The organism is Rahnella woolbedingensis (assembly GCF_003602095.1).
Taxonomy (GTDB): Bacteria; Pseudomonadota; Gammaproteobacteria; order Enterobacterales; family Enterobacteriaceae; genus Rahnella; species Rahnella woolbedingensis.
The window spans coordinates 1-56051 of sequence record NZ_RAHH01000031.1; the positions used below are offsets into that span (position 1 = coordinate 1).

Genomic DNA, 56051 nt, shown 5'->3' on the forward strand with positions numbered 1-56051 from the left:
CATACCAGCGTATTGAACGGAGTGGGTGTCACCAGAATCTGCGTGCTTTCAATGTTCTGCCGTTGCAGTTCCTCGTCGCGGGTATAGCTTACGGGAATTATAGTGGCGAAAATACCCCTGATTTTGTGAATGAAGCCGTCGCTACAGTAAGCAACAAAATGTCTTACAGCTTTGGTACCAGTACATGTAAGATCATAAAAAATGAAGAGAAAAAATGGCATATGGCTTGCAACTCACCTCTGGTATCTGAGCCATTACTGTTTACAGTCCAGGCAGCAGAAAAATCCCCTTATGATATCTCTACTTCATTTTACCTGACTGCGGAAAATACCGCCGCTAAGAAGGCTTCAGATGAAGGGTTGATGAGTTATTTGATGATTAATAAGAATTCTGCACTCTAAATAACAGAAGTCTGTGACCCTATTCTTACGTTATTATGCTTTTAAAACAGACTATAAGGATTTTTATTTTCGGAAAGCGGTGTTGATGACGTTTTAGAAAGTTAAGCGAGTTTTGCAAAGAAATCCGTCAGAAAAGTCTGGCCTCCTATCTGAGGCCTGAACATTAATCATTTCGAGAAGACTTTAATACATAATCGTCGTATTGGGCGTCTTACCATTCTTGAGCTGTTTTTGTACACGCATGCACAAGCTGAAAATCAGTAAATGTACGTGAGTGATAAACGTACGCTCTTCAGAAAACTGACTGCTGCGTAATACGACCGTTTCAGAACGGTTCTGTTTAGCAACCAGCAGCTCAATCCCTTTTTCACGGAATTCGTCTTCGTAGGCCTTAACAATCCCTGCGGGAGCGATGAGTGTGTAACTGTACATAATCATTCCTGATATTGAGTTGAACATCTGATCGGATAAATCCTATTAAGAATATCAAATACGACCTGCTCACAATTAGCAATTCGGGTGGTTGTTTTTTAAACGGATGTCACAGAATAGGATGACTTTTCAGAGGTGAGGTCGCTCGACCATTGGCTGGCATCGGTTTTTAGTTGCCCGTGGCGCGCACGCTGCTATCATTCGTTCATAAACTCAGGGAGATAACGATGAAAAAAACACTGGTGGCCTTGGCTGCTTTATTTTTAGCCGGGTGTGCGAGTAATCCTTATGAACCGACGCTTCAGGTTAAATCCACCTACGCGAATGCCAGCGCCGTTGCGCCAGAAGGGCAGACGCACATTCGTTTGCACCGGTTAGAACAAACTTCAATCGTGCCGTTTGAGAAAACCTGCCCGCTGCTGGTCATTCTGGACGGAAAGACAGTCGCGACCCTGCATTTCAACCAGTATGTGGATTTGAATGTGCCGAACGGTATGCGCAAGATAGAAGTGCGTGTTGCCTGTGCGCTGACGAAAACCACTGGTGAGATTACGGTCGATGCCAACGGCAAAAATATCAGTCTGGAAACCGACCGTAGTTTCTTTGGAACCTACAACATCCGGCCGGAAGGCAGCAGCAGTAAGTGATGAAATGACAAAACCCGCGCAAGGCGGGTTTTTTACTGTCAGCGGGTCATCATTTTTCAGATGTAAGGCTTGGACCATTCGAGGATTTGATCGTGTTGCAGCGGGCGTGAGAAATAGAAACCCTGCACTGAATCGCACTGGAGTTCCTCCAGACACAGCAGGGTATCGTTATCTTCCACCCCTTCAGCCACCACCTGATAACTGAGCGCATGCGCCATTTCAATCATCGATTTCACAATGACTTTGCTTTTGCTGTCATTGCTGATGCCCTGAATTAGCGACTGATCCAGTTTCAGCGTATCCGCCGGGATCTTTTGCAGGTAATTCAGATTGCTGTAACCAGACCCGAAATCATCCAGCGCGATGCTGATCCCCATATTACGCAGAGCATCCAGTGAGGCTACGGCATGAGGATTATTTGCCAGTGTCTGAGTTTCCAGACATTCAATTTCCAGCATGGAGGGTGATACCTGATGCAGGATAAGCGCGGTGTGAATGCGCTGAACCAGATCCTGTTCCACCAGATTATTGGCCGTCAGATTTATCGATACCTGAATTTGCGCGCCACGTTTTTGCCATTCGGCAATTTGCATTACGGCCTGAGTGATCACCCAGTTGGTTAGCGGCGTAATTAAAGGCGTTTTTTCAGCCAGAGGAATAAATTCTGAAGGTGAAATCACCCCGAGAGTTGGATGCTGCCAGCGGATCAGCGCTTCAACACCCTGGAATTTTTTGTCTGCCAGGCGAATTTTCGGCTGATACACCAGATGGAAGTCTTTGCAGGAAGCTACGGTCGCCATCAGATCATTCAGCAGGTTAAACGCCCGCCGCTGAATCACGTCTGATTCCTGATGATACGGCATCACCAGTTGGTTATTACTGATCGCTTCATGCAATGAAGACATGCCCTGACGCATGATATTTTCAGCGCAGTCAGAGGTGGATGAAAATACGGTATAACCGGCGTGCAGGCGCACATTGACAGGAATATCGCTGGTAATACTTTGCTGAATTCTTGTGGCCGCGTTTTCCAGTTGAGTGAAGATTTCTTCCTGCTCATCAAGGCGTTTGATGAGGGCAAAACGCCCCAGCATCAGGCTGTAAACTTTGTCGTTTTCGTTGAGTTCACTGCGCAGGAAAGAGCCGATATCCTTGAGGATATTTTCGACTTTAGGAATGCCAATCGCCCGGCCAATGTCATAGGCGTAAAGCGTATCCAGTGTGTCGATCAGGATCAGCAAATAAGCGGTGTTGTCCGGCGCCTTGATAAGTTGCGCGATGTCTTCCATCAGACGCTGGCGGTTAGGTAAACGCGTGACAATATCGACAAAACTCATGCTGCTGCGGGATTCGATAATATCGATGACAATCGCCGCCAGATCCGAGAGCATTTCGATTTCCTGCACGGAAAAATCGCGCGGATTTTTATCTGCCAGACATAAACTGCCAACGGCAAAACCATCGCGGGTGATCAGCGGTGCGCCGGCATAAAAACGCATCCCTTCTTCAGCGGTGACCAGCGGATTTTCATTAAAACGGGGATCAAGAGTGGCGTCATTCACTACCATCACTGATGAAGAACGTATGGTGTAATCGCAAAAGGCGATATCCCGCGCGGTATAACATAACGCGGTATTGGTTTTAGATTTAAACCACTGACGATGCTGGTCTACCAGAGTAATGATGCAAATAGGGATATCAAAAATCTGCTGAGTAAGACGGGTAATCAGGTCAAGGACCTCATCCGGATTACCGTCCGCAATCTTCAATTTTTGCAGCGCCGCAAGCCGTTTCTTTTCGTTTGGATTCAGAACCCTTTTCATTCTGTACGACCTCTGATCGCCGAACTGGACGCGTTTAGTTATGCACTATAGCGTGACTTTGATTCGTTTATCATTTTCTTTTTGTCCGTTTTGCGAGGGTTGCTGTCAGTTAGTCAGGCGCAGGAAATTATCGTTTGCGTACTATGGTTTTACCGGCGCATCGCAGCTGCCTCTAAACTCCAAGGAGAATCGTATGTTAAACGACCCGTCGCAGAAGTATCGCCCGTTCCCGCAGGTCAATTTGCCTGATCGTCAGTGGCCGGGAAACAGGCTCAGCGCTGCGCCACAGTGGTGCTCAAGTGATTTGCGCGACGGTAATCAGGCGCTGGCTGAACCGATGGACAATGCGCGTAAACGTCAGTTTTTCGATTTGCTGATTAAGTGTGGTTTTAAGCAGATTGAGGTGGCATTCCCGTCGGCATCGCAAACCGATTTTGATTTTGTCCGCGGGCTGATTGAAGACAAGCTGATCCCTGATGACGTGGTGATCCAGGTTCTGACGCCGTCTCGCCCTGATCTGATTGCGCGCACCTTCGAAGCCCTGAAAGACGTACCGCGCGCCATCGTGCATTTATACAACGCCACCGCGCCTGTTTTCCGCGAAGTGGTCTTCAATCAGGATCAGGCGGCAACCCGCGAACTGGCCGTGCGTGGCGCGCAGCAAATTCGTCAGCTTTGTGAACAATATTCGCAAACCGACTGGACGTTCGAATATTCGCCGGAAACGTTTTGCTTTACCGAACTGGAGTTTGCGCTTGAAGTGTGTGAAGCCGTGGCAGATGTCTGGGAACCGGGCGCCCAAAGACCGATGATCATTAATTTACCGGCCACCGTGGAAGTCAGCACGCCGAATATTTATGCCGATCAGATTGAATGGTTCTGCCGTCATTTCAGCCGCCGCCAGCAGGTTTCAATCAGCGTGCATCCGCACAATGACCGCGGAACGGGCGTGGCGTGTGCAGAGCTGGCCATGCTGGCGGGTGCCGATCGCGTGGAAGGGTGTTTGTTCGGCAATGGTGAACGCACCGGTAACGTGGATATCGTGACGCTGGCCCTGAATCTCTATACTCAGGGTGTCGCGCCTGGACTGGATTTCAGTAATTTGCAGGCCATCGTGGAAGCGGTGGAAGAGTGCAATCAGTTGCCGGTGCATCCGCGCCATCCGTATGCGGGAGAACTGGTCTTTACGGCGTTTTCCGGTTCTCATCAGGATGCGATTAAGAAAGGTTTTGCGGCGCAAAAAACCTCTGAAAGCCCGTACTGGCGCGTGCCGTACCTGCCGCTGGATCCGGCGGATGTCGGATCCAGCTATGAAGCGGTTATCCGCGTCAACAGTCAGTCAGGTAAAAGCGGAGCGGCTTGGCTGCTTGAGCAAAATCATGGACTGAAATTGCCGCGTGGCTTGCAGATTGATTTCAGCAAGGCCGTACAGCGCGAGACCGATACGCATGGCAAGGAAATGAGCACCAGTGATATCTGGCGTGTTTTCCGCCAGCGTTACGGTTTAACTGAGCAGCCGGTGATCAAACTGCTGGGTTATGACATCCGCAGTGATGAACAAAACGTCTGTCATTTCAGCGCGCGGATCCGTTATCGCAATGAAGAACAGCATCTTTCCGGCAGCGGCAATGGCCTGCTTTCCGGTGCGGCTGATGCGCTGCGCCGCAGCTTCGATGTAGAGCTGGAAATTGGTGATTATCATGAGCACACGCTGGGACATCAGAGCCATAGCCGTGCAGTGGCCTATCTGAGTTGTCAGGGGCGTCCGGGTGAAACCTGTTACGGCGTGGGGATCGACAGCGATGTTTCAAGTGCCTCTTTGCAGGCGCTGTTTAATGCAGCCAGTGCCATTATGGCTGATTAATGTGGCTGACTGATTTCTCTGTTCAAGATGTCTGATTGAAGTATTCGCTGGGAGATACGCCCAGTAACCGGCGGAACATCGCACTAAAGGCGCTCGGGCTGTCATAGCCGAGCGCCAGCGCCACATCAATCACCGACACACCGGCTGCCAGCTGATTGAGTGCTTCCAGTAATTTCGCCTGACGAACCCAGTCACTAAAGCGCAGACCCGTTTCACGCTGAAAACGGCGCGAGAGGGTACGACTGCTGATCTCCATACGTTGCGCGACGTCTTCCAGCTCCCATGATGAGCACAAATCCGCCCGGATTTGCTGAGTCAGTAACAGAAGTTCCGGTTCTTTCGGTTCCGGCAGATGAAGCGGCAAGCTGGGTAAAAGGCGCAATTCGTCGAGCAACAGCTCCATGATACGTTCATCGCGGCCCCCGGGCAGATAATCGACCGGAATGGTCAGCGAGGTCAGGATCAGTTCGCGCAGAAGGGAGGAAATTTGCACGACCTGACATTGTGCGGGCAAATCGGCACGAGCCAGTGGCTCAACAAAGAGAGTGCGGGCTTTGACGCCACCGATGAAACGCAGGCTGTGCTCGACGTGAGCAGGTAACCACACGCCACGTCCGGGGGGTACCATCCAGGTACCCAGTGCGGTATGAACTTCTACCACACCGGATAAAGTATGAATCAGTTGTGAACAGCTGTGACTGTGCGCGGGCTCACTGTCGCCATGCTGGTAATCGATAGCCAGAGGCGCTACCGCCTGATGAGGAGCAAGGAAGTTGTGATGCATGGATCAATGATGTTTTTGGTTCTTGGCATCTTCCACGGCTTGTTTCGCTTCTTCGGCCGCTTTCTGGAGTTCTTCTTCGGTCAGTTGTTCCGAAACTTCAAGCAGTTCTCCCAGCCCGTCACTGACGTGGACGTCATCAGCTTTGCTTTTGTTTTCTTTATTCTTTTCGTCGCTCATGATTTGGTTCCTGTTAAATGAATTCAGGATTTAACTATAGCAGAGAGTTAGCGCAGAAAGTGCAGGGGAAAACGGGGAATGGCGGAGCCTGTCGGGCGACAGACTCCTGAATACATTACTGGCGGTAAGCGAACTTGATTTGTTGCAGGGCGTTTTTGAAGACTTCAGCCTGCTGCTCGTCTTCCATCTGCGCAACAAAACGCTCCATGTTCAGCATCACTTTACCCGCATCCGCCTGACCGATGGCTTTGAGGATCAGGGTCAGTGTCGCTTTAAGGCAGGCAACTTCGGTCGCCAGTGTTTCAACGTTCGCTTCAGTCGTAAAATCGCAGTTACTCATTATTTAAATCTCCTCAGGCTGACTGCCAGGCAGCACGCCGAATTCTAAACGGGTGAAAAATGGGGCTAAAAATGAATTCACCCGTTCGCGCCGGGTGGAAAGTGGCGGCATTTTAGCATAGTTAGTCGGTTTTAGTGCATCGCCCGTTGGGGTGACGCAAATGTGTTAATCCGATATAAGCATTTAGTGTTTTTGCCAGCAAAGTACAGGATACTAAACATTATTGCCGGTTGAGAAAATTTCATCTTCACGTGCAAATTTATTCATATAAACCATCAGCAATTCGTGCGATTGCAAATAATCATCGGTCATATCATATATATATCTTTGACGATTACTGGCGGTTAAATAGTCAGGCCAGTTAATCCTGCGTTTTAAGCAACAAAAAAAGCTGGCATTATTTTTTTGCGGAAAATTAGTCAGGTCAGGGGCTGGCGCTTGACCCTTGATTAAAAAAGCCTTTTTATAAATTATTATTACAGGTGATGGCACTTCTCATTTACATTCAGCAAAGCAGTTTTTTGCAGACACTCCTTGGTCAGGAAGAGATGTTAGAGTAAAATACGCGGGCTATAATAAATAACTGTGTCTGCCTGATTTAAAAACACTGCCGGTGACCGGGAGTGGAAAGAGTTAGTTGATGCTGGTCTCTAATTGCCACCTTCTCGTCATTTATAAGCTGTCTTAGAACAATATTAATGTTCGCCACGTTTGAATACGTAAGACTGGCCTGAAGATCCTGACGGTGTGTTGCCCTATTTTTTTGGAGAATTCTCTTTGATTAGCGTTCTTCTTGTTGATGACCACGAACTGGTGCGCGCAGGGATCCGACGCATTCTTGAAGATATCAAAGGCATCAAAGTCGTTGGTGAGGCGCAATGCGGTGAGGACGCCGTCAAATGGTGCCGTACCAATGATGTTGATATTGTCCTGATGGATATGAATATGCCAGGCATTGGCGGGCTTGAAGCGACGAAAAAAATCGTTCGTTTCTCGCCGGATATCAAGATCATCATGTTAACGATTTATACTGAAAACCCGTTGCCAGCCAAAGTGATGCAGGCGGGGGCATCAGGTTACCTGAGCAAAGGTGCGGCGCCACAGGAAGTGGTGAATGCGATTCGTCTGGTCGATTCCGGTCAGCGTTATATTGCATCAGATATTGCACAACAAATGGCACTTAGCCAGATTGAACCTCAGTCTGAGACTCCGTTTGATTCCTTGTCTGAGCGTGAATTACAAATCATGCTGATGATTACCAAGGGACAAAAAGTGAATGAAATTTCAGAACAACTGAACTTGAGTCCGAAGACAGTTAACAGTTATCGTTATAGGATGTTTAGTAAATTAAATATCAGCGGCGATGTTGAGTTAACCCATTTGGCTATCCGACACGGTTTGTTCAATACGGAGACTTTATCAGGCAGTGAGTGATGAGCGTTTTGACCCCAAGGCCTTTCTGAAAACGGTCACCAGCCAGCCCGGCGTCTACAGGATGTATGACGCCAGCGGCACCGTAATCTATGTAGGTAAAGCCAAAGACCTTAAAAAACGTCTTTCGAGCTATTTTCGTGTCCAGGTTTCCAGCCGCAAGACCGAAACTCTGGTCAAAAACATCGCACAAATTGATGTCACCGTGACGCATACGGAAACGGAAGCGCTGCTCCTCGAACATAACTACATCAAACTGTATCAGCCGCGTTATAACGTTTTATTGCGTGATGATAAGTCGTATCCGCTGATCTTCCTCAGCGCGGATAATCATCCGAGAATTACAGTCCATCGCGGCGCCAAACATGCCAAAGGCGAGTATTTCGGGCCTTTCCCGAACTCTTATGCCGTGCGTGAAACCCTGGCGTTGCTGCAAAAACTTTTCCCTATCCGCCAGTGCGAAAACAGCGTTTACAGCAACCGTTCGCGCCCTTGTTTGCAATATCAGATTGGCCGCTGTCTTGGCCCCTGCGTAAAGGGACTGGTCAGCGATGAAGATTATAATGATCAGGTGGAATACGTCCGGTTGTTCTTATCCGGTAAAGATCAGCAGGTGGTTACCCAACTGGTAAATCGTATGGAAGAAGCCAGCAAGTCACTGCGATTCGAAGATGCCGGGCGGATAAGAGATCAAATCCAGGCTGTGCGTCGCGTAACGGAACGTCAGTTTGTTTCCGGCAACAGCGAGGATCTGGATGTCATCGGGGTGGCCTTTGAATCAGGCATGGCCTGTCTGCACGTGTTGTTTATCCGCCAGGGCAAAGTGCTCGGCAGCCGCAGCTATTATCCGAAAGTGCCAGGCGGTACTGATCTTGGCGAAGTCGTCCAGACTTTTGTCGGGCAATTTTATCTGCAAGGCAGTCAGCAGCGGACACTTCCGGGCGAAATCCTGCTGGACTTCAGTCTGGCGGAAAAAGACCTGCTCGCGGAATCGCTGAGTGAACTGGCTGGACGGAAAGTGCAAATCCAGAGCAAACCGCGCGGCGACCGTGCCCGTTATCTGAAGCTGGCGCGTACCAATGCTTCAACAGCCCTGACGACCAAACTGGCGCAACAGTCGACAATTCATCAGCGGCTGGCAGAGCTTGCAAAAACCTTGCACCTTGCTGAAATTAACCGCATGGAATGCTTCGACATCAGCCATACTATGGGCGAACAAACGGTCGCTTCTTGTGTGGTTTTCGACGGCAACGGTCCGCTACGCTCGGAATACCGGCGTTATAACATTACCGGCATTACGCCCGGCGATGACTATGCGGCGATGGCGCAGGTATTACAGCGCCGTTATGGCAAAGCGCTCGATGATAATAAAATCCCGGATGTTATCTTTATTGATGGCGGTAAAGGGCAACTGGGTATGGCGCTGGATGTGTTTAACTCACTGAATGTAGAGTGGGATAAATCCAAACCGCTGCTGATAGGTATCGCTAAGGGTGCGGATCGTAAAGCCGGGCTGGAAACGCTGTTCTTTGTGCCAGAAGGTGAGGGGATTGCGTTACCGGCAGATTCGCCAGCATTGCATGTGATCCAGCATATTCGCGATGATTCACACAATCACGCCATTACCGGTCACCGGCAGAGACGCGCTAAAGTCCGCACCACCAGCGCACTCGAAGAGATTGAGGGCGTCGGGCCGAAACGGCGTCAGGTTTTACTGAAATACATGGGAGGCATTCAGCCATTACTGAATGCCAGCGTAGAGGAAATTGCACAGGTACCAGGTATTTCTACCGCATTGGCAGAAAAGATTCATAATGCGTTGAAACACTAAGGGCGTTGTAGCAACATACTCATAATATCCACACCGGACAAACAGTTACCTTCGCTATGCAATTTAATATACCTACGTGCCTTACCCTGTTCCGCGTTGTACTGATACCGTTCTTCGTGCTGGCCTTCTACCTGCCTTATCCGTGGGCACCGCTGGCTTGTGCGCTGATCTTCGTTTTTGCCGCGGCAACTGACTGGTTTGATGGCTATCTTGCCCGTCGCCTGAAGCAGACAACCCGCTTTGGCGCGTTTCTTGACCCCGTCGCCGATAAAGTGATGGTGGCGATTGCGCTGGTGCTGGTGGCTGAGTATTTCCACTCCTGGTGGATTACGTTGCCTGCTGCAACCATGATTGCCCGTGAAATCATCATTTCAGCATTGCGTGAATGGATGGCTGAAATCGGTAAAAGAAGCAGCGTGGCGGTGTCGTGGATTGGTAAGGTGAAAACCACGGCGCAAATGCTGTCGCTGGTCGCATTGTTATGGCGCCCGGATTCGATTGTTGTAGGGGTGGGTGTCGTCGCGTTGTACATTGCCGCGGTGCTGACTTTCTGGTCAATGTTCCAATATCTGAACGCTGCGCGCCACGATTTGCTGGAACCCTGATCAAACTGACGTAAAAAACGTCAAACGATCGCAGGAAGCGATAATTTTATTGACTCAATCCGTCAGGTCAGTAGAATGCAACGCATCGGAAGGCAACCGGTGTTATGCCAGAAGATTAGTTAAAAAAATCAGTACGTTCTGATTAAAGCGGGAATAGCTCAGTTGGTAGAGCACGACCTTGCCAAGGTCGGGGTCGCGAGTTCGAGTCTCGTTTCCCGCTCCAAATTTTCTTAAACTGGTTCGTGAATTGGTTTAAGTGCAAGACAAGTAGTAAGATTTAAGGCGCGTTAACAAAGCGGTTATGTAGCGGATTGCAAATCCGCCTAGTCCGGTTCGACTCCGGAACGCGCCTCCAATTTTCCCGGAGCCCGGGTGGTGGAATCGGTAGACACAAGGGATTTAAAATCCCTCGGCCTTAGGCTGTACGAGTTCAAGTCTCGTCCCGGGTACCATGGGAAAATGCAAAGAATAATCAAAAGCAATAGTGTAGTAATGTCGTTATAGCCACCTTCGGGTGGTTTTTTTATGCCTGAAATTCAGGCCATTTCTGTTGCTACAACTCTGATGGCACGCAAGCTGTTGCCCCTGAACCTGATAAAATAAAAAAGGCCACCTCAAGAGGGGGCCTTAAGCGTTTCTTCACTAACATCCTTCGCGCATGTTGCCGCAGTCAGAATTTTATTTTCTGAACAGAATGTCGGTTTATGGAGATAAAAAATGAAGAAAATCAGAAATTAAAACAGCCCCGAGGGGCGTTTTTAGGGTCAGAATTCACCCGGTGCTTCAGTGTTGCTCAGTGCCCTGATAGATAAAGGCAGGTGGTAGTTAGGCTGGCTGGTGAAAAACGCCTGCAGGGCAACGCGTTTCTTACGGTCAATTGAGATCTCTTCCATCGTTTTACGGAAGATGCTGTACCGGCCACAAGATGTGCAGGTCACAGTAACAATTTTTGCCGACATATTGACCGACGTTTTATTCGTGCTTTGGCACAACGGACACTCGTCTTGAGCGCTTACAACTGTGGAACTCATAAAACCTCCGGTTTTACTTAGAGCGGGCAGTAGTCTAGCACAAAAAGGCGCCAGTTACTTAACGATAATTTAATTATCAGTGGATTTCAGCGCCAACTCAGTGTAGAGAGCCCACAAACCGCTGATGCCTTGGGAAAAGTGCCCCCTTAGTTTTCTTCTTCGTATTCCCTTTACTTCCACTCTTTCCACTTCACTTGCATGCGTTACACTTAAAAGATCCACTCCTTTTACGGATCCTCAATTCGTATGACTTCAGCTTTATACCAGCGTATCGATGGTTCAGTTTACAGACATATTTATATCGTCGGCGATTTGCACGGCTGCCTGAGCTTGCTTGAAGAACAACTGGCGAAAGTGGCTTTCGACCCGCATCGCGATTTGTTGCTGTCGGTGGGGGATCTCGCCGACCGCGGGCCTGACAGCGTGGGATGTCTGAGGTTGATCAATGAGCCCTGGTTTTCCTGCGTCAGGGGCAATCATGAGCAGATGGCCATTGATGCGGTAAATGAAGAAAACATTCCCCGCTGGCTGCGCAACGGTGGCGACTGGTTTTATGCGCTTGGGGGCGACAAGCAGGAGGAAGCCAAATCACTGATTCTCCGGGCCGATAATCTGCCACATGTGCTGGAACTGACTACCCGTGACGGGAAACTTATTGTGGTCGCTCACGCTGATTATATTTCCGATGATTATGTCTTCGGCAAACCGCTGGGCGGGTATGAAATTATCTGGAACCGGGATCGCGTTAACTTCGCCCTGGCCGGGCGTTACAACCCCATTTCTGGTGCTGACGAATTCTATTTCGGGCACACGCCGGTGGAACCTGCGATGCAGTTTGCTAATCAGTTTTATATTGATACCGGTGCGGTTTTTGGCGGCTATCTGACGCTGCGTCAGTTGCAATAAATTCAGGCGTTGCACGGGTTTGCGGTGAGTGACCGGCAACGGTATAGTGTGCGGCTGCGAAACGGTAAGGGCGTGAGATAACATCATGGAAAGTAAGCGTGAAGACAGGATCCAGCGTCTGTTACTGGCTTTAAAAAAGACCGACAAAATTCACCTGAAAGAAGCCTCTTTGCTGCTCGATGTTTCCGAGATGACTGTCCGGCGTGATCTGAATTCCGCGCCCGCTCCGGTTATTCTTTTGGGCGGTTACATCGTTATGGATCCCAAAAATAGCCCGGCTACGCATTATTTTGTCAGCGAGCAGAAAATGCGTCAGATAGAGGAAAAGCGTCGACTTGCGTCCCGTGCTGCCAGCCTCATTCAGAATAATGATACCGTATTTTTTGATTGCGGCACGACTATGCCTTATGTGATTGAAAAGATTGCAGAGGATTGTATATTTACGGCGATTTGCTATTCCCTGAATACGTTTCTGGCCCTGCAGGAAAAACCGAATTGCGAGGTTATTTTGTGCGGCGGGGCGTTCAAATCCAGCAACAGCATTTTCACACCTATCGGGCGCAGCAGTGAACTCGATTTCATCCGGCCCTCGAAAGCGTTCATCTCCGCTGCCGGTGTGAGTATTGAACACGGGGTCACTTGTTTCAATTTTGATGAGCTGCTGATGAAACATCAGGCCATCGAACGCTCAACACAAAGTATTCTGGTGGCTGACAGCAGTAAGTTCGATCAGGTGCGACCGGCTGCAATCGCACCTCTCGCCCGTTTTAATGTGGTGGTCAGCGACGCTGAGCCACCACAGGCTTACATCGATTTTTGCGACCAGTCTGACATCCCGCTGCTGGTTTAAGTCTCTAGCGGATAGGCGGGATTTTCTCCACCGACTGATACAGCACCACTTCCCAGATGCCATTTTTCGAACCATCGCTGAGATAGTGCTCAAAACAGGCTTTACCGTCCGGACGGTAATGACTGCTGGCGAGCAACTGGCCGTAAAAATCACGCCAGGCTTTCTCGAAATTCTCATCTGTTATCGTGGTGTGATACGCCGCATAAGTGCCTCCGGGAAGCGTTTGCAGCGTCAGCCCTTCGGCATCATCAAGGATAAAGTTATCCGCAACGCACACCGAAGGATCGGCCCGCAAAGCTTCAGCAGGTGTGGTGTCCGGGTTATCATGAAACCACGTCAGCCATTCATTTTGCGGCTGATGATGCCGCGCGATCCATTTTGTCAGGTGCTGAAAGCCGTTATGGATTGACTCTTTATAAGGGCCAACAACCCGGTAGCTCACCAGCTTTTTCGCCGGTCTTTCTACGATTAATAATGCCACGATGATCTCCTTTTATCTGACATGCAGTGAGTGGGTTCCTTGTTGGGATGACGCAAATGCCAAACTATAACAGTTTGCCGTTTAACTCCCGGTAACTGCTCTACGCGCTATAACAGTTGTCATGATAAAATTTACCTATCAGATTGCATTATAGTCGTGACGCAATGAGGAAATGAGATGGACGTAATCAAAAATGTATTAAATATTGAAATTGATCGTATCAACCATCAGGAAGGGCGCGACGGGAAACCACGGTTCAACGCAGAATTCTTTGTGAATCACCCGTGGTTATGTCTGGCGATGCTGGTGGGTTACATCGCTGTGGGCATCGTGATGTATGTCTCGCCTTATATGGGCATCGGCTGGTTCATCGGATTCACGGCGTTTCTGGTCTTTATGTCAGCGATGTTGTTGCTGGAAATCAAACCTGTGTATCGCTATGAGGATATCGGCGTGCTGGATTTGCGCGTCTGCTACAACGGTGAATGGTATTTCAGCCGCGAACTCTCTGCGGATGCCGTGCAACAAATCCTCAGCGCCGGCAGCGTAAGCGCCCGTATAAAAAATCGTATTGAGTCGATCGTCAGTCATAAAGGTTTTGTCGATTTTTACGATGTGTACGATCTGGCGCGTCTTGAACGGCAACAGTTGCCGGATCCCACCGGAACAGCACAGTTAGCTCATTAATCCCGCGTTTAAACATGGCCACAGGCCATGACGTTACCCTGCCTGCTCTGATAAAATAGCGGCTGGATATCATTTTCGTGAATGAATTTCACAAGCGAAAAAGATGTTGAGCCGTGACAGGAGCGACTGTGGAACGAATCAAACTCACTATTCATCATCTGCACAAAATCATTTCGGGCGAGAAACAAGATGCTCAGGCCACCGCACGCATTTATGCTGGCGATGAATTGTTGCTGACTGAAACGATGACCGGGCAGGCGACACATTTTGATCGCTTCATTAAAGCTGAACGTGATAACGGCAAACCATTGAGAGTGGAATGGGACAGCGACGGCAGCGCTGAAATGTCCGTTTCCCGCGCTGAAGTATGCCCCTGCTGTGGCGGTGACGCCTTACACGGTTGATTCAATCCGGCACTGACCGCATGTAGAGTAAAAGCCGAACAGAGGTGAATGATGAAATTTATCAACAATGAATTTGAATACCGTCAATGGATTATGGATGAGATATTCCAGGCGAGTGCGGTAGGCGAAACCTCTGAGTTTGCCGATCAGGAAGTGGATGACTTTATCTTTGATGCCCGGCCGGTGGCTTATCCGTGTGTGGCTGTCATGATCCAGACGCCGGGAGAGCCTGGCGTGTGTGAACCGCGCTTTTTCTACAAAGAGCAGATCTTTGAGTGGGCGCATAAAATGGGATTCGGATTCGATAGCTGAAGGCTGTGGGATGAGAAAGCGAAAACCCTGAGCGGGACTCAGGGCTTGGGGTTACCGGTTGATATTTTACCGGTTTAGAACGGCGTAATCAGACGTTTTTCCGGTCGATTTTCTCTTCGCCCCAGAACAGATAGTCATCTTTGGTTTTTGCGAAGGCGATGGGCAGAACCTCATCGTTTCCTTCTTCCCAAATTTTCTGCGCCAGTTTCTCATCGTTTTTAGCCAGTTCGAAAATAGCCTCAGCGATTTCGTGAGAAGTTTCACGGGTATTTGCCCAGGCTTTGATATTTGACGTCGTCATCCGGTTCTCCTCGTTTCTTCAGCAAAAAGTGTCTCCGTGACACGGTGATATTCACTATAACTATGGTTTCCGAAAGTACTTTATGCAAATCCTGCGGGTTTTTGCGACGTGTTCGTGTCCGTTAAAGCCACTTCAGGGCACAAAAAAACCGGCATCTCCTGAGGCGGATCGTTATACTGAGGCCGATTTCGAATAATTAAGGTGATGAGAATGAGCGACGATATTTTTGATTTTGACATTGATGCTGCACTGGAAACCGCTGAAGTCAAAGCGGCTGAAAAAGCAGCGGAAGTGCCTGAAGCCGTTCAGGACGAAAGTGACTGCGAAGGCTGCAAAATCTGATTTTGTACAACTTTGCAGCAAATAAAAAACCGCTTCGGCGGTTTTTTTGTATCTGTCATTTATTTCTCTTTCGTGATTTTTCGCTGAATTTCCTTTGCTGACATAGCGTTGCAACAGGTTGTCCGCAAGGCTGTTTTGACGCAAATGTAAGGGTAGCGTTAAGGTATTTTTTTTGGGATAAATTCCTATAGAACAGGAAGATAGCTGGCGGTACTTTGTCACCACCTGATACGCAGGTCGTGAGGTTCACAATGAAAAAATTGATTTTAGTTCTCGCCGTTTTGCTAACTTTGCCAGCTATCGCACAGGCAAACGTCGAGCTCGGAGTTAATATGCCTGGCCTGTCATTGCATATCGGCGATCGTGACAACCGCGGGTACTACTGGGACGGTGGTGACTGGCGTCCGCCAGGTTGGTGGGATAATCACTATCGTGATGAAGGCCGTGGTCACTGGGTGTATTACGAGCCAGCGCCGCCGCCGCCGCGTTACTGGCATCACGAGCACTGGCACGAAGGCCCGCCACCAGGTTACTGGCATGATGGCCCTCCGGGGCACTGGCGTGACGGTCCTCCGGGACACTGGCGTGAAGGTCCGCCTCCAGGTCGCTGGTAGCAGCCAGTAAGTCGCAGACAGCAGGTTAAAAGCAGTAAAACAGATTTTGGGAACAGGGTTGGCGGTGGCGATGCGAAGGCATCCCCAATGTCAATTCTGTTCCTCTCAATTCTCCACTCTTTTTGAAATACCTTCCCCCGAATCAATCACGCTACTAATAACAAAAATGTAATATATTTCCTTAAATTATATTTAATTCAAGCATCACGCCCGCTAATGACTAAATGTCTATAAAATAAAATTTTCAGAGTAATTGCAGCTTGCTAAAGGCCATTGGTATGTTAATTTCTTGTTATGAAATCAGCAATGGATGGCTCGAACGCGACGCGTGCCTGATATCATAGTTGCACTTAGGGAGAAATTTTTTCAGGTACGTAACATGTCTTTTACCGAGATTATCCCTATGCACTTGATTAAAAATGATTATGAGTACCGGGTCTGGATGCTGAATGCCTATTTTTTTCAGGATAACATCGAGGGAGATAAACTGCTGACCGATGAGGAAATGGATGATTTTCTCTTTGAATACCGGCCACAGGAATATCCGTGTTTAGGCTCTGTAACACCGTCGAAAGAAAGTTCGCTGGAACTGGATATCACTTTCTTTTATCGGGATCACATCAGTGAATGGGCAAAATCGATGGGTCTGATAAATACGAAGTAATGCTCAGTCGCAATATAAAAGCGCTCTCTGGCGCTTTTTTGCTTTTTTCAACCCCGCCTTTTATCGCTAAAAGCTTTATGGCCCCGGATTTTAATTACCCCGCACTTCAACCAGCACAGGGCAGGGCGAGCCTTCGATCACATCGGCGCTGACCGAGCCCTTCATCATGCGACTAAAATCGGAAAGCTGACGGTGCCCGATAACTATCACGGAAGCATTAATTCTTGCTGCTTCTGCTACCAGCGCTTCACCTGCCGCGCCGACAATCAGATTACCCCGGGCGTTAATACCCGCCTGCCTCAGCTTTACCATGGCGTGAGCGACGACGGCCCTCGCGGTATTTTGCTCTTCTTCTGCCGGTGGATAATCTACGATTTCGCCCGGTTCATCTCCGTTGTCTTCCAGAGCGTAGGATTCATCAATGCAGCAGGTGACGTAAACGGCAGAAGTCTGATCTTTCGCCAGCTGACAGGCAAGATCTGCCACATAAGGAGATTGCTTTGAGCCGTCTACGGCCAATAAAATGACATCAAACACGGTGACTCCTTTATTCATTTTTCGCGCAGTTATTTGTTTTCACCCAGCTTGCCGATTTCACCAATCAGGGCGGTTTTGCATTCGAGCAACGCTTCGCGGATTTGCGCTTCTTTGGCTGCGCGCCGGGCCGTGGGGAAAAGCACGGAGACAGAATAACGCCCGAGAATAGTGTCTATTGCGACGGCAAGAGTCGTGACGCCGCTGACTGTTTCGCCTTCTTCCATTGAGACTCCGCTTTCGCGCACACCGGCGATTTTTGCCAGCAGAGAATCAATGGTGCGTACGGTATTTTCGGTGGCCGGTTCCAGCACGTCACCCACCAGAATGCGGATTTCTTCATCTGTTTTAAGCGACAGCAGGGCGCGACCGCCTGACGTGCTGTATATCGGCAGATTCAAACCGACGCGGGGGACGACGCGTAATTCCCGTTCTGCCACGATGCTGTGAATATTGGCTATCTGCCTGCCACTCGCACGTCCCAGAGAAACGGTTTCCTGCGTGATATCGCAAAGCTGGCGCAGGAAAGGGGAGGCGATGGCAATGACATCGGTGTGAACGGTAGAAACCAGTTTCAGCAGCGTCGGACCTAAACGCACACCACCGCTGCCCTCTGAACGCACCAAACCTTCTTCAGCCAGCGCTGCGACGATGCGCTGCACGGTCGAGCGGGGCAGGTCAACCTCATTGGCGATTGCACCAAGACTCATACCCTGCGGGTGTTTTCCCAGTGCATTGAGTATGGTCGCCGCACGCGAGATAACCTGGATCCCGCCGCTGCGTTCGTCATCTGCCGGAATATCCTGAGCCATCTTCTCTCCTTTTCACCCACGGTGACCCTGATCAGGATCCTGAGCGGTCAATGTAATAGCTCGGCGAGTGAAAAACAATTTTAATCACATTGCAATACAGTGCACCGTATTATAGTATTCTTGCGTGTATCGCATGGTGGTGCATTGCATCGTAAAAAGATTTTCACTCGATGTCGTATCTTCTCACGCTACCAAACCTGCCTTTTCCCTCTCACCGCACTCATAAAGCGGCGAAGTTAACCAGTTGAGAAATATATGAATCAGTCAGTCACGGCAGCGCCTGCTGCCACGATGCCTGTTCCGCAGCCTTTCACCCTGAGGCTGGTGACCGGGCTCATCGGCATATTATTCGCCGCGCTTTGTTCGGGTCTTAATGACCGCGTTACGGACATTGCGCAGGCAGATGTGCGCGGCGCACTGAGTATCAGTTCTGATCAGGGTTCGTGGCTTATCGGTGTGTATCAGGCTGCGGAAGTTTCAGCCATGATGCTGGCGCCATGGTTTGCGATGACGTTTTCACTGCGTCGGTTCACGATGTTTGTCACGATGGGCTTTCTGGCTCTGGCTGCGGTTTTGCCTTATGCGCCTAACTTGCCGGTGTTCATCGCATTGCGCGCTGTACAGGGGATTTTTGGCGGTGCGTTACCGCCGTTGCTGATGACTGCAGCACTGCGGTTTATGCCCCCGCATCTGAAGCTTTACGGGCTGAGTGCTTATGCGCTGACGGCAACGTTCGGGCCGAATATGGCCACCTCACTGGCGGCTATCTGGACAGATTATGTTGGCTGGGAATGGGTATTCTGGCAGGTGATCCCGCCATGTCTTCTGGCGTTCGCCATGATCGGTTACGGTCTGCCGCAAGACCCGTTGCGTCTTGAGCGGTTTAAACAGAGGGATACCATCGGAATGCTGACCGGGCCCGCCGGGATCACTCTGTTAGTGCTGGCCTTGCAGCAGGGCGAGCGGCTGGACTGGTTTAACTCACCGCTTATCACAATGATGTTTTTTGGCGCGCTCGGATTACTGACTCTTTTTCTGGTTAATGAGTGGCACCATCCGTTGCCCCTTTTCAAATTACAGATGCTGAGCCGGCACAATCTGGCGCATGGACTGATCACGCTTTTCGCACTGATGTTCCTGTTCTTATCCGGTTCGGCATTGCCTTCCAGTTATATGTTGCAGGTCGGCGGATTTCGGGCAGTGCAGGTCGGGCCGCTGGCGCTTACGATTGGTTTGCCACAGTTATTGCTCGCGCCGCTGGTGGCCTTCGTGCTGACCATGCGCTGGATAGACAGCCGCTGGGTGCTGGCCTGCGGGTTAGGGCTGGTTGGTTTCTCCTGTTATTGGGGAACACATATCACCGGTGTCTGGTCGCGCGATAACTTTTATCTGATCCAGATAATGCAGGCGTTCGGACAGCCGATGGCGGTGCTGCCGATTCTGATGAGTGCCACCAGCGTGGTTCAGCCTCAGGAAGGGCCTTTTGCTTCGGCGATGTTCAACACGGTTCGCGGGCTGGGCAGCGTCATGGGCGGTTCTCTTGTGGCGGTTTTTGTCAGCCATCGCGAACAGTTTCATTCCAATATTTTACTCAACCATGCCGGCAGCGTGAGTTATCTCCTTTCCCAACCTTACAGCGGTGACAGCACCTTTCTTGCGCCGCTGAGCAGTAATGGTGCGGCCATTTCCACAGAAGTCCTGACTCAGTTTTCCAGAGGCGTGAAACAGCAAGCGCTGGTGCTGGGCATATCTGACACCTATATGGTCATCATCGGCCTGGCACTGTTTCTGATCTTACTGGCCGCCGTTTTACCCAAGCGCACATATCCGCCTCAGTCGCTGGTTAAGCGCCCCTGAATGCAGCATCACCTGACTATCTGAATTCACAATAAAAAAAACGAGAGATAAGACACATGATTAAGACTTCACCTGTCCGCCTGAGCTGGCTGATTGCCGCTGTGGTGGCGATATTTCTGGTAATAATGGCTTTCTGGATCCTCAGCGGTAACTCCCGGCCAGTCACGGATGATGCCTTTGTTTCTGCGGATTCCACGCTGGTCGCTCCGCGGATTTCCGGCACAATCGCTGAAGTGTATGTGCAGGATAACCAGAGCGTGAAAGCGGGCGACGTGCTGGCGAAAATAGACGACCGGGATTACCGCAACGCAGTGCTGACGGCACAAGCTAATCTGGAAACCGCCAATGCTCAGATGCTCAGCCTGACCGCGCAGCTGGCTAAACAGCAGCAAACTATTTTGCAGGCACAGGCTCTGGTCAATTCCGATGCGGCAAGTATTGCTTATGCGCGTCAGAGTGCGGATCGCTACAGACGTCTGCTGCAAAACGGGTCGGGTACGGCAGATGCGCGTGATGAATCGGATGCCAATTTACGTGCAAAACTGGCTTCACAGCAAAGTGATATGGCCGCAGCGCTGGGCGCTGAAAAGCAGGTGGATGTCCTGAAAGCCGGGCAGGCGGAGGCCAAAGCAGGAATCGATTCAGCGGCGACAGCGCTGGCACAGGCCAAACTGAATCTTTCTTATACAGAAATCACCGCACCGGTAGACGGCATGGTCGGTCAGCGATCGTTGCGTATTGGAGGGTATGTGAGCGCCGGTGCGCGCGTGCTGGCGATTGTGCCGCTGAAGGATGCGTATATTGTGGCGAATTATCTGGAAACTCAGCTGGGCGATGTACAGATGCAGCAGCCGGTAGAGATTCAAGTCGATGCGTTGCCGGGTGTGGTTCTCAAAGGCAAAGTGGACAGCATCTCTCCGGCAACCGGCGTGACGTTTTCGCCAATTTCGCCCGATAACGCGACGGGGAATTACACCAAAGTCGTGCAGCGGCTGGCGGTGAAAATTGTGCTGGATGCGAATCAGCCGGATGCAAATCGTCTGAAAGTCGGGATGTCAGTGATCCCGTCGATTCAGACAGCGCGCTGATAAAAGTCTCAGACTCAGAAACTAAAAAGGCGACCTTGCATCAGCAGGGCCGCCTTTTCTTTCTGTCCGCACATCAGTGCGCAAAAGGGATCAAGATGTCTGATTTTGAGGAGGTGTCGGCTCAGAGCCGCTTTTCTTTGCCGGATGCTGCGGTTTACCCGAGAACAGGAAACGCAGGATCGGAATGCGTTTGTGAACTTCGTAAAGGAAGAACGCGATACCGAACACAAATACCAGCCCCAGGAAGAACCCCAGCCAGTCACTGTGAATTTTAGGCGTAATGAAAGCACCGTAAATCAGCGTTAACGGGTGGTGGATCAGATAGATAAACAGCGATGAATTCACCAGATAGGTTATCCACGGTGCCTGAAAATTCAGCAGGTAATGGCTGAACGAGAACACCACGTTAACCATCAGGATGCCCAGCAGGGTCGTGATGATGGCGTCGATTTCCATCGAATACAGCTGCGGGGTATTCACGTGCTGGTTAAACATGTAAGCCACGAACAGGAGGATGCTGACCACGCCGGCTGTTGCTGACGGTTTCAGGAACAGCTCTTTGAGCCAGGAGAATTTATAAGCAAACGCGCCGATGATGAAAAATGGCAGATAAAACAACGTCTGCATAACGATGAAATTAAAAGCACCGTTGGAAAGTAAATCAGGCGCAAAAAGATACAGGCTTCTGTTAAATGCCGCGTAAATTAATCCGATGAATAAAAATATAATTGAGAGTTTTCCTAAGCTGTTTGTCCGGCTTTTAATAATTTGAATGCGACTAGTCTTAATTTCTTTAATAAATTTGAAGAGGTAAAAACAAATACTGGTAAGAATAACCAACGTTAAAAGGAACCATAAATGGGAGACCAGTTCCCAGACGGTGGCATTAATCTTTTGATAAAAGCCCATGCCGTCCCAGCCGGAGAATTTATCGGTAAACTTCATCAAAAAATACAGCTGCGGAATGGTGATGAGCGGGAAGGCCGCGGCCAGCGGGATGGCGACGCGTTCCAGGCGCACCTTCAGCCATTGCTGCGGGTTGTAGCGCTCATACAGCATATAAGAAAAATATCCGGAGATGACAAAGAACACCTGCATCCGGAATGCGTGAATGACATCATTGAATATTGTCAGGCCGTCAGAGGGTATTGCACTGTTTACCGCCCAGATATGACTGGAGTAAATCAATGATATATGGAAAGGAATACCCAGCAGCATCAAATATGCGCGGATGGAGTCTAAGAAGAACTCACGTTGTGGTTTCTGTTCTTTCATTACGTATCCGTTGTAGAGAGCTCATCCTAATTTTAGAGCGTAATTTCTCTTTGGGTTAATTCTTCGGGTAACCAAAAATGACGGTTGTTGACATAAGTTTAGTTTCTGACCTTAAAACATGCCTTGTTATAAGACAAGTTTCCATAGCCGGAGTTTCAACGAATTGATATCCTTGTACCCTGTCGCGCTTAAACGGTTCATCAATGGCTGAACCATCGACTGCTCAAGTTGTCGGAAACCTGACACTTCCCTTAAAATAGTTACAGTAAACGAGTTAAGCGCGCGTAAAGGAGACAAGGTGTCGGATAAAAATTTTTCCATAGGGTCACGTATGATCAAAGTCCGTTTGCTAAGTGCCGCAGTGTTGATGACCATGTTCACCTCATCTGCCTGGGCTTTTTCTATAGATGATGTTGCAAAACAAGCGAAGGCTTTAGCCGATAAAGGCTACGAAGCGCCGAAAAGCAATCTTCCGTCTCAGTTCCGCGATCTCAAATTCGCAGATTACCAACAAATTCAATTCAATCATGATAAAGCGTACTGGAAAAACCTGAATACGCCTTTCAAGCTTGAGTTTTATCATCAGGGTATGTACTTCGATACGCCGGTCAAAATCAATGAAGTGACGGCGAACTCGGTCAAAGAAATCAAATACAGCCCGGACTACTTCAACTTTGGCAACGTCAAGCATGACGCTGACTCAGTGAAAAACCTTGGTTTTGCTGGTTTCAAAGTGCTTTATCCAATCAATAAAGCTGACAAAGATGATGAGATTATGAGTGTGCTGGGTGCCAGCTACTTCCGCGTCATCGGTAAAGGTCAGGTTTATGGCTTGTCTGCACGTGGTCTGGCAATCGACACGGCACTGGCTTCCGGCGAAGAATTCCCGCGTTTCCGCGAATTCTGGATCGAACGTCCAAATCCTGATGAAAAACATTTAGTCATTTACGCGTTGCTGGATTCTCCACGTGCAACCGGTGCTTATCGTCTGGACGTTTATCCGGGCAAAGAAGCCACGGTGGATGTGCAGTCTCAGGTTTATCTGCGCGACAAAGTGGGCAAACTGGGCGTGGCACCATTAACCAGCATGTTCCTGTTTGGCGCGAATCAGCCTTCACCGGTCCTGAACTATCGTCCGGCGCTGCATGATTCCAATGGTCTGTCGATTCACGCCGGTAACGGTGAATGGATCTGGCGTCCGCTGAACAATCCGAAACACCTTGCGGTCAGCCAGTTCTCAATGGAAAACCCGAAAGGCTTCGGTCTGCTGCAACGTGGTCGCAGCTTCTCCAACTTCGAAGATTTGGACGATCGTTATGACTTGCGTCCGAGCGGTTGGGTTGAGACCAAAGGTGACTGGGGTAAAGGTAAAGTTGAGCTGGTAGAAATTCCGACTGCTGACGAAACCAACGACAACATTGTTGCCTTCTGGACGCCTGATCAGTTGCCGGATGCGGGCAAACCGCTGAGTCTGAACTATCGTTTACACTTCACCCGTGAAGAAGAGAAGTTACATTCTCCTGATCTGGCATGGGTTGAACGGACTATGCGTTCTACCGGTGATGTGAAACAGTCGAACCTGATCCGTGAGCCAGACGGCAGCGTTGCCTTCCTGGTTGACTTTGTGGGTCCGAACCTGAAAGCACTGAAGAGCGACACTCCGGTGGCGTCTCAGGTCAGCGTTGGTGATAACGGTGATCTGGTTGAAAACTCCGTCCGCTATAATCCTGTGACTAAAGGCTGGCGTCTGACGCTGCGTCTGAAAGTGAAGGATCCGAAGAAAGCGATCGAAATGCGCGCTTCTCTGGCCAATGGCGACAAAACTCTGAGTGAAACCTGGAGCTATCAGCTGCCTGCAAATGAATAAGTCAACGCACTCTACTCAAGATTATGTAGAAGCTTTGCCGCTTACTGAAGAACAGAAAGCGGCGCTCACTCAGCAGCTTCCCGTTGCTGAAGAGCAGGCTTTTGCAACCGTCCATCACCGCTTAGGCGGTGATGTGTCGGCCACCGCTGATGCTGCCGATCCTGATGCCCCTCTGGTGTCAGTTAAAGCCCGTGTCAGCGCAAGCTGGCCAGATGCCCGGGAGAAGGGCACTCTGGACGAAGTCGATAACGAAGGCCGTACTATCGCCAGCGCTATGCCGCCGGTTAAACGTTCCAGCATGTTCCCTGATGTCTGGCGCACCAACCCGGTCGGGCGTTTTTGGGACAATCTGATGGGGCGCAGTGCGGCTTCCCGCCACCGCGCTTCGGAGATGCCAGAGTCGGAAAAGCGCTGGCGTCATGCCGGTTCTGTTCGTCGTTACATCCTGCTTATCCTGATGCTGGTGCAAACGGCGATCGCCACCTGGTACATGAAAACCATCCTGCCTTATCAGGGCTGGGCGCTCATCGACCCAAGCGATATGATCAACCAGGACTGGCAACAGTCGGTTCTTCAATTGCTGCCTTACGTCTTACAGACCGGTATTCTGGTGCTGTTCGCCATCTTGTTCTGCTGGGTTTCGGCCGGTTTCTGGACCGCTTTGATGGGCTTTTTACAATTGCTCATCGGCCGCGACAAATACAGCATTACGGCGTCGACCAAAGGCAATGAGCCGCTGAATCCGAATAACCGCACTGCGCTTATCATGCCGATCTGTAACGAAGACGTGGAGCGCGTTTTCGCGGGTCTTCGTGCGACGTATGAATCTGTTAAAGCCACGGGTGACCTGGATCAGTTCGATATTTACGTGCTGAGCGACAGTTATGATCCGGATATCTGCGTAGCGGAACAAAAAGCCTGGATGGAAGTGTGCCGCGATGTCGAAGGTCACGGACGCATCTTCTATCGCCGCCGCCGCCGTCGTGTGAAGCGTAAAAGCGGAAACATCGATGACTGGTGCCGTCGCTGGGGCGGGGAATATGCCTATATGGTTATTCTCGATGCCGACAGCGTGATGAGCGGTGAATGTCTGACCGGTCTTGCGCGTCTGATGGATGCCAACCCGAACGCCGGTATTATTCAGTCTGCGCCAAAAGCGTCAGGCATGGATACGCTGTATGCGCGTTGCCAGCAGTTTGCGACCCGCGTTTACGGTCCGCTGTTTACTGCCGGTTTGCACTTCTGGCAGTTGGGGGAATCTCACTACTGGGGCCACAACGCGATTATCCGCGTGAAGCCGTTCATCGAACACTGTGCACTGGCACCATTGCCAGGTGAAGGTTCATTTGCCGGTTCCATCATGTCTCACGACTTTGTGGAAGCCGCGTTGATGCGCCGTGCAGGCTGGGGCGTGTGGATTGCTTATGATCTGCCGGGCAGTTACGAAGAGTTACCGCCGAACCTGCTGGATGAGCTGAAACGCGACCGCCGCTGGTGTCACGGTAACCTGATGAACTTCCGTCTGTTCCTGGTAAAAGGTATGCACCCGGTTCACCGTGCGGTATTCCTGACGGGCGTGATGTCTTATCTTTCTGCTCCGTTATGGTTTACGTTCCTCGCACTGTCTACGGCATTGCAGGTCGTCCATACGCTGATGGAACCGCAATATTTCCTGCAACCGCGCCAGTTGTTCCCGGTGTGGCCGCAGTGGCGTCCTGAGCTGGCGATAGCCCTGTTCTCGACCACCATGGTCTTGCTGTTCCTGCCGAAGTTGCTGAGTATCGTCCTGATTTGGGCAAAGGGCGCGAAAGAGTTTGGCGGGGCATTCCGTCTGCTGGTTTCGATGTTCCTTGAGATGTTGTTCTCCGTCTTACTGGCACCGGTACGTATGCTGTTCCACACCGTTTTCGTAGTCAGCGCGTTCCTGGGCTGGGAAGTGGTCTGGAACTCACCGCAGCGTGATGATGATGACACGCCGTGGGGCGAAGCCTTCAAACGTCACGGATCTCAGCTGTTGCTGGGTGCTGTCTGGGCTGCCGGTATGGCGTGGCTGGACTTGCGTTTCCTGTGGTGGCTGGCGCCAATCGTCTTCTCCCTGATCCTGTCGCCAATTGTTTCGGTGCTGTCGAGCCGTGCAACGCTTGGGATTAAGAGTAAGAAAGCCAAGCTGTTCCTGATCCCGGAAGAATACAATCCTCCGCGTGAACTGGTGGCGACTGAGGAATACTTGAATCTTAACCGCGAACGTAAGCTGCAAAATGGTTTCATGCACGCGGTATTCGATCCGGGCTTCAACGCACTGGCAACGGCGATGGCAACGTCCCGTCACCTGTTGCGAGATGCGGTTGAAAACGGTCGTCGTGCTCATCTGGAGCATGCGCTGAAAACCGGTCCGAAGGATCTGGGTAAAGCAGATCGTCTGATTCTGCTGAGCGATCCGGTGCTGATGGCGCGTTTGCACTCTGCGGTGTGGACGCAACCGGATCAGCAGGCATGGGGTGCTTACTACAACCAGCTGCCGCGTAATGTGCAGGCATTCCCTGTCACTCAGACGCTGGAAGTAAAACCTGCCTGACTGACAGTGCAAGGCTAAAAACGGGCAGTATGTGCAAACATACTGCCCGTTTTCTTTAGAAGATAAGACAGGTGCTCTTTAACCCTTAACGTAGTAAATTTTACCTTCCCCTGACATGGGGGACGATCGCGTGCGTGCTAAGCTGATAGCGCAATTTTGCGCTGAAGAGCGGGCTTCTTTTGATTTGATTCGACAGGTAGTGTGAGTGATTAATCGCGTTGTTTTTCGTGGGTGTGTGCTGGCAGTACTGACTTTTCTGCTTGCCGGTTGCGGCAGTATCATCAGCCGTACCGTGCCGGGGCAGGGCCATGGTAATCAGTATTATCCCGGCGTGCAGTGGGATCTACGTGACAGCCCGTGGCGTTATGTCACCGTCATTGACGTTCCTTTATCAATGATTGTTGACACCTTTATGCTGCCGATTGATGCCCGCCACGGGCCTTACGAATAAGTCTGAATCTGCGACCTTAGTCGATATCCCGTCCCGGATACTCGTCTTCATCGTCCCATTCTTCTGCTGCAGCTTCACCCTCTTCGGTATCAAGCTGCGGATCGTGCTGGAATTCGCCTTCATCCCATTCATATAACGTGGCTTCATCATCCCACTCTTCTTCGAGTTCTATCTGATCATAGTCCTCGTCAAAGATGGCCTGTGCCGCTGCACCGCTGCGGAAAGTCAGCGCGTCGACAGCTTCGCCTTCACCGGTGAAAAACTCTGCCTGCCACATGATATCGCCATCCTGCATGATGTATTTTTGCAGGTTGAACTGATCAGGAACGGGCTCTTCGTCGCCCTGGATCCTGTCTTGTGCAGCTTCTAGAAATTCTTCGCGGGCGGCATCAATAGCTTCTTCAAGCGTTGCGTACATGCTCATTGTTGTCTCCTGAGTTGAATGGGAAATAGGGGTGAAGCAAATAGCGTTATTAATGAACAAGTAACGGCCATCTGACAGTGAAAAACCTGATTAAATGATTGTTGTCGATAACTGACAGGATGCAAGTTTTCAGACCAAATCAGTCGTATTTTTTTCTGCTATTCTCAGTTTCTTGCTGGTGACTTTCATCGGGTAAAAGGAGCGGGGGATAAAATGGTTTCACGACATGCAGTTATGCGGGTGGCGCGCCCGACGGATAATCTTGAGGCGTTAGCGCGGATGTATTGTGAAGGGTTGGGCTTCGAAGAGATCGGCAGTTTTCGCGATCATCAGGGTTTTGATGGCGTGCTGGTGGGGCATCCACATCATCATTACCACCTGGAGTTTACGCATCACCACGGCACATCGGTGGGGCGGGCGCCGACGCAGGACAATCTCCTGGTGTTCTATATTCCGGATGACGGGGAATGGCAGAGACAGTGCGGACTGATGTCAGAAGCGGGCTTTATCGCCGTCGCTTCGTTTAATCCTTACTGGGATGAATGCGGTAAAACCTTTGAGGATATTGATGGTTATCGCGTGGTACTGGCACTGCGCGACTGGACGGCTTAAGGGTAAACGTCAGCAGAAGCCCCGTGACGCCAGTCAGGGGCTAGTCCGCCATAGCCTGCTTAGGCCGGCGTTGCAGACACCAGTACGAATATCCTGCGTTGAACAGCACCACCATCGCCGTGACGAAAAATACCGTCCGGAAGCCGTAACTGGCCGAAACCGCGGCACCCAGCAGAGGGCCGGTGACATTCCCCACATCGCGGAAAGACTGGTTGTAGCTGAACACGCGTCCGGCAACCTGATTGGTGCAGTTATAAATCAGCAGCGTCTGTACGGCGGGAAGCAATGCGCCATCGCAGGCACCCAGCAGAAAGCGCAAAATACCTAATTGTAAGGGTGTCTGGACAAAAGCCATGGGGATCAGCAGCAGTACTGACAGGGCCAGCATCGCCACCAGAATTCGCTCCGGCCCGATCCGGTCGCCAAGCTTGCCCAAACGGGGCGCACTCATCAGTGCGGCCACGCCCGGCACAGAAGCAATCATCCCGCTGATGAACGCCAGATTTTGCGTATTGCCCGCCAGTTCACGGACATACAGCGTCAGGATCGGCGCAATTGAGCCCGTCGCAATCTGAATAATCAGCGTAGTGACAAACAGACATAACACCAGTTTGGGATTTTTCAGCGAAGCGAAAACCTGCTTACGGTTGAGCATGTCTTTCTTATTCACCGGCACGAACTGCTCGCGGATGAAATACAGCGTCATCAGAAAACACAGGAATAATACGCAGGCGGTGATGAAGAACACCGGACGCAAACCATAGCTGTCGGCGAGCAATCCCCCGACCAGCGGACCAATCAGTGCGCCACTGACTGCGCCGGTAGACAGCGTGCCCAGCGCCCAGCCGCTTTTATTACGCGGAATTTGTGTGGCGATCAGCGCATTGGCATTAGGGACGAATCCACCCAGCAGCCCGAGTAATGCGCGCAATATCAGAAACTGCCAGATGTTTTGCGCAAAGCCCATCAGCGCCATGACAATAGCCATGCCCAGCGCGGAACGCAGCAGCATGATCTTACGGCCTTTTCGGTCGGCGAGTCCGCCCCAGAAAGGCGAAGCGATAGCAGAAAACAGGAAGGTAATACTGAAAACCAGCCCCGACCACATATTCAGGGATTCATGACCGGTAACGCCGAGGGTTTCTATGTACAGGGGCAGGAAGGGCATGATCAGACTGAATGCGGCACCGGTCAGGAAGCAACCAATCCAGGCGACATACAGATTCCGTTTCCAGTTTATAGGGTCTGGTGCGATTTCAGGTTCAGGTGCCGGAGTCATAAAATACCGAAAAAAGAAGTCAGGTTCGCTCTGGAATGACGGACGGAAACAAGGCAGAGCACTAGTAACAATCAATTGGCATGATAATTATGCGCCTAATTATCATTCACTTCAATGATGTTAATGAACTGTAACAGGAATAACTAAAATACAGGTTTAAAAAAAACGGGGCGTGAAGAAGATCAAATGAAGGGAGAAAAAACCTAAAAAAACGGTCAGCAACGAGGCTGACCGCGACAGACACAGATTTAATGACAGACCAATTTGATGCAAAAAGGGAACGATTAACGCAGGGCTTCGTTTTTCATTACAGAGTAACGGCCACTGCCCAGGAACATGATCACCAGACCGCCGAAGAAATACAGGGCTTCACTTTCCAGACCCCAGGCACCGACTTCTGTGGTGGTAAAGAACTTACCGGCCACCACCAGGAAGACAGCGACTAAAATATTGAAAGCCATCACCAGCGCAGCAGGGCGGGTGAAGATACCCAAAATAATCAGAACCGGTGCAATCACTTCACCAATGTACGCGCCGTAGGCGATGAAAGCTGGCAGGCCGTCTGCCTGCAACATCTGGGCAATCCAGCCAACGCCGTTTTCCATTTTCGCCACGCCGTGGAATAAGATCAGAATACCAAAAGTCAGACGTAACAGCAGTTTACCGAAATCCTGATGATCAACGGCGCGGGTAAAAGAAGCGTTCAGTTTAGCCAACATAATGTGTTCCTTTTGAAGGTAGCATGCCCGGGGGCAGGCAGCAGATCACGCGGCTCCAAAATCAGGGGAGTAATCACGTGGAGAAATTATGCTGGGAGTATTGGCCTAAACGGAGCGGGATAAAATCTGATAACTTTGAAGAAGTCTTTCAAAAAAATTGTCGAAGCAAATCAAAAAACCGGCTGAGCCTGAGCCTGACCGGTTTTTATTGTTAATCGCTAAGCGCTTTATAGAGCGAAGGTTCCCCTTGCGGGCGCGTTTTAAAGCGGCGGTGCAGCCACATATATTGCTCCGGCGCCTGGCGGATTTCGTTCTCGACCACTTTATTCATATACGTCGCGGCGACAACTTCATCATCGAGCGGGAAGTCAGCCACCTGAGGATGAATGATCATCTCATAGCCTTTTCCACCGGCCAGACGGCGCGGAGTGAACGGGATAATGGCCGGTTTGCCCATCCGCGCCAGCAGGTAAGTCCCTGTGGTGGTGGCGGCTTTATCTACGGCAAAGAACGGCACGAATACGCTGGCACGCGGGCCATAGTCGTGATCCGGTGCATACCAGATGATGTCGCCCTGCTTGAGACTGCGGATCATCCCTTTGAGGTCTTTGCGATCGAGCATGCCTTTGTTCGAACGCATACGGCCTTTGGTCTGGATCCAGTCCATTAGCTTATTGTCGTGCGGACGGTAAACGCCGACGCCAGGATTATGAATGCCGAAAATACGGGCACCCAGTTCCAGGGTCAGGAAATGCACGCCAATCAGCAGCACGCCCTGTTTGTTGTCACGCGCGCGCTGAATATGCTCCAGGCCACTGACCTTAAACCAGCGCTCGATACGCCAGTCAGGCCAGAACCACGCCATGCCGGTTTCAAACAAACCCATTCCCACGGATTCAAAGTTTTTCACCACCATATCTTCGCGCTGTTCCGGGTGCATATCCGGGAAACATAATTCAATGTTACGCTGCGCGATTTTATAGCGACGCCTGAGAAAACGCATAGAGAAGCGACCCAGTCCGGTGCCAATACGATAAATGACCGGATAAGGTAATAAGACCAGCGCATACAGCAACCCCAGACCAAGCCAGGTGATCCAGTAGCGTGGGTGCAGCAACGAACGGTTAAAGGTGGGTACCTGAGTCATAGATTCTCTGCGTCAATCGATCGAAGTAGAAAGTTTATAAGCTCTGTCTAGTGCAGCAGCCTGCCAGAGAAATACGTCCCTATTTCAACAGGAAATAAAGGTTACCCGTAATTTTTCGCAGCAAAGTGAAACATTGTGGCATTTTTTTTGTATGAGGTGAAAGTTCACGGCATTAATACCTCATTTTACTTATGGATTGGATGAATGAAAAACAAGTTGGTTCTTTTATGTACTCATCCTTTTTGGCACCGTAGCATCGCTTAAAATATCAGTACAGAAACGGTTTTTGTCAATGAAACAGGCAGCCCTGAAGGCTGCCTGTTGCGCTTTTGTGACTGAGCGATTATTCCGGCAGGAACAGGCCTTTCAGCCCGTGAGGTTCACTGCGCCAGTATTGCTTCGGTGCCGAGACTTTAGCGCCAAGTTTTGCTGCAGCATGCCACGGCCAGCGCGGGTTATATAAAATGCCTCGTGCCAGGGCAATCATATCCGCCTGACCGGTGCCGATAATGGCTTCTGCCTGTTCCGGTTCGGTGATAAGCCCCACGGCAATCACCGGCATTTTCACATAGCGCTTGATGCCGTCAGCGAAAGGCACCTGATAGTTCGGGCCAACAGCGATTTTCTGATGCGGACTCAGGCCGCCGCTGGATACGTGGATATAGCTGCAACCCAGCTCATCCAAAGCTTTTGCCAGTTCGATAGACTGCTCCAGATCCCAGCCGCCTTCCACCCAGTCAGTGGCGGAAATACGGACACCAATCGGTTTTTCAACCGGGAATTCGGCACGAATTTCCTGGAAGATTTCCAGCAGCAGGCGCATACGGTTTTCCAGTGAGCCCCCGTACTGATCCGTGCGCTGGTTTGAAAGCGGTGACAGGAACTGATGCAGCAGATAACCATGCGCACCGTGCAGTTCCAGCAGGTCAAAGCCCAGACGGTCCGCACGACGGACCGTTTCGATATAGGCTTTTTTCAGCTGATCAATGCGTGCCAGAGACATCGCTTCCGGCGCTTCAGTGCCTTGTGCAAAAGCCACGGCGGAAGGGGCCACAGTCTGCCAGCCTCCGGCAGATTGCGCGATTTGCGCCCCCCCGATCCACGGCGCGGCGCAGGAGGCTTTGCGACCGGCATGCCCGAGTTGCAGACCCAGCGGCATATTGCTGTTTTCCCGCAGCCCTGTAATCAGGTCTTTCATGGCCGCTTCAGTGGCATCGTCCCATAACCCTAAATCCTCGGCAGAAATACGTCCTGCGGCTTCAACGGCAGTGGCTTCAAGGATAAGCAGGCCTGCACCGGAGAAAGACAGCTGGCCCAGATGGGCGTGATGCCAGGCGGTGGCTTTCCCCTCATCAGAGGAATACTGGCACATCGGGGCGATCACAATGCGGTTTTCCAGCGTCAGCTTGCCTAAGGTAATCGGTTCAAAAAGCTTACTCATATTTCATGCCCCTTAAAATTCAGCGTGGTGAAGAGTTCACAAGGATGGGTAACATCTAAGGATAGGTTATCGCATTTAAAACAAGGGCAATGAACAGCAGGTGTTTTTTCTGGAACGAATTTGCAACGGAAGATGTCCTCATTGTTGCTTTAATGTATAATCTTGCCGCTTCAAAAGTAGCTATTCGGTATCCGATAGTTAAATTCCCCTGAAAGACAGGAACGTACACCATGCCAGTGTTACATAACCGTATTTCTAATGAGGAACTCAGGGCGCGCATGCTGGCTGAAACAGAGCCACGCACCACAGTTTCTTTTTATAAGTACTTTCAGCTCGAAGACCCGAAAACCTTCCGTGATGCTTTGTATATCAGCCTGACGCGTCTTAACGTGTTCGGTCGCATTTACGTGGCAAAAGAAGGGATTAACGCGCAAATCAGTGTGCCGCAGAGCCAGTTTGAAGCGTTCAAAACTGAGCTGTTTTCCAGCCATCCGGCGCTGGATCAAGTTCGTCTGAACGTCGCGCTGGAAGACGACGGCAAATCCTTCTGGGTACTGCGTCTTAAAGTGCGTGACCGCATCGTGGCGGACGGAATTGATGATGATTCGTTTGATCCGTCAAACATCGGTGAGTACCTGAAAGCCGAACAGGTCAACGCCATGATTGACGATCCGGACACGCTGTTTGTTGATATGCGTAACCACTACGAATATGAAGTGGGGCATTTCGACAAAGCGATGGAAGTGCCATCGGATACCTTCCGCGATCAGTTGCCAATGGCCGTTGATATGCTCAAAGAAGACAAAGACAAAAAAATCGTGATGTATTGCACTGGTGGGATCCGCTGTGAAAAAGCCAGCGCCTATATGCTGCATAACGGTTTCAAAAATGTGTATCACGTCGAAGGCGGCATTATCGAATATGCGCGCAGGGCAAAAGAGCAGGGCTTACCGGTCAAATTCAAAGGCAAAAACTTTGTCTTTGATGAGCGCATGGGCGAGCGCATTTCGGATGATGTGATCGCGCATTGCCACCAGTGTGGCGAAGCATGCGACAACCACACCAACTGCAAAAATGACGGCTGCCATCTGCTGTTCATTCAGTGCTCGACCTGTGCGGCAAAGTTTGACGGGTGTTGCAGTGAAATCTGCATGACCGAACTGAAGCTGCCGGTGGAAGAACAGCGTGCGCTGCGCGCTGGCCGTGAAAATGGCATTAAGATTTTCAACAAGTCCAAAGGCTTGTTGCAAACTACGATGCACATTCCGGCACCAGAAAACGACTGACCGGCGTCTGAATCATAAAAAAGCCCTGAACGGCCATTACTGTTCAGGGCTTTTTGTGCGCAGAGAATTACTTCTCCTGCACACCTTCGACAGAAATGATCAGCTCGACGTCCTGAGAGGCAGGGCCGAGATCGGTGGTGATCCCGTAATCTTTCAGCGCGATAGTGCCTGCCGCTTCAAAGCCTGCACGGTAACCGCCCCACGGATCCTTACCCTGGCCGAGTAATTTGGCCTGAAGTGTCAGCGGTTTGGTGACGCCGTTCAGCGTGAAATCGCCGGTTACTGCCAGATTGTCACCTTCTTTTTTTACTGACGTAGATTTAAACGTTGCTTGCGGATGCTTGCCGACATTCAGGAATTCAGCACTGCGCAGATGTTTGTCGCGTTCGGCATGATTGGTAAATACGCTGGTGGTGTTGATGGTGACATTCACTTTATCCGTCGCCGGATCTTTCTCATCAAAAGTGAATCCGCCGTCGAAATCGTTAAAGCTGCCGTAGAGCCAGCTGTAACCTAAATGCTTGATACGAAATTCGATAAAGGCGTGCTGACCTTCTTTATCGATTTTGTAATTGGCTGCGGTGGCGGAACCGGCAGCCAGTAACAGAGATGCCAGCGTCAGGCCCAGAGTGGTTTTTTTCAACATAATACTTATTCTCCATGTATTTTTAAGTTAACAGCAAAACAAATCACGAAAGTGAACGACAGAAAGTGAGCAGTTCAGCGACCTGACATGCGCGTCAGGGTGCTGTCCCGGTCAATGAAATGATGTTTAAGCGCCGCAAGCGCGTGGAACGCCGAGACAATCACGATGCCCCATGCCAGCCAAAGATGCAGCGTGCCTGCGATGTCTGCCTGCTGATCCAAGCCGAACAGCGTTGCGGGGATATCAAACCAGCCAAACACGCTGACGGCCTGACCTTCCGCTGTCGAAATGAGATAACCGCTGATCAAAATGCCAAACAGCCCGGTAAACAGTACAACGTGGGCAAGCCATGCGCCGACCCGGGTTTTCGCGCTGTAGCTTTCAAGAGGCGCAGGCGGTGGCGAAATAAATCGCCAGACCAGACGAAATACCATGGCAATAAACACCAGCACACCAATACTTTTATGTATTTCCGGCGCACGGTGATACCAGGTGTCGTAATAACCCAGTCCGACCATCCACAATCCCAGTGCAAATAATCCGTAAACAGCCAGTGCAATAATCCAGTGCAGGGTCACCGAAATATGACCGAACCTGAGGTGCGTATTTTTCCACAACATAAACGGATATTCCCGGTAATGGTTTTTGCTGGAAATTAAACATTTAGAAACATTTTGGCAAACTATTATTTTCAAAAATGACGATTAATTTAAGTTGTTCACTATTTTTGATGTATTTACTGTTAACTTATTCAGTACTTTCGTTTTAACGGTGGTGTTGTTCGGGTTTGTCGTCCAAAGTCAATGTCAGAAGGGGGTTGTCATTTTTTGTCATCGAAAGTAAAGTTTGTTTTGGTTCTAAAAATTTGAGTAAAAATAATGATTTCATCCGTTATTAATAATATCGGATGCTTTTGGTTTCAGGCTTTAGAATGATGAGATTTCGGCGCAATGCAGTATTGGTGTCGTTAATGCTAAACATTTATTAAATAAAGCGTAAAGACTTTCAGGGTTTTATTCATAACTGGTCGAGATCAGCTTGCGTAATAAGATGATATTCATAATTCATTAAAATTTCGATTAGGAATGTTTTTACTGTCTTGTATTTGATGTTTCTGGTGAGGGTTCACTCCCTGATTTCAAAGAGAGCGGCATCCGGCATCCATGGAGAGTGACACTATGTTTATTTCAATAAAACGGTTTACTGCAATAAAAAGGTTTCCTGCAACAAAACGTTTTGCCGCCATTTCGATACTGCTGACATTATTCGTCGCCCCGCAGGCCTGAGCCAGGTGCAGAGCCTTCTGGAAAAAGACCCGGCGGTGGAGGATGTGATTGCCATCAGTGGCTTTAGTCTGATGAGCGGCGACAGTGCACCTAATACCGCGTTAGGTATTGTACTGCTCAAACGTTGATTTTCTGGGGATGGCTGATGGGACCGGTGGGGATGTTGTTGTCCGTACCGCTGACGATTGTGCTGAAAATCGCATTGGAGCCGACCGCCGCGGGCCACAAAAATGCTGTTCTGTTGAGCGACGGGCCACTGAAGCGCTAATTTAGTTCTGTTCTTCTATTTGCTGAGCCAGGGTCTCGATACTTTGCAGCGATATCAGTAATTGCTGACGGGCGGTGAGATCAAGCCCGTCAAACAATTTATCGATAGCTTCCTGTTTAGGTTTTTTTACCTGCGCCAGTGCCTGATTTCCGGTTTCTGTCAGCTCAAGCAGCTGTGAACGACGGTCGGTGGGATGGCGAAGACGCACCAGTAAACCGTCTCTGTCCATCGCATCTATCGCGTCCGTAATCGTACGGGGGGATTGCTGGAGCACACTTGCCAGCTCCGCCGGACGGCAGGTGCCTTCCTGCGCGATTGCTGTCAGCAGTTTTTCGCGTGCCAGAGAGAGTCCCTGAGCTGACATTGCGGCGTCGACCTGTTTGCGCATAAGCCGGATAACCGACAGCAACGTTTCAGTGATCACCGCCGGAGTTGCTTCGTCAAATGTAGGCTTAGGCATGTCGTGAGGCCACTCAAAATTAGTCTGCTAATGTTAAGTTTATTGTATCTTTCTGCGGGCAGAGTGCAACCGACCTGTGGGATACCTGAGGAATAAACGGGGAAACGGAAAATTTTAAAGCGGAGAAATAGCAGTAATAAAACCACCCAACACTCTGACTGAACAGGGTATTGGATGGCTATGTTGGCTTAACTGTGGATTTTGTAAATCTGCTGAAGATCATCTTTAATCTGACGACTGACTGGCGTTGCGGAAATATCATCAATCGGCCAGAACATATATTTGATAAGGTTGTAGACGAAACAGAACTCCAGACGGTTACGGACTTTTATTTTCTGCGCCAGATGACGCTTATGGACATACACAGTACGACTGCTGATATTCAATTTTCTGGCGATGCGGTAGTTAGGCATTTCCGACATCCAGTAGCTCATCACCAGAATTTCCTGATCGCTGAACAGGGTTCTAGGAAACTTGAAATTATTATCCGGCATAAACGATTGGGGTTCTAAAGCTATGTCCCGTAATAATGTCGTCAGTGACTGTTTGTTGAGAATAGAAACTTCGCGGGTAATCGCAATCGGAGTATCACAGTTGGGATAATTCGCATCGATATAACAGTAAATACGCGCGCTGTGCCGCAGCTCGAAGAAGGCTTTTAATTCTTCAGACAATTCAGCATTGTGACAATATTTTGTCATGTTGACTAAGATAATGTCTGGCTGAAATTCAGGAATTGTATCTAGCGCCTGCGAAACATTCACACTATCTATAATGTTGAGATTATTATTCTCAACAAGATAAGAGAAAATTCCTAATCGGGTAAAGTCGCAGGGTTCAATAATTGAGATTTTCATTTCACGTCCTTGTCATGCGTGTCATTACGCGATGGAAACCACTCCTGTGATTTCTGCAGCTAGCATAGGTTTTTTTCTATAATGCTGTCAATTCGGAAATACCAGACTATTGATCTCGTTCAAAGCGAAATTAGAAATAATTTTTACAGAAATATTATGACAACCATCGTTAAATATTAACGATGGTTGAAACATTTTTACATTAACGAAATCTGGAGAGAGAAAAAGGTTTAAGATCAAAAGGAATAGGATGATTGTTAGCGAAGTGAGTAACTATTTCACCCAATACGCTGGCAAATTTAAACCCATGACCGCTTAATCCTGAAATAACCAACGTGTTTTTCTGATCAGGCAGCGTATCAATAATGAAGTCTTCATCGTCAGTCATATCGTAAGTGCATGATGCGCCACGCAGGCTGACGCCAACTCCTGGCAGGAAGTGGCGGAAGAAATTGAAGGACTCGGTGCCATCCTGACTGATCTTGCCGAAAGGTTTACGCTCCTCCGGTTCAGAGATCCACTGGCCGCCGTTGTGCTTTCCGAGCTTCAGGGCGTCTTTGACCGAAGGAAATCCGTAGTACTGATCGCCTTGCTGCGTCTCAAGCGTGAACGCAGGGAAATGGTTTTCCTCACTGTAGCGGCCATCTGCATGGAACCAGGCAAACACTTTACGTAAAGGTTTAACCGGTAATTCAGGCAGAATTTTGGTAACCCAGGTACCCGCTGAAACCAGCAATTTCGCTGCGCTGTAAATTCCGTCTGCGGTAGTGACCTCAACGCCGTCATCAAGCCATTGAATACTTTCAACAGGGCAGTTAAACAACTGCGCGCATCCGGCTTCGCGTGCCAGGCGGATATACGCGGTGATGGCTATTTCACTTTGCAGGTAGCCGGAATCAGGCTCAAACACGCCGGAATAACCGTCAGGTAAGGTGAACAGAGGCCATTTCTCGCGGATTTCAGCGGCGCTCATATTCTGGGTATTCAGATGATAAGTTTGTGCGCTGTGTTTCACATTGCCGATGAATTCAGAATGTTCAGGGCCAATGTTAAGCACGCCGCTGCGATGAAAAACCTTATCACCGCTCAGTTCTGCCAGTTCATTCCAGAGCGTTTGCGCCCTGAGCAGCATAGGCACATAGCGTGCGCCTTCACCGTAAGCGTGGCGGATCAGGCGGGTTTCACCGTGATGGCTGCCTGCCTGATGTGGCGGCATTGAACTGTCTATCATCAGTACCTTCAGTCCGGCACGGGTGGCGTAGTAGCCAGCCGCTGAACCGACTGAACCACTGCCGACGATGATGAGATCGTAATCCATATTTAAAAATTCCTGAGGTGAGTTTTTAACAAATAGGCTACAGGCATGATAGAGAGTTTACGGCAGTGATGGCAAGCAGGGCAGGGGCAAAGAAAAAGGCACCAGGATGAAATCGCTGGTGCCTCAGGCTGGCAGATAAAAATCAATGTTTTCGGTGATCACTGTATTCGTACTCGTTAGATTCTATCTTTTCAATGCCGGCTTCGAGAATGTTAATCAGTTGCCGGGCAACGTCGGTAGTTAACCACAAGGTTCTGTCTACCTGAGCATCCTCGGGTGTCTGGTCTTTTGAAGACAGGTAATGAAGACGTATCATCATGGCGTCATAAGAGTCGACGGTACTGATATCCCAACCAACAAGCGGGTGTGTCTGAATAACTTCATCATTTCTGTCCATATAGACCCCTTATATTGTAGTGACTAACGTGAGTGACTATCTGAGGATCAATGCGGCTCATTATCAGGTGAGCTATTTCAGTATAAACAGCTAAATCGATTTAGGGTGAGATTTGAGGGTATTTAATTGTAAATAATTTGTGCCGATTAATTATTCAGCAGAATAGTTCGAAGATTAACCAAAATTATTTTTTCAGTGATGTGTGATTTATGCATCTTTAGGGAATAAAAAACCGGACTGCGACGCCCGGTGAAATACAGAAATTGCCTTGCGGCGTGGTTTTAATAAACCTGATTATTATAAATAGAGTAAAGAAAATGAATAGGTTTGCTGAAATTTCATAGCGTTACTCATCGTTCTGATTTGAAAACCAGTCATCAGCACTTTCCCAGGTTTCCTGCAAAATTTCTTCAATGAGATCGCGGTCAGTTTTGGCTCCGCCCAATACGGACAGGCTATTCGCTCCGGCATAACGGACCTGAATTTTATTTTCGCGGTCGGAAAACTGTTTGTTAATTCTTTTACTCAATTCACCGGATAACGCGTCCAGCGCGCCAACAGGCAGAGGCTTGGTTTTATCGATTGTGACTTCAACACGCATAGGACCTCCTGAATAGATTTGACTGTATATTTATACAGTCAAATCATGATCAGCGCAAGTCACTGTAGTGAGAAATCGTAATCAGAACGAGGTCACTTTCCAGTTCAGGGTTTGTCCGGCAAGGAATGGGACAACAGATTCATCACCCAAAGCAATCTCTTCGGGCTGAGTCACTGGGGTACGCGTCAGCTCGATGAAATCTTCATTAAGTGGCAAACCATAGAAACGCGGACCATTAATGGAGCAGAACGCTTCAAAATGCCGGAGGGCATTCATTTCTTCGAAGACTGTCGCATAAGCAGACAGCGCCAGTGGCGCATTAAAGCAACCCGCACAGCCACAGCTTGATTCCTTACGGCCTTTGGTGTGTGGCGCGGAATCCGTGCCGAGGAAGAAACGGTCAGCGCCACTGGCGATAACTTCGCGCAATGCTTCCTGATGAACGTTACGTTTAAGGATTGGCAGACAGAACAGGTGAGGGCGAACTCCGCCCACCAGCATGTGGTTGCGGTTAAACATCAGATGCTGTGGCGTTATGGTAGCGCCCAGGTACTGATTACCGGAAAGAACATACTGCGCCGCTTCTTTGGTGGTGATGTGCTCGAAGACTATTTTCAATTCAGGGAACTGACGACGCACCGGATCCATCACTTCATCAATGAAGCGGGCTTCGCGATCGAAAATATCAACATGGCTGTGCGTCACTTCGCCGTGGATAAGCAAAGGCATACCGATTTTCTGCATGCGCTCGAGCACCGGGTAAATCGTTTTGACATCCGATACCCCGTGCTGGGAATTTGTGGTCGCGTTGGCCGGATACAGTTTTGCAGCGGTGAAAACGCCTTGCTCAAACCCGTGGGCAATTTCTTGCGGATCCAGAGTGTCGGTCAGATAACAGGTCATGAGGGGCGTGAATTTATGCCCGGCAGGCAGCGCGGCCATGATACGTTCGCGATATGCGATTGCGGCGGCAACCGTCGTCACAGGAGGCGTCAGATTTGGCATGACAATCGCGCGGCCAAAGACTTCACTGGTGAAAGGTAACACCGTACTGAGCATTTCATCATCACGAAGGTGAATATGCCAGTCATCTGGGCGGCGGATTTTCAAAACTTGCGGTGTTGCGGTCATCAGGCAAAACTCCGGCATTGAGAGACAAGACATTGGGATCAGGTGCGGTAATGGGAGCATTAACGGCGGGGAACAAGGATAAGCGTAAAACCGATGTGTTGCATCTGTTAAATAAAGTTCGTATTGAAATCAATGTATCGAAAGGGTCATAGTAGTCACAGATTTTAGTCACCGTGCTTCATGGCGTGAGCCTGAAGCAGGACAAAATAACGGGAGAGCCATTATGGAAATCAGAGTTGTTGCCACAATTGTCGCGAAAAGAGAATTCAGGGCGAAAGTGACAGAAGCATTGCTTGACGTAATTGAACCAAGCCGCCAGGAAGTAGGGTGTCTGCAATATGAGCTGCACCAGGATCTGGATACCGACGGTACTTTTGTTTTCTATGAGCGTTGGGGATCAGAAGATGCGTTAAACCAACATAATAAAACCGAGCATTTCCAGCATTTCGCTAAAAGCCTGGAAGGGAAGCTTGAGGAACTGACGATCCGCCGTCTGAAAAGTCTGGCCTGATTTTCGTCAGTCAGATTCGTCACTTATAAAAAAACCCGCCGAGGCGGGTTTTTCATTATTGAGACACTGTCGGCACAGCGGAATTACTCTGCTGGCATCTCCGGCTTAGTTGCAGGGGCCGTTGCAGTGGTTACTGCAGCATGGCCACCGGCGGAACCTTTACCGTCGAAATTGAACTCAGGGCGAACCCAGTCACTGTGTGGCGCTGGCTCAGACACATAGCTTGGCGCTGGTGCTTTCGTCATCGGCGCTGTCGCGAAATGCTTGAAGCGAGGTGCAACAATCGCGGCTTCAGTTACTGCCGGAGCTTGAGCAACTGGCGCGGTTTCCACAGCAGTTTTCACTTGTGCAACCGGTTCTGCAACTGGTGCAGGTGCCTGAAGTTCAGGTTCAGCCAGCACGGCTGTTGGCTCAACAACCGCTGGCTCGTGTGCTACTGGCGCCACTTCGACAACAGATGTTTCTTCAACAGGTTCAGCTGTTGCAGGTTCAACCGATACAGGTTCGTCAGCAACAGGCTGTGCTACATCAACTGGCGCTTCTTGCTGCACAGCTTCAACAACAGTTTCCGTTTCAGCAGCAGGCTGAGGTGCAACTTCTGCAGTTTCAGAAATGAACGGCGTATTAGCCTGTGCAATCTCGACCTGCTGTGTCAGCACTTCAGGTGCTTCTGCTTCAGGAGTCTGCTGCTCATGGGACTGATATTCAGATGGCTGATACTCAGAAGACTGGGCCACCGGATAGGTGATCCAAACTTTACCTGACGCCATTTCCGGAGAAACGAACGCACCGGCCATTGGCATTGGTGACTGAGTCGGGTAACGCTCATCGCGGTAACGACGACGACGCTGACCGCTGACACGCAGGTGACGCGGCGAACGACGTGAACGACGCGGCATACCGTTTTCACGGGCATTGTCATTCTGGTAGTCTTCGCTTTCCGCAGCGTTGGCGGGTTCGGCATCAAAAGATTCTTGCGCAACGACTGCTGGCGCTGTTGCTGCCGGACGAGTGCCGGTGATCAGCATCTGAGCCGCAGCTTCTTCTTCATGATCCACTTCTTCAGATTCGAAGCGAATTTTCTGATTCAGCTGGCGACGCTGACGGCGCTGTGCTGGCTGACGATCTTCCTGCTCAGTTTCATCAGCAACTACCGGAGCAACTACTTGCTCAACGACAACGGCATCCTGAATTTTCTCTTCAGTTTGCGGTTTACGTTTGTCTTCAGAACGGCGACGGGAACGTTCACGACGAGGTTGTTGCTGCTGTTCTTCGCGAGCGGCAGTTTCAACTTCTTCGTTACGCGTTTCAGTAACAACCGGTTCCTGATTACGACGTCCACGACGTTGATCGTCACGTTGCTCGCGATTATTTTCACGGTTATCACGACCTTCGCCACGATTATCACGATTATTTTCACGACCTTCGCCACGATTACCGCGGTCATTACGTTCACCACGTTCACCACGTTCACCACGTTCACCACGTTCACCACGTTCACCACGTTCGCCGTTACGGTCACGGCGTCCGCCCTGACGACGCTGGTTGCGGCGTTCGTTGTTACGACGGTTTTCAGTTTCAGTTGTTTCGGCAGTCTCTTTCGGCGCTTCAACAGGTTTAACTTCCTGTTCTGGCTCCGAAGCGAACAAGCTCTTCAGACCGCTCAGCAGACGGCTGACAAAACCAGACTTCTCAGCAACAGGAGCTGTTGGAGCATTCACTGTGGCGGTGCGGGTTGTGACAGGTTCTTCCGTTGTAGTGGGCTGTTCGAAGCTCGATGGTGGCGCTTCGCTTTGCAGCGCAAAAGCAGCCAGAGCCGGTTGCTCAGGACGACGACGCTCAGCCGGCAACTCTTCAGAAGGTTGCAGCATTTCTGCTTCGTGGATCTGTGGCAGCAGGTAGCTCAGTGCAGAGATTTCTTCACCTTTACGAACGCGCAGAACGTGGTAATGCGGAGTTTGCATTTGATCGTTAGGCACGATCACCGCTCGCACACCACCCTGACGTTTTTCGATAGCATTAACCGATTCACGTTTTTCGTTCAGCAGGTAAGAAGCGATCGGCACCGGAACGATGGCATGCACTTCTTTGGTGTTTTCTTTCAGCGCTTCTTCTTCAATCAGACGCAGAATCGACAGTGACAGAGATTCGTTGTCACGGACGGTACCGGTACCTGCGCAACGTGGGCAGATATGGTGCGTAGATTCACCCAGTGACGGGCTCAGGCGCTGACGGGACATTTCCAGTAAACCGAAACGGGAAATGCGACCAATCTGGATACGGGCGCGGTCTTGACGAACGGCGTCACGCAGACGGTTTTCCACTTCGCGCTGGTGGCGAACTGGCGTCATATCGATGAAGTCGATAACGATCAGGCCACCGAGGTCACGCAGGCGTAACTGGCGGGCAATTTCGTCTGCCGCTTCAAGGTTAGTATTGAAGGCTGTCTCTTCGATATCGCCGCCGCGTGTTGCACGTGCGGAGTTGATGTCGATAGCGGTCAGCGCTTCGGTGCTGTCGATAACAATAGAGCCACCGGAAGGCAGACGCACTTCACGCTGGAAAGCGGATTCGATTTGCGATTCGATCTGGTAGTGACTGAACAGCGGAATTTCACCAACGTACGGTTTAATTTTGCTGCTGAAATCAGGACGGCCCAGAGCGGCGATATGCTCTTTTGCCAGGTCGAGGATTTTCGGGTTATCGATAAGGATTTCGCCGATATCCGGACGCAGATAGTCACGGAACGCACGAACGATAACGTTACTTTCCTGGTGGATCAGGAACGGAGCAGGGCGGCCTTCAGCCGCTTTCTTGATAGCATCCCAATGTTTGAGACGGAAAGTCAGGTCCCATTGCAGGGCTTCTGCGGATTTGCCGACACCGGCAGTACGCACAATCAGACCCATGCCATCAGGCAATTGCAGAGAAGACAGTGCTTCTTTCAGTTCAGTACGGTCATCACCTTCAATCCGGCGGGAAATACCCCCAGCGCGTGGATTGTTAGGCATCAGAACCAGATAACTACCGGCCAGACTGATAAACGTCGTCAGTGCTGCGCCTTTATTTCCACGTTCTTCTTTATCAACCTGAACGATAACTTCCTGACCTTCGCGCAACACATCTTTGATGTTTGGGCGGCCGTGGGAAGAATAGTTGCTAGGGAAATATTCACGGGAAATTTCTTTCAGAGGGAGGAAACCATGTCTTTCTGCGCCGTAATCTACGAATGCCGCTTCCAGACTTGGTTCAATGCGGGTGATTTTACCTTTGTAAATGTTCGCTTTTTTCTGCTCATGGCCCGGACTTTCAATATCCAAATCATACAGCCGCTGTCCATCTACAAGGGCAACGCGCAACTCTTCTTGCTGAGTCGCGTTAATCAACATTCTTTTCATCGTAACTTACTCATTATTATTCCATTATTGACAGAACTGCGGGCAAAATGACCTCATGACCGGATAAACCGTTGGCCCCGAGTCTTCTCGCAAATCGTCAACCTCACGGCTGTCGCTTGCATAGGGGCGCATTATTTCGGTAAGTCTGCTTTTGCTGTATTAAAGGCACCAGCGTTATGAAAGCAGCACTTTTATTAGGGGAATAGCTTCTGAATTTAGGTTAACAGATCTCATTCCGTATGCCGGCCAAGCTGCAACCCGCAGCCCGCTAATTGCTTGATTTCACATTACGTCTTACGCCATTGCTGCGTTTTTGTGCGATCAGGCAAATCTATAATTCCTGCGTTTTCCCTAACTTAAGAGAAACAACGCCGAAAGTAGTTTCATTATTCCATTGCAGGCACTCTGATAGCAAGGTGACTTTTCCCATGCGGGTAAGATATTTACCTCAATGAGAGATGTGCCGCATTGTCTGAACATTCGCTTTCTGTAAAAACAGGGGGTGTAGAAGGGTTTTCCTCGGCAGTTACTGGTAAAGTAAGAGTTAAGCACATAAAAATCAGTGGCGCGAACCGTGCCGGATATTTAGAATCGCGAGCCATGAAAACTGAGAATCCAACTGTACAATTAATCCCCATCTCCGAAGACGAAGCCGGTCAGCGCATCGACAACTTCTTACTTAAAATCCTGAAGGGCGTGCCGAAGAGCATGATCTACCGCATCGTGCGTAAAGGAGAGGTGCGGGTTAACAAGAAAAGAATTAAGCCTGAATACAAATTAATTGCCGGTGATGAAGTGCGCGTGCCGCCTGTCCGCGTGGCGGAACGTGATGAAGCGCCGGTTTCTGCGAAGCTTGATAAAGTCGCGGCTTTAGCCGATTGCATCTTATATGAAGACGATCATCTGCTGATCCTGAACAAACCGTCCGGTACTGCCGTGCATGGTGGCAGCGGGCTGAGCTTTGGGGTGATTGAAGGGATGCGAGCTTTGCGTCCGGAGGCTCGCTTCCTGGAGCTGGTTCACCGTCTGGACCGCGATACTTCCGGCGTTTTGCTGATCGCCAAGAAGCGTTCCGCCCTGCGATCCCTGCATGAGCAACTGCGTGTTAAAAGTATGCAGAAGGATTATCTTGCGTTGGTGCGCGGCGAATGGCCTTCACATTGCAAAGTGGTACAGGCTCCGTTGCTGAAAAATATTCTGCAAAGCGGTGAGCGTGTTGTCAGGGTGAATGCGGAAGGTAAACCTTCCGAAACACGCTTCAAAATTGAAGAGCGCTACGAGTTTGCGACGCTGGTTAAAGCCAGCCCGGTGACGGGCAGAACGCACCAAATCCGTGTGCATGCGCTGCACGCAGGTCATCCGATTGCCTTTGATGATCGTTATGGTGAGCGTGATTTCGATGCAAAACTGTCAGGAACAGGTCTGAACCGTCTTTTCCTGCATGCGGCTGCGCTGCGTTTTGAACATCCGGCTACCGGTGAAACCATGCGCATTGAGGCTCCTATGGATGCGAAACTGCGTCACTGCCTGAAAATCCTGCGCGGTAAAACCACAGCCCGTTAAGCGAGCTGAAGCTAAAAAGGCGCACAGGCTGCGCCTTTTTAATTTTTTTGAATCAACGCTCTAAATCAGCGGGTTAATACCCTGTTCGCGCAGAAAGGCGAGCAGGGCGATCAACGGCAGGCCAATCAGCGTGTTCGGGTCGCGCCCCGTCAGACTGTCGAAAAGCGTGATCCCCAGTCCTTCGCATTTAAAGCTGCCCGCGCAGTCATAGGGTTCTTCACGATGCAAATATCCGGTAATTTCTTCAGCGGTTAATGGCCGGAAAGTGACGTCAAACGTTTCGCATAACGTCTGCGCTGTTTGCGTCTCCCCGTTATACAAGCTCAGGCCGGTATAAAACGTGACCGTTTTGCCGCTGGCCGCCTGGAGTTGTCTGAACGCATTATCGAAAGTGTGTGGCTTTCCGGTGATATTCCCATCAATCACGCAGACCTGATCGGAGCCAATAATCAGGTGTCCGGGATAGGCGGATGCGAGCGCAGTGGCTTTAGATTGCGCCAGTCGTTTCACCAGCTCTGCCGGGCTTTCACCGGGGACTGGGGTCTCGTCGATATTGGGTGCCGCGCAGGTAAACGTCAGGCCGGTTTTCTCCAGCAACGCTTTCCGGTACACCGAGGTCGAGGCTAAAAGTATATCTGGTGAAGGCATAATCATAATTTTTTTTCACAAAGCGTAGCGTTATTGAATCGCACATTTTAAACTGTTGGCCGCTGCGGAAGCGAATATTGGTGAAAGGTGCGGTTTTGAGGCCTTTTTCTTTGACTCTCTGTCGTTACAAAGTTAATATGCGCGCCCTATGCAAAAAGTAAAATTACCCCTGACCCTTGATGCGGTCCGCACTGCCCAGAAGCGTTTAGACTATACAGGTGTCTATACTGCAGATCAGGTTACGCGTGTTGCCCAATCAGTGGTCAGTGTGGATTCTGATATACAAACCTCTTTGTCGTTTGATATCGACAATCAGCGTCTGGCTGTGATTACCGGCCACTCCGATGTTGCTGTAACTCTGGAATGCCAGAGATGCGGTAAGACGTTTGAACATCAGGTCCACATAACATATTGTTTTAGCCCTGTCCAAAATGATGAACAGGCTGAGGCATTACCGGAAGCGTACGAGCCTGTCGAAGTCGATGTTTTTGGCGAAGTCGATTTGCTGGCAATGATTGAAGACGAAATTATTCTTTCACTGCCTGTCGTTCCGGTACATGAATCTGAACACTGTGAAGTGTCCGAAGCGGACATGGTATTTGGCAAACTGCCTGAAGAGGCGGAGAAACCTAATCCATTTGCCGTATTAGCGAGTTTAAAGAAAAGTACTTAAGGAGTAAGGTCCATGGCCGTACAACAGAATAAACCAACCCGTTCTAAACGTGGCATGCGTCGTTCACATGACGCTCTGACCACTTCCACTCTGTCTGTGGACAAGACTTCTGGTGAAACTCACCTGCGTCACCACATCACTGCCGACGGTTTCTACCGCGGTCGCAAGGTAATCGGCTGATAATTGCCTGCAACTTATTCACGTGATAAGTGCTGGCAAGGCGATACCTTGACTCGTCTAACCATCGCGTTAGATGTAATGGGCGGAGATTTCGGTCCTTCCGTCACAGTGCCTGCTTCATTGCAGGCACTGATCTCTAATTCTGAATTAGACCTTCTTCTGGTCGGTGATCCCGACGCAATCACACCTTTCTTAGCCAAAGCCGATCCTTCTTTAACAGAACGAATTCGGATAATTCCTGCTGAATCAGTTATAGCCAACGACATGCGCGCGTCGCAAGCTATACGTGCCAGTAAAGGAAGCTCAATGCGTGTGGCGTTGGAACTGATCAAAACTGGGGATGCACAGGCGTGCGTCAGTGCCGGGAACACCGGTGCTCTGATGGGATTAGCCAAAATGGTTGTAAAACCTCTGGATGGCATTGAGCGCCCGGCGCTGATGAGCGTATTGCCCAATCAGCAGCGCAGTAAAACCGTGGTACTTGATCTGGGGGCGAACGTTGAGTGTGACAGCACAATGCTGGTCCAGTTTGCCGTGATGGGCGCAGTAATGGCGGAGCATGTGGTGGGAATTAGCAACCCTCGCGTCGCCTTACTCAATATCGGCGAAGAAGAAAGCAAAGGGCTGGCTAATATCCGCGATGCTGCAGCTATTTTAAAAAAGACCGCATTAATCAACTATATCGGCTATCTTGAAGGCAATGACCTTCTGACCGGTAAGACAGATGTGATGGTGTGTGACGGCTTCGTTGGCAATGTTACGCTCAAGACCATGGAAGGCGTTATAAGGATGTTTTTGTCACTGTTAAAATCCTCCGGTGAGGGTGGCAAGAAGGCCTGGTGGCTGAAATGGTTAGGCCGGATAGTACAGAAGAAATTGCTAAAGCGTTTTAGCCATCTCAACCCCGACCAGTATAATGGCGCATGTTTGTTAGGATTACGGGGCATCGTTATTAAAAGCCACGGCGGAGCAAACCAGCGTGCGTTTGCTGTTGCTATCGAACAGGCTGTGCAGGCGGTGCAGCGGCAGGTCCCTCAGCGGATTGCCGCGCGCCTTGAAGCTGTATTACCCAAGAGTGACTGATCGTACATGTATACAAAGATTCTCGGTACGGGGAGCTATTTGCCCGTGCAAGTTCGGACTAATGCCGACTTAGAAAAAATGGTGGATACCTCCGACGAGTGGATTGTCACCCGCACAGGTATTCGTGAACGTCGTATCGCTGCACCGGATGAGACTGTGGCCACAATGGGCCTGCACGCAGCAGAAAAAGCACTCGAAATGGCCGGTGTCAGCGCAAGCGACGTGGGTTTGATCATTGTTGCAACAACCTCATCTTCACATGCATTCCCGAGTTCAGCCTGCCAGGTGCAGAATATGCTGGGCATCAAGGATTCCGCAGCGTTCGATCTGGCCGCGGCTTGTGCTGGTTTTACCTATGCACTGAGCGTTGCCGATCAGTACATCAAAAACGGCGCAGTGAAATATGCGCTGGTGATCGGCTCTGATGTGTTGTCACGCAAACTTGATCCTGAAGATCGTGGCACCGTTATTCTCTTTGGTGATGGCGCGGGCGCAGTCTTGCTGGGCGCATCCGAAGAGCAGGGCATCATTTCTACGCATATGCATGCCGATGGTCATTACGGCAACCTGCTGACGCTGGCATACCCAAGCCAGTCAGAGCCGGAAAAGCCTGTTTATGTCACCATGGCCGGGAATGAAGTCTTCAAAGTTGCTGTGACTGAACTGGCACACATTGTTGATGAAACCCTGACCGCGAATAATCTTGACCGTTCTGCACTCGACTGGCTGGTTCCGCATCAGGCGAACCTGCGCATTATCAGTGCGACAGCGAAAAAGCTAGGGATGGGAATGGATAAAGTCGTGGTTACGCTCGATCGTCATGGCAATACCTCTGCGGCTTCTGTGCCAGCAGCATTTGACGAAGCAGTGCGCGACGGCAGAATTCAGCGCGGGCAATTAGTGTTGCTCGAAGCATTTGGCGGTGGCTTTACCTGGGGCTCGGCGCTGGTACGTTTCTGATTTAACAGGAAGATAAAAATGACAAAAATTGCAGTTGTTTTCCCTGGTCAGGGTTCTCAAACGCTCGGTATGCTGGCTGATTTAGCGGCGGCACACCCTGTGGTTGAAGAAACATTTGCCGAAGCTTCTTCGGCGCTGGGGTATGATTTGTGGCAGTTGGTGCAACAGGGGCCTGCTGAAGAACTGAATAAAACCTGGCAGACGCAGCCTGCGTTGCTGGCCGCTTCAGTCGCTATCTGGCGTGTATGGCAGCAACAGAACGGTACTCAGCCTGTTCTGATGGCAGGCCACAGCCTGGGCGAATACTCTGCGCTTGTTTGTGCAGGTGTGCTGGATTTCAAACAGGCGATTTCCCTGGTTGAACTGCGCGGTAAACTGATGCAGGAAGCGGTTCCGGCGGGTACTGGCGCGATGTACGCTATTATCGGTCTGGATAACGATGCGATTGCTAAAGCCTGTGAAGAATCTGCACAGGGTCAGGTTGTTTCTCCGGTTAACTTTAACTCGCCAGGTCAGGTTGTGATCGCGGGTAACAAAGAAGCGGTAGAACGTGCCGGTGCGGCCTGTAAAGAAGCGGGTGCAAAACGCGCTCTGCCTCTGCCCGTCAGTGTGCCATCGCATTGTGCGCTGATGAAGCCTGCTGCGGATAAACTGGCCGTTGCGTTGGAAAATATTACGTTCAGCGCACCTCAGTATTCTGTGGTGAACAACGTTGATGTGAAAATTGAAACGTCCCCTGAAGCCATCCGCAGTGCGCTGGTACGCCAGTTGTACAGCCCGGTGCGCTGGACTGAGTCTGTCGAATTTATCGCAGCACAGGGCGTTGAGCAGCTTTTAGAAGTGGGGCCGGGTAAAGTGCTGACCGGTCTGACTAAACGTATTGTTGATACCCTGACAGCGGCCGCTGTGAATGACACGGCAAGCCTGGCAGCGGCGTTAGAGCAGTAATAAGAGGATGAGTATGACCTTCGAAGGCAAAATTGCACTTGTTACTGGTGCCAGTCGTGGTATTGGCCGCGCTATTGCAGAGAAACTGGTAGCCGGCGGCGCGAAAGTGATTGGTACAGCGACCAGCGAGAAAGGTGCTGAAGCGATCAGCGAATATTTAGGCGAGAATGGCAAAGGTATTATGCTCAATGTGGTTGATTCTGCATCTATTGAGCAAGTATTGGCGACTATTCGAGCTGAATTTGGCGAAATTGATATTTTAGTTAATAATGCCGGCATTACCCGTGATAACCTTCTCATGCGTATGAAGGATGATGAGTGGCAGGATATCCTGGATACTAATCTGACTTCAGTGTTTCGGCTGTCAAAAGCTGTCATGCGGGCTATGATGAAGAAACGGTGTGGACGGATTATTACAATTGGTTCCGTTGTTGGCACCATGGGTAACGCAGGGCAGGCGAACTACGCGGCGGCTAAAGCTGGCTTGATTGGTTTTAGTAAGTCTTTGGCACGTGAAGTCGCTTCACGTGGCATTACTGTCAACGTCGTCGCTCCCGGCTTTATTGAGACGGATATGACAAGGGCGTTGACAGATGATCAACGCGCAGGCATTTTGTCATCAGTTCCAGCCAACCGGTTGGGCGATGCCAAAGAAATTGCCAGCGCCGTTGCTTTTTTAGCCTCTGACGAGGCCAGCTACATCACGGGTGAAACATTACATGTCAATGGCGGCATGTATATGATTTAAAAATTACGAAATTATTTGCGTTTTTTGCGGTGAAAACCGCAAAATAGAGCAAATTCGTGGTTTGAACAGCCTGGATTTAGTTGCATCTTTTTCAACATTTTATACACTACGAAAACCATCGCGAAAGCGAGTTTTGATAGGAAATTTAAGAGTATGAGCACTATCGAAGAACGCGTTAAGAAAATCATCGTTGAACAGCTGGGTGTTAAACAGGAAGAAGTAGTGAATGCTGCCTCTTTCGTAGACGACCTTGGCGCTGATTCTCTCGACACCGTTGAGCTGGTTATGGCTCTGGAAGAAGAGTTTGATACCGAGATCCCTGACGAAGAAGCTGAAAAAATCACTACTGTTCAGGCAGCAATTGATTTTATCAACGCTAGCCAACAGTAAGCGTACATGCTTTAAGTTTAGATAGTTAGGCGGTCATTTGACCGCCTAAGTTTTTTATATCCCACGGTATTACTACTTTTTTCCCTCCCTGGAGGACACACGTGTCTAAGCGTCGAGTTGTAGTGACTGGACTGGGCATGCTGTCTCCTGTCGGCAATACTGTAGAGTCCACTTGGAACGCTCTCCTTGCCGGTCAGAGTGGCATCAGCCTAATCGACCATTTTGATACTAGTGCCTACGCAACGCGTTTTGCTGGCTTAGTAAAAGATTTTAACTGTGAAGACTTCATCCCGCGCAAAGATTCCCGCAAGATGGATGCCTTTATTCAGTATGGTATTACTGCCGGTATTCAGGCGATGCAAGACTCCGGGCTTGAAGTGACTGCTGAGAACGCGACACGCATTGGTGCGGCGATCGGTTCTGGCATCGGCGGACTTGGTCTGATTGAAGAAAACCATACCTCATTGGTTAACGGCGGACCTCGCAAAATTAGTCCTTTCTTCGTTCCATCAACCATCGTCAACATGATTGCAGGTCATCTGAGTATTATGTTCGGGTTGCGTGGGCCGAGTATTTCTATTGCCACGGCCTGTACTTCTGGTGTGCATAATATTGGTCACGCAGCGCGTATCATCGCCTATAACGATGCTGACGTGATGTTGGCTGGCGGCGCAGAAAAAGCCAGCACTCCGCTGGGTGTCGGTGGTTTCGGTGCAGCACGCGCGTTATCCACGCGCAATGACAATCCGCAGGCGGCAAGCCGTCCGTGGGACAAAGAACGTGATGGTTTCGTACTGGGTGACGGTGCCGGAATTATGGTTCTGGAAGAGTACGAACATGCCCGTAAACGCGGTGCAAAAATTTATGCAGAAATTGTCGGCTTTGGGATGAGCAGCGATGCCTTTCATATGACATCTCCACCGGAAGATGGTGCAGGTGCCGCGCTGGCGATGGAAAATGCGCTGCGTGACGCAGGCATTTCTGCCTCGAAAATCGGTTACATCAATGCGCACGGTACTTCGACAGCTGCGGGTGACAGAGCCGAAGCGCAAGCCGTTAAATCGGTATTTGGTGCTGATGCGCATAAAGTGCTGGTCAGCTCAACCAAATCAATGACCGGGCATCTGCTTGGCGCGGCGGGTGCGGTAGAGTCTATCTTCACATTACTGGCACTGCGTGATCAGGCCGTTCCTCCGACTCTGAATCTGGACAATCCGGATGAAGGTTGTGATCTGGACTTTGTGCCACACGAAGCACGTCAGGTGAAAGACATGCAATATTCACTGTGCAACTCTTTCGGATTCGGCGGAACCAACGGTTCCCTGGTTTTCCGTAAGATGTAACTGTGCCAGTGGAGTATTGAGAAAGGCCCGTTAATCGGGCCTTTTTGCTGTCTGAATAAAAGCGGCCGGGCTGCGGGATGAACGGAATCAAACGGTAGCTCAACGATAAGAGTCTTCCCGCCATTTCGGGCCGCCGGTACGATAAAGTAAGAATGCTCCACTTGCCGCCAGAAACCTGCTCGCGCAGTCTCTGCTGTCGGAGAACCATAACCCTGAAGTCAGGAGGCAGTAACCATGTGGATTAACGGTGTGGCAGCGACAACATTACCTGCGGCAGACCGGTCTGTGCAATTTGGTGACGGTTGCTTCACAACGGCCAGGGTATTACGCGGTGAAATCCAATTCCTTTCAGAACACATTGCGCGGATGCAACGGGCGGTGTCTGTTTTGCATATTGATGGCGTGGACTGGGCGGCGTTTGAGCGTGAAATGGTATTGGCCGCCGGACAACAGGAAGAGGCGGTCGTTAAAGCTGTCGTTACGCGCGGGCAGGGCGGACGGGGCTACAGTTCAGCAGGTTGTTCTGAACCGACCCGGATTGTTTCTGTGTCTGCATATCCCGTGCATTATCACGCGTGGCGACAACAGGGTGTGAAACTCGCCCTGAGTCCGGTGACGTTGAGTAAGAATCCACTACTGGCTGGCATAAAACATCTTAACCGTCTTGAGCAGGTCATGATCCGCCTGCATCTTGACCAGACGGACGCCCAAGAGGCGCTGGTGGTTGACACCTCAGGCTGCCTGGTGGAATGCTGTGCGGCTAATTTATTCTGGCGTAAGGGGAATCAGGTATTTACACCCGATTTATCGCAGTCGGGTGTGGATGGGGTGATGCGCCAGCACATTATCCGGCTTATTGAAAATGCGTCACCATGGACGTTGCATATTGTCAGTCAACCCGCTGATGCCTTGTCGGATGCCGATGAGGTGCTGATTTGTAATGCGCTGATGCCTGTTTTACCCGTCGCACAGGTTGACGACGGGCACTATTCATCCCGAGATTTGTACGATTTCCTGTTCCAGAGCTGTTAAAAAAGTGAATAAACAATGACAAACAAAAAGACCAAAATCTTCGCCCTGATTGTCCTGATCCTTGCAGGGCTGGCGACGTTTGCCTACCAGAAAGTGAAACAGTTTGCGGACCGCCCGATCAATGTCAGCAGCGAAACAATCTTCACCCTGCCTGCCGGTACCGGTCGCGTGGTGCTGGAAACGCTGCTGATTGACAAGAAACTGATGAAGCCTAATCCGTGGTTCCCGTGGTTATTACGTTTAGAGCCTGAACTGAGTGAGTTCAAAGCCGGAACCTATCGTCTGGAAAAAGGCATGACCGTTCGCCAGATGCTGGAACTGCTAAAAAGCGGCAAAGAGGCGCAATTTAGCATTCGTTTTGTCGAGGGTTTTAAACTCAGCGACTGGATGAAATTGTCAGATAAATCAGAATATCTCAAACATGAACTCAGCGGTAAGAGCGGTGAGGAGATTGCCACCGCGTTAGGCATTACCGATACCAAAAACGCCGAAGGCTGGCTGTATCCCGATACTTATCATTACACTGCGGGTATGACGGATTTATCTTTGCTCAAACGCGCTCACGTGCGGATGGAAAAAACCGTCGCAGATATCTGGAAAGACCGTGCGGATTCACTGCCGTACAAAACGTCTGCGGAGATGGTCACTATGGCGTCGATTATCGAAAAAGAAACTGCCGTGAAAGATGAGCGCCCAGAAGTCGCATCAGTATTCGTTAACCGCCTGCGGATCGGTATGCGCCTGCAAACTGACCCGACCGTCATTTATGGTATGGGCGAAAAATACACGGGTAATATCACCAAGAAAGATTTAGAAACGCCGACCCCCTACAATACTTACGTGATTACCGGCCTGCCGCCGTCGCCTATCGCGATGCCGAGTGAAGCTTCGCTTCAGGCTGCGGCACATCCCGCAAAAACGCCGTATCTTTATTTTGTCGCTGACGGCAAAGGCGGGCATACTTTCAGCACTAACCTTGAGAACCACAACAAGGCGGTTCGTGTGTATATAGAGGCTCTTAAGAATAAGAATGAAAAGTAACTTCATTGTCATTGAAGGCCTCGAAGGGGCGGGAAAAACGACTGCTCATAACGTGGTGGTTGATGCATTGCGCCAGCACGGTGTGGAAGAAATTGTGTTTACGCGTGAGCCGGGGGGAACGCCGCTGGCGGAGAAATTGCGCGATTTATTTAAGCGCGGCGTGGATGGCGAAAAACCGACGGTCAAAGCCGAAGTGCTGATGCTTTATGCCGCACGCGTACAGCTGGTTGAGACGGTAATTTTACCCGCGCTGGCCCGTGGTGCCTGGGTGGTTG

62 protein-coding genes, 3 tRNA genes and 1 pseudogene (1 of these 66 running past the window's edge) are annotated in these 56051 nt (G+C 50.2%); 39 read left to right on the forward strand and 27 right to left on the reverse strand.

The genetic code is table 11. The features are described from left to right. Nucleotides 1–401, forward strand: a 401-nt coding sequence (locus D6C13_RS25680) for a hypothetical protein (RefSeq protein WP_120134600.1), incomplete at its 5' end; no start/stop codon positions are given. A 183-nt stretch (nt 402–584) separates the two neighbouring features. On the opposite strand, the gene D6C13_RS21010 is transcribed toward D6C13_RS25680, so the two are convergent. After that, on the reverse strand, nt 585–833 hold the full coding sequence (locus tag D6C13_RS21010; protein ID WP_120134601.1) for a hypothetical protein: 249 nt from the start codon (nt 831–833) through the stop codon (nt 585–587). Nucleotides 834–1060: 227 nt separating this feature from the next. Between D6C13_RS21010 and D6C13_RS21015 the strand changes: the two genes are divergently transcribed. Next, on the forward strand, nt 1061–1480 hold the full coding sequence (locus tag D6C13_RS21015) for a hypothetical protein (RefSeq protein WP_120134602.1): 420 nt from the start codon (nt 1061–1063) through the stop codon (nt 1478–1480). 56 nt (nt 1481–1536) lie between these two features. Here the strand turns inward: D6C13_RS21015 and D6C13_RS21020 are convergent, their stop codons facing one another. Then, on the reverse strand, nt 1537–3303 hold the full coding sequence (locus D6C13_RS21020) for a sensor domain-containing phosphodiesterase (RefSeq protein WP_120134603.1): 1767 nt from the start codon (nt 3301–3303) through the stop codon (nt 1537–1539). A gap of 193 nt (nt 3304–3496) precedes the next feature. Here D6C13_RS21020 and leuA point away from each other — a divergent pair, with 193 nt between their 5' ends. Next, entirely contained in the window at nt 3497–5167 is a 1671-nt protein-coding gene (gene leuA / locus D6C13_RS21025) for a 2-isopropylmalate synthase (protein ID WP_120134604.1), read from the forward strand. A 22-nt stretch (nt 5168–5189) separates the two neighbouring features. Here the strand turns inward: leuA and D6C13_RS21030 are convergent, their stop codons facing one another. The 4 genes from D6C13_RS21030 to D6C13_RS25490 all read right to left on the reverse strand — a co-directional run bounded on the left by D6C13_RS21030 (nt 5190) and on the right by D6C13_RS25490 (nt 6960). Continuing rightward, the gene (locus D6C13_RS21030) at nt 5190–5951 is read right to left on the reverse strand and encodes an AraC family transcriptional regulator (protein WP_120134605.1); all 762 of its coding nucleotides are present in this window, start codon (nt 5949–5951) and stop codon (nt 5190–5192) included. Between the two features lie 3 nt (nt 5952–5954). Further along, on the reverse strand, nt 5955–6128 hold the full coding sequence (locus tag D6C13_RS25685) for a hypothetical protein (protein ID WP_167458059.1): 174 nt from the start codon (nt 6126–6128) through the stop codon (nt 5955–5957). A gap of 115 nt (nt 6129–6243) precedes the next feature. Continuing rightward, on the reverse strand, nt 6244–6468 hold the full coding sequence (locus D6C13_RS21035) for a DUF2594 family protein (protein ID WP_120134606.1): 225 nt from the start codon (nt 6466–6468) through the stop codon (nt 6244–6246). A gap of 213 nt (nt 6469–6681) precedes the next feature. Beyond that, nucleotides 6682–6960: a hypothetical protein gene (locus tag D6C13_RS25490; RefSeq protein WP_147408190.1), complete on the reverse strand. Its 279-nt coding sequence runs from the start codon at nt 6958–6960 to the stop codon at nt 6682–6684. A 285-nt stretch (nt 6961–7245) separates the two neighbouring features. Between D6C13_RS25490 and uvrY the strand changes: the two genes are divergently transcribed. The 6 genes from uvrY to D6C13_RS21065 all read left to right on the forward strand — a co-directional run bounded on the left by uvrY (nt 7246) and on the right by D6C13_RS21065 (nt 10787). Further along, on the forward strand, nt 7246–7902 hold the full coding sequence (uvrY, locus tag D6C13_RS21040) for a UvrY/SirA/GacA family response regulator transcription factor (protein WP_013576296.1): 657 nt from the start codon (nt 7246–7248) through the stop codon (nt 7900–7902). Beyond that, complete coding sequence (gene uvrC / locus D6C13_RS21045) at nt 7895–9730, forward strand: excinuclease ABC subunit UvrC (RefSeq protein WP_167458060.1); 1836 nt, start codon at nt 7895–7897, stop codon at nt 9728–9730. The genes uvrY and uvrC overlap by 8 nt, the downstream gene beginning before the upstream one ends. Nucleotides 9731–9786: 56 nt before the next feature. Next, nucleotides 9787–10335 carry a CDP-diacylglycerol--glycerol-3-phosphate 3-phosphatidyltransferase gene (pgsA, locus tag D6C13_RS21050; protein WP_120134608.1) on the forward strand — a complete coding sequence of 183 codons (549 nt, stop codon included), beginning with the start codon at nt 9787–9789 and terminating at the stop codon, nt 10333–10335. A 147-nt stretch (nt 10336–10482) separates the two neighbouring features. Beyond that, nucleotides 10483–10558: transfer RNA gene (locus D6C13_RS21055), tRNA-Gly, on the forward strand. 58 nt (nt 10559–10616) lie between these two features. After that, nucleotides 10617–10690 (forward strand) — tRNA-Cys (locus D6C13_RS21060). Between the two features lie 11 nt (nt 10691–10701). Further along, a tRNA-Leu gene (locus D6C13_RS21065) sits at nt 10702–10787 on the forward strand. 312 nt (nt 10788–11099) lie between these two features. Here the strand turns inward: D6C13_RS21065 and D6C13_RS21070 are convergent. Then, nucleotides 11100–11366, reverse strand: a complete 267-nt coding sequence (locus D6C13_RS21070) for a hypothetical protein (RefSeq protein ID WP_120134609.1) — start codon at nt 11364–11366, stop codon at nt 11100–11102. A 246-nt stretch (nt 11367–11612) separates the two neighbouring features. Between D6C13_RS21070 and D6C13_RS21075 the strand changes: the two genes are divergently transcribed. Continuing rightward, nucleotides 11613–12272: a metallophosphoesterase gene (locus D6C13_RS21075; protein WP_120134610.1), complete on the forward strand. Its 660-nt coding sequence runs from the start codon at nt 11613–11615 to the stop codon at nt 12270–12272. Between the two features lie 85 nt (nt 12273–12357). Next, the gene (gene deoR / locus D6C13_RS21080; RefSeq protein WP_120134611.1) at nt 12358–13122 is read left to right on the forward strand and encodes a DNA-binding transcriptional repressor DeoR; all 765 of its coding nucleotides are present in this window, start codon (nt 12358–12360) and stop codon (nt 13120–13122) included. Between the two features lie 4 nt (nt 13123–13126). On the opposite strand, the gene D6C13_RS21085 is transcribed toward deoR, so the two are convergent. Continuing rightward, nucleotides 13127–13603 carry a GyrI-like domain-containing protein gene (locus D6C13_RS21085; RefSeq protein WP_120134612.1) on the reverse strand — a complete coding sequence of 159 codons (477 nt, stop codon included), beginning with the start codon at nt 13601–13603 and terminating at the stop codon, nt 13127–13129. Between the two features lie 177 nt (nt 13604–13780). Between D6C13_RS21085 and D6C13_RS21090 the strand changes: the two genes are divergently transcribed. The 3 genes from D6C13_RS21090 to D6C13_RS21100 all read left to right on the forward strand — a co-directional run bounded on the left by D6C13_RS21090 (nt 13781) and on the right by D6C13_RS21100 (nt 15006). Next, nucleotides 13781–14290 carry a YlaC family protein gene (locus D6C13_RS21090; protein WP_120134613.1) on the forward strand — a complete coding sequence of 170 codons (510 nt, stop codon included), beginning with the start codon at nt 13781–13783 and terminating at the stop codon, nt 14288–14290. Nucleotides 14291–14418: 128 nt separating this feature from the next. Beyond that, nucleotides 14419–14694, forward strand: coding sequence for a hypothetical protein (locus tag D6C13_RS21095; protein WP_120134614.1), 276 nt, complete (start codon nt 14419–14421; stop codon nt 14692–14694). 48 nt (nt 14695–14742) lie between these two features. Further along, nucleotides 14743–15006 carry a hypothetical protein gene (locus D6C13_RS21100; protein ID WP_229920945.1) on the forward strand — a complete coding sequence of 88 codons (264 nt, stop codon included), beginning with the start codon at nt 14743–14745 and terminating at the stop codon, nt 15004–15006. Between the two features lie 88 nt (nt 15007–15094). Here the strand turns inward: D6C13_RS21100 and D6C13_RS21105 are convergent, their stop codons facing one another. Next, the gene (locus tag D6C13_RS21105) at nt 15095–15307 is read right to left on the reverse strand and encodes a YccJ family protein (protein ID WP_095921306.1); all 213 of its coding nucleotides are present in this window, start codon (nt 15305–15307) and stop codon (nt 15095–15097) included. 210 nt (nt 15308–15517) lie between these two features. Between D6C13_RS21105 and D6C13_RS26095 the strand changes: the two genes are divergently transcribed. From D6C13_RS26095 to D6C13_RS21115, 3 genes are all read left to right on the forward strand, one after another. After that, on the forward strand, nt 15518–15649 hold the full coding sequence (locus D6C13_RS26095; protein ID WP_013576285.1) for a hypothetical protein: 132 nt from the start codon (nt 15518–15520) through the stop codon (nt 15647–15649). 251 nt (nt 15650–15900) lie between these two features. Continuing rightward, nucleotides 15901–16263, forward strand: coding sequence for a DUF2502 domain-containing protein (locus tag D6C13_RS21110; RefSeq protein ID WP_120134615.1), 363 nt, complete (start codon nt 15901–15903; stop codon nt 16261–16263). A gap of 379 nt (nt 16264–16642) precedes the next feature. After that, a complete protein-coding gene (locus D6C13_RS21115) occupies nt 16643–16927 on the forward strand; it encodes a hypothetical protein (RefSeq protein ID WP_244212738.1) in 285 nt (94 codons plus the stop codon). A 90-nt stretch (nt 16928–17017) separates the two neighbouring features. Here the strand turns inward: D6C13_RS21115 and D6C13_RS21120 are convergent, their stop codons facing one another. After that, the gene (locus tag D6C13_RS21120) at nt 17018–17464 is read right to left on the reverse strand and encodes a universal stress protein (protein ID WP_120134616.1); all 447 of its coding nucleotides are present in this window, start codon (nt 17462–17464) and stop codon (nt 17018–17020) included. A gap of 29 nt (nt 17465–17493) precedes the next feature. After that, nucleotides 17494–18273, reverse strand: coding sequence for an IclR family transcriptional regulator (locus D6C13_RS21125; protein ID WP_120134617.1), 780 nt, complete (start codon nt 18271–18273; stop codon nt 17494–17496). A 255-nt stretch (nt 18274–18528) separates the two neighbouring features. Here D6C13_RS21125 and D6C13_RS21130 point away from each other — a divergent pair, with 255 nt between their 5' ends. Then, a complete protein-coding gene (locus tag D6C13_RS21130; RefSeq protein ID WP_120134618.1) occupies nt 18529–20130 on the forward strand; it encodes an MFS transporter in 1602 nt (533 codons plus the stop codon). 56 nt (nt 20131–20186) lie between these two features. Further along, complete coding sequence (locus D6C13_RS21135; protein WP_120134619.1) at nt 20187–21218, forward strand: HlyD family secretion protein; 1032 nt, start codon at nt 20187–20189, stop codon at nt 21216–21218. A 90-nt stretch (nt 21219–21308) separates the two neighbouring features. Here the strand turns inward: D6C13_RS21135 and mdoC are convergent, their stop codons facing one another. Then, nucleotides 21309–22493, reverse strand: a complete 1185-nt coding sequence (gene mdoC / locus D6C13_RS21140) for a glucans biosynthesis protein MdoC (RefSeq protein WP_120134620.1) — start codon at nt 22491–22493, stop codon at nt 21309–21311. Nucleotides 22494–22824: 331 nt separating this feature from the next. Here mdoC and D6C13_RS21145 point away from each other — a divergent pair, with 331 nt between their 5' ends. The 3 genes from D6C13_RS21145 to D6C13_RS21155 all read left to right on the forward strand — a co-directional run bounded on the left by D6C13_RS21145 (nt 22825) and on the right by D6C13_RS21155 (nt 27386). After that, nucleotides 22825–24360, forward strand: coding sequence for a glucan biosynthesis protein G (locus D6C13_RS21145; RefSeq protein WP_120134653.1), 1536 nt, complete (start codon nt 22825–22827; stop codon nt 24358–24360). Beyond that, nucleotides 24353–26935 carry a glucans biosynthesis glucosyltransferase MdoH gene (mdoH, locus tag D6C13_RS21150; RefSeq protein WP_120134621.1) on the forward strand — a complete coding sequence of 861 codons (2583 nt, stop codon included), beginning with the start codon at nt 24353–24355 and terminating at the stop codon, nt 26933–26935. Before D6C13_RS21145 ends, mdoH begins: the two co-directional genes overlap by 8 nt. A gap of 205 nt (nt 26936–27140) precedes the next feature. Then, the gene (locus D6C13_RS21155) at nt 27141–27386 is read left to right on the forward strand and encodes a YceK/YidQ family lipoprotein (RefSeq protein WP_120134622.1); all 246 of its coding nucleotides are present in this window, start codon (nt 27141–27143) and stop codon (nt 27384–27386) included. A 16-nt stretch (nt 27387–27402) separates the two neighbouring features. Here the strand turns inward: D6C13_RS21155 and D6C13_RS21160 are convergent, their stop codons facing one another. Then, nucleotides 27403–27810: a MysB family protein gene (locus tag D6C13_RS21160; protein ID WP_120134623.1), complete on the reverse strand. Its 408-nt coding sequence runs from the start codon at nt 27808–27810 to the stop codon at nt 27403–27405. Nucleotides 27811–28023: 213 nt separating this feature from the next. Between D6C13_RS21160 and D6C13_RS21165 the strand changes: the two genes are divergently transcribed. Further along, nucleotides 28024–28422 (forward strand): VOC family protein, encoded by a 399-nt coding sequence (locus D6C13_RS21165; RefSeq protein ID WP_120134624.1) that lies wholly within the window; start codon nt 28024–28026, stop codon nt 28420–28422. A 40-nt stretch (nt 28423–28462) separates the two neighbouring features. Here the strand turns inward: D6C13_RS21165 and mdtG are convergent, their stop codons facing one another. From mdtG to D6C13_RS21185, 4 genes are all read right to left on the reverse strand, one after another. Next, the gene (gene mdtG / locus D6C13_RS21170; RefSeq protein WP_120134625.1) at nt 28463–29701 is read right to left on the reverse strand and encodes a multidrug efflux MFS transporter MdtG; all 1239 of its coding nucleotides are present in this window, start codon (nt 29699–29701) and stop codon (nt 28463–28465) included. A gap of 284 nt (nt 29702–29985) precedes the next feature. Beyond that, nucleotides 29986–30420 carry a DoxX family protein gene (locus tag D6C13_RS21175; RefSeq protein WP_120134626.1) on the reverse strand — a complete coding sequence of 145 codons (435 nt, stop codon included), beginning with the start codon at nt 30418–30420 and terminating at the stop codon, nt 29986–29988. A gap of 211 nt (nt 30421–30631) precedes the next feature. Then, nucleotides 30632–31567, reverse strand: a complete 936-nt coding sequence (locus D6C13_RS21180) for a Kdo(2)-lipid IV(A) acyltransferase (RefSeq protein ID WP_120134627.1) — start codon at nt 31565–31567, stop codon at nt 30632–30634. A 343-nt stretch (nt 31568–31910) separates the two neighbouring features. Next, nucleotides 31911–33008 (reverse strand): NADH:flavin oxidoreductase/NADH oxidase, encoded by a 1098-nt coding sequence (locus D6C13_RS21185; RefSeq protein WP_120134628.1) that lies wholly within the window; start codon nt 33006–33008, stop codon nt 31911–31913. 230 nt (nt 33009–33238) lie between these two features. Between D6C13_RS21185 and trhO the strand changes: the two genes are divergently transcribed. Further along, nucleotides 33239–34294: an oxygen-dependent tRNA uridine(34) hydroxylase TrhO gene (trhO, locus tag D6C13_RS21190; RefSeq protein WP_120134629.1), complete on the forward strand. Its 1056-nt coding sequence runs from the start codon at nt 33239–33241 to the stop codon at nt 34292–34294. Between the two features lie 67 nt (nt 34295–34361). Here trhO and D6C13_RS21195 read toward each other — a convergent pair whose 3' ends face one another. Then, a complete protein-coding gene (locus tag D6C13_RS21195; protein ID WP_120134654.1) occupies nt 34362–34937 on the reverse strand; it encodes a YceI family protein in 576 nt (191 codons plus the stop codon). Between the two features lie 77 nt (nt 34938–35014). After that, nucleotides 35015–35560, reverse strand: a complete 546-nt coding sequence (locus D6C13_RS21200; protein WP_120134630.1) for a cytochrome b — start codon at nt 35558–35560, stop codon at nt 35015–35017. Between the two features lie 671 nt (nt 35561–36231). Between D6C13_RS21200 and D6C13_RS26100 the strand changes: the two genes are divergently transcribed. Further along, complete coding sequence (locus D6C13_RS26100) at nt 36232–36354, forward strand: hypothetical protein (protein WP_279630075.1); 123 nt, start codon at nt 36232–36234, stop codon at nt 36352–36354. Next, nucleotides 36348–36494 (forward strand): annotated as a pseudogene (locus tag D6C13_RS21210) (pheromone autoinducer 2 transporter); the annotation flags it as partial. The gene D6C13_RS26100 and the pseudogene D6C13_RS21210, both read left to right, overlap by 7 nt. Nucleotide 36495: 1 nt before the next feature. On the opposite strand, the gene D6C13_RS21215 reads toward D6C13_RS21210, so the two are convergent. The 6 genes from D6C13_RS21215 to pyrC form a co-directional block, all read right to left on the reverse strand. After that, nucleotides 36496–36954 (reverse strand): MarR family winged helix-turn-helix transcriptional regulator, encoded by a 459-nt coding sequence (locus D6C13_RS21215; protein ID WP_120134631.1) that lies wholly within the window; start codon nt 36952–36954, stop codon nt 36496–36498. Between the two features lie 188 nt (nt 36955–37142). Beyond that, a complete protein-coding gene (locus D6C13_RS21220; RefSeq protein WP_120134632.1) occupies nt 37143–37811 on the reverse strand; it encodes a LuxR C-terminal-related transcriptional regulator in 669 nt (222 codons plus the stop codon). Nucleotides 37812–38013: 202 nt separating this feature from the next. Beyond that, the gene (solA, locus tag D6C13_RS21225) at nt 38014–39129 is read right to left on the reverse strand and encodes an N-methyl-L-tryptophan oxidase (RefSeq protein ID WP_120134633.1); all 1116 of its coding nucleotides are present in this window, start codon (nt 39127–39129) and stop codon (nt 38014–38016) included. Nucleotides 39130–39271: 142 nt separating this feature from the next. After that, nucleotides 39272–39526, reverse strand: a complete 255-nt coding sequence (bssS, locus tag D6C13_RS21230) for a biofilm formation regulator BssS (RefSeq protein WP_013576258.1) — start codon at nt 39524–39526, stop codon at nt 39272–39274. A 346-nt stretch (nt 39527–39872) separates the two neighbouring features. Continuing rightward, nucleotides 39873–40127: a DNA damage-inducible protein I gene (gene dinI / locus D6C13_RS21235; protein ID WP_120134634.1), complete on the reverse strand. Its 255-nt coding sequence runs from the start codon at nt 40125–40127 to the stop codon at nt 39873–39875. Between the two features lie 81 nt (nt 40128–40208). Then, the gene (gene pyrC, locus D6C13_RS21240) at nt 40209–41258 is read right to left on the reverse strand and encodes a dihydroorotase (protein WP_120134635.1); all 1050 of its coding nucleotides are present in this window, start codon (nt 41256–41258) and stop codon (nt 40209–40211) included. Nucleotides 41259–41481: 223 nt separating this feature from the next. Here pyrC and D6C13_RS21245 point away from each other — a divergent pair, with 223 nt between their 5' ends. Continuing rightward, nucleotides 41482–41769, forward strand: a complete 288-nt coding sequence (locus tag D6C13_RS21245; protein WP_120134636.1) for a putative quinol monooxygenase — start codon at nt 41482–41484, stop codon at nt 41767–41769. A gap of 83 nt (nt 41770–41852) precedes the next feature. On the opposite strand, the gene rne is transcribed toward D6C13_RS21245, so the two are convergent. Next, entirely contained in the window at nt 41853–45167 is a 3315-nt protein-coding gene (rne, locus tag D6C13_RS21250; RefSeq protein ID WP_120134637.1) for a ribonuclease E, read from the reverse strand. Between the two features lie 600 nt (nt 45168–45767). Here rne and rluC point away from each other — a divergent pair. Then, nucleotides 45768–46730, forward strand: coding sequence for a 23S rRNA pseudouridine(955/2504/2580) synthase RluC (rluC, locus tag D6C13_RS21260; protein ID WP_120134638.1), 963 nt, complete (start codon nt 45768–45770; stop codon nt 46728–46730). A 60-nt stretch (nt 46731–46790) separates the two neighbouring features. On the opposite strand, the gene D6C13_RS21265 is transcribed toward rluC, so the two are convergent. Then, on the reverse strand, nt 46791–47378 hold the full coding sequence (locus D6C13_RS21265; protein ID WP_208642927.1) for a Maf family protein: 588 nt from the start codon (nt 47376–47378) through the stop codon (nt 46791–46793). Nucleotides 47379–47526: 148 nt separating this feature from the next. Between D6C13_RS21265 and yceD the strand changes: the two genes are divergently transcribed. From yceD to tmk, 11 genes are all read left to right on the forward strand, one after another. Further along, nucleotides 47527–48051, forward strand: coding sequence for a 23S rRNA accumulation protein YceD (yceD, locus tag D6C13_RS21270; protein WP_120134640.1), 525 nt, complete (start codon nt 47527–47529; stop codon nt 48049–48051). A 12-nt stretch (nt 48052–48063) separates the two neighbouring features. Continuing rightward, on the forward strand, nt 48064–48231 hold the full coding sequence (gene rpmF / locus D6C13_RS21275) for a 50S ribosomal protein L32 (RefSeq protein ID WP_013576249.1): 168 nt from the start codon (nt 48064–48066) through the stop codon (nt 48229–48231). Between the two features lie 48 nt (nt 48232–48279). After that, complete coding sequence (gene plsX / locus D6C13_RS21280; RefSeq protein WP_120134641.1) at nt 48280–49314, forward strand: phosphate acyltransferase PlsX; 1035 nt, start codon at nt 48280–48282, stop codon at nt 49312–49314. A gap of 6 nt (nt 49315–49320) precedes the next feature. Further along, the gene (locus tag D6C13_RS21285) at nt 49321–50274 is read left to right on the forward strand and encodes a beta-ketoacyl-ACP synthase III (protein WP_120134642.1); all 954 of its coding nucleotides are present in this window, start codon (nt 49321–49323) and stop codon (nt 50272–50274) included. A gap of 18 nt (nt 50275–50292) precedes the next feature. Beyond that, nucleotides 50293–51222: an ACP S-malonyltransferase gene (fabD, locus tag D6C13_RS21290; protein ID WP_120134643.1), complete on the forward strand. Its 930-nt coding sequence runs from the start codon at nt 50293–50295 to the stop codon at nt 51220–51222. A 13-nt stretch (nt 51223–51235) separates the two neighbouring features. Further along, complete coding sequence (fabG, locus tag D6C13_RS21295) at nt 51236–51970, forward strand: 3-oxoacyl-ACP reductase FabG (RefSeq protein ID WP_120134644.1); 735 nt, start codon at nt 51236–51238, stop codon at nt 51968–51970. A 153-nt stretch (nt 51971–52123) separates the two neighbouring features. Beyond that, nucleotides 52124–52360 carry an acyl carrier protein gene (acpP, locus tag D6C13_RS21300; RefSeq protein ID WP_015690190.1) on the forward strand — a complete coding sequence of 79 codons (237 nt, stop codon included), beginning with the start codon at nt 52124–52126 and terminating at the stop codon, nt 52358–52360. A 101-nt stretch (nt 52361–52461) separates the two neighbouring features. Next, the gene (gene fabF, locus D6C13_RS21305) at nt 52462–53703 is read left to right on the forward strand and encodes a beta-ketoacyl-ACP synthase II (RefSeq protein ID WP_120134645.1); all 1242 of its coding nucleotides are present in this window, start codon (nt 52462–52464) and stop codon (nt 53701–53703) included. Nucleotides 53704–53937: 234 nt separating this feature from the next. After that, nucleotides 53938–54735: an aminodeoxychorismate lyase gene (gene pabC, locus D6C13_RS21310; protein WP_120134646.1), complete on the forward strand. Its 798-nt coding sequence runs from the start codon at nt 53938–53940 to the stop codon at nt 54733–54735. 15 nt (nt 54736–54750) lie between these two features. Continuing rightward, nucleotides 54751–55776 (forward strand): endolytic transglycosylase MltG, encoded by a 1026-nt coding sequence (gene mltG / locus D6C13_RS21315; RefSeq protein WP_120134647.1) that lies wholly within the window; start codon nt 54751–54753, stop codon nt 55774–55776. Beyond that, a protein-coding gene (tmk, locus tag D6C13_RS21320) for a dTMP kinase (protein WP_120134648.1) crosses the window boundary here: on the forward strand, nt 55766–56051 show its start. 362 nt of this gene lie beyond the right edge of the window; the window shows 286 of its 648 coding nt (coding positions 1–286); its start codon is at nt 55766–55768; its stop codon lies beyond the right edge, outside the window. The genes mltG and tmk overlap by 11 nt, the downstream gene beginning before the upstream one ends.

Bases quoted from the DNA above. Each gene is read 5' to 3' on its own strand.
- yceD (WP_120134640.1), top strand. From the start codon at position 47,527: ATGCAAAAAGTAAAATTACCCCTGACCCTTGATGCGGTCCGCACTGCC.
- D6C13_RS21015 (WP_120134602.1), top strand. From the start codon at position 1,061: ATGAAAAAAACACTGGTGGCCTTGGCTGCTTTATTTTTAGCCGGGTGT.
- D6C13_RS21265 (WP_208642927.1), bottom strand. From the start codon at position 47,378: ATGCCTTCACCAGATATACTTTTAGCCTCGACCTCGGTGTACCGGAAA.
- mdoH (WP_120134621.1), top strand. From the start codon at position 24,353: ATGAATAAGTCAACGCACTCTACTCAAGATTATGTAGAAGCTTTGCCG.
- D6C13_RS21215 (WP_120134631.1), bottom strand. From the start codon at position 36,954: ATGCCTAAGCCTACATTTGACGAAGCAACTCCGGCGGTGATCACTGAA.
- D6C13_RS21180 (WP_120134627.1), bottom strand. From the start codon at position 31,567: ATGACTCAGGTACCCACCTTTAACCGTTCGTTGCTGCACCCACGCTAC.
- bssS (WP_013576258.1), bottom strand. From the start codon at position 39,526: ATGGACAGAAATGATGAAGTTATTCAGACACACCCGCTTGTTGGTTGG.
- pgsA (WP_120134608.1), top strand. From the start codon at position 9,787: ATGCAATTTAATATACCTACGTGCCTTACCCTGTTCCGCGTTGTACTG.
- D6C13_RS21245 (WP_120134636.1), top strand. From the start codon at position 41,482: ATGGAAATCAGAGTTGTTGCCACAATTGTCGCGAAAAGAGAATTCAGG.
- dinI (WP_120134634.1), bottom strand. From the start codon at position 40,127: ATGCGTGTTGAAGTCACAATCGATAAAACCAAGCCTCTGCCTGTTGGC.
- leuA (WP_120134604.1), top strand. From the start codon at position 3,497: ATGTTAAACGACCCGTCGCAGAAGTATCGCCCGTTCCCGCAGGTCAAT.
- D6C13_RS21185 (WP_120134628.1), bottom strand. From the start codon at position 33,008: ATGAGTAAGCTTTTTGAACCGATTACCTTAGGCAAGCTGACGCTGGAA.
- mdtG (WP_120134625.1), bottom strand. From the start codon at position 29,701: ATGACTCCGGCACCTGAACCTGAAATCGCACCAGACCCTATAAACTGG.
- D6C13_RS21160 (WP_120134623.1), bottom strand. From the start codon at position 27,810: ATGAGCATGTACGCAACGCTTGAAGAAGCTATTGATGCCGCCCGCGAA.
- D6C13_RS21070 (WP_120134609.1), bottom strand. From the start codon at position 11,366: ATGAGTTCCACAGTTGTAAGCGCTCAAGACGAGTGTCCGTTGTGCCAA.
- D6C13_RS21100 (WP_229920945.1), top strand. From the start codon at position 14,743: ATGATGAAATTTATCAACAATGAATTTGAATACCGTCAATGGATTATG.
- D6C13_RS25685 (WP_167458059.1), bottom strand. From the start codon at position 6,128: ATGAGCGACGAAAAGAATAAAGAAAACAAAAGCAAAGCTGATGACGTC.
- D6C13_RS26095 (WP_013576285.1), top strand. From the start codon at position 15,518: ATGAGCGACGATATTTTTGATTTTGACATTGATGCTGCACTGGAAACC.
- D6C13_RS21030 (WP_120134605.1), bottom strand. From the start codon at position 5,951: ATGCATCACAACTTCCTTGCTCCTCATCAGGCGGTAGCGCCTCTGGCT.
- rpmF (WP_013576249.1), top strand. From the start codon at position 48,064: ATGGCCGTACAACAGAATAAACCAACCCGTTCTAAACGTGGCATGCGT.
- D6C13_RS21200 (WP_120134630.1), bottom strand. From the start codon at position 35,560: ATGTTGTGGAAAAATACGCACCTCAGGTTCGGTCATATTTCGGTGACC.
- deoR (WP_120134611.1), top strand. From the start codon at position 12,358: ATGGAAAGTAAGCGTGAAGACAGGATCCAGCGTCTGTTACTGGCTTTA.
- D6C13_RS21130 (WP_120134618.1), top strand. From the start codon at position 18,529: ATGAATCAGTCAGTCACGGCAGCGCCTGCTGCCACGATGCCTGTTCCG.
- rne (WP_120134637.1), bottom strand. From the start codon at position 45,167: ATGAAAAGAATGTTGATTAACGCGACTCAGCAAGAAGAGTTGCGCGTT.
- pabC (WP_120134646.1), top strand. From the start codon at position 53,938: ATGTGGATTAACGGTGTGGCAGCGACAACATTACCTGCGGCAGACCGG.
- fabD (WP_120134643.1), top strand. From the start codon at position 50,293: ATGACAAAAATTGCAGTTGTTTTCCCTGGTCAGGGTTCTCAAACGCTC.
- D6C13_RS21090 (WP_120134613.1), top strand. From the start codon at position 13,781: ATGGACGTAATCAAAAATGTATTAAATATTGAAATTGATCGTATCAAC.
- D6C13_RS21145 (WP_120134653.1), top strand. From the start codon at position 22,825: ATGATCAAAGTCCGTTTGCTAAGTGCCGCAGTGTTGATGACCATGTTC.
- D6C13_RS21075 (WP_120134610.1), top strand. From the start codon at position 11,613: ATGACTTCAGCTTTATACCAGCGTATCGATGGTTCAGTTTACAGACAT.
- D6C13_RS21165 (WP_120134624.1), top strand. From the start codon at position 28,024: ATGGTTTCACGACATGCAGTTATGCGGGTGGCGCGCCCGACGGATAAT.
- trhO (WP_120134629.1), top strand. From the start codon at position 33,239: ATGCCAGTGTTACATAACCGTATTTCTAATGAGGAACTCAGGGCGCGC.
- mltG (WP_120134647.1), top strand. From the start codon at position 54,751: ATGACAAACAAAAAGACCAAAATCTTCGCCCTGATTGTCCTGATCCTT.
- D6C13_RS21115 (WP_244212738.1), top strand. From the start codon at position 16,643: ATGTCTTTTACCGAGATTATCCCTATGCACTTGATTAAAAATGATTAT.
- pyrC (WP_120134635.1), bottom strand. From the start codon at position 41,258: ATGACCGCAACACCGCAAGTTTTGAAAATCCGCCGCCCAGATGACTGG.
- D6C13_RS21175 (WP_120134626.1), bottom strand. From the start codon at position 30,420: ATGTTGGCTAAACTGAACGCTTCTTTTACCCGCGCCGTTGATCATCAG.
- D6C13_RS21220 (WP_120134632.1), bottom strand. From the start codon at position 37,811: ATGAAAATCTCAATTATTGAACCCTGCGACTTTACCCGATTAGGAATT.
- D6C13_RS21110 (WP_120134615.1), top strand. From the start codon at position 15,901: ATGAAAAAATTGATTTTAGTTCTCGCCGTTTTGCTAACTTTGCCAGCT.
- acpP (WP_015690190.1), top strand. From the start codon at position 52,124: ATGAGCACTATCGAAGAACGCGTTAAGAAAATCATCGTTGAACAGCTG.
- D6C13_RS21035 (WP_120134606.1), bottom strand. From the start codon at position 6,468: ATGAGTAACTGCGATTTTACGACTGAAGCGAACGTTGAAACACTGGCG.
- solA (WP_120134633.1), bottom strand. From the start codon at position 39,129: ATGGATTACGATCTCATCATCGTCGGCAGTGGTTCAGTCGGTTCAGCG.
- D6C13_RS21285 (WP_120134642.1), top strand. From the start codon at position 49,321: ATGTATACAAAGATTCTCGGTACGGGGAGCTATTTGCCCGTGCAAGTT.
- D6C13_RS21010 (WP_120134601.1), bottom strand. From the start codon at position 833: ATGTACAGTTACACACTCATCGCTCCCGCAGGGATTGTTAAGGCCTAC.
- D6C13_RS21135 (WP_120134619.1), top strand. From the start codon at position 20,187: ATGATTAAGACTTCACCTGTCCGCCTGAGCTGGCTGATTGCCGCTGTG.
- D6C13_RS21125 (WP_120134617.1), bottom strand. From the start codon at position 18,273: ATGGCTCAGGATATTCCGGCAGATGACGAACGCAGCGGCGGGATCCAG.
- mdoC (WP_120134620.1), bottom strand. From the start codon at position 22,493: ATGAAAGAACAGAAACCACAACGTGAGTTCTTCTTAGACTCCATCCGC.
- D6C13_RS21020 (WP_120134603.1), bottom strand. From the start codon at position 3,303: ATGAAAAGGGTTCTGAATCCAAACGAAAAGAAACGGCTTGCGGCGCTG.
- fabG (WP_120134644.1), top strand. From the start codon at position 51,236: ATGACCTTCGAAGGCAAAATTGCACTTGTTACTGGTGCCAGTCGTGGT.
- D6C13_RS21105 (WP_095921306.1), bottom strand. From the start codon at position 15,307: ATGACGACGTCAAATATCAAAGCCTGGGCAAATACCCGTGAAACTTCT.
- rluC (WP_120134638.1), top strand. From the start codon at position 45,768: ATGAAAACTGAGAATCCAACTGTACAATTAATCCCCATCTCCGAAGAC.